30 protein-coding genes are annotated in these 43,809 nt (G+C 30.6%); 7 read left to right on the forward strand and 23 right to left on the reverse strand.

What is annotated here, in order from left to right; all coding sequences use genetic code 11:
• Positions 1–87: 87 nt before the first annotated feature.
• The 4 genes from Q0762_RS13250 to Q0762_RS13265 all read right to left on the reverse strand — a co-directional run bounded on the left by Q0762_RS13250 (position 88) and on the right by Q0762_RS13265 (position 8,394).
• Entirely contained in the window at positions 88–1,065 is a 978-nt protein-coding gene (locus Q0762_RS13250; protein WP_298767489.1) for an HNH endonuclease, read from the reverse strand.
• A 663-nt stretch (positions 1,066–1,728) separates the two neighbouring features.
• Positions 1,729–2,730: a type I glyceraldehyde-3-phosphate dehydrogenase gene (gene gap, locus Q0762_RS13255; protein ID WP_298767491.1), complete on the reverse strand. Its 1,002-nt coding sequence runs from the start codon at positions 2,728–2,730 to the stop codon at positions 1,729–1,731.
• 27 nt (positions 2,731–2,757) lie between these two features.
• Complete coding sequence (pfkA, locus tag Q0762_RS13260) at positions 2,758–3,744, reverse strand: 6-phosphofructokinase (RefSeq protein WP_298767546.1); 987 nt, start codon at positions 3,742–3,744, stop codon at positions 2,758–2,760.
• Positions 3,745–3,960: 216 nt separating this feature from the next.
• Complete coding sequence (locus tag Q0762_RS13265) at positions 3,961–8,394, reverse strand: translocation/assembly module TamB (RefSeq protein ID WP_298767493.1); 4,434 nt, start codon at positions 8,392–8,394, stop codon at positions 3,961–3,963.
• A 169-nt stretch (positions 8,395–8,563) separates the two neighbouring features.
• Between Q0762_RS13265 and tsaD the strand changes: the two genes are divergently transcribed.
• Positions 8,564–9,589, forward strand: a complete 1,026-nt coding sequence (gene tsaD, locus Q0762_RS13270; RefSeq protein WP_298767495.1) for a tRNA (adenosine(37)-N6)-threonylcarbamoyltransferase complex transferase subunit TsaD — start codon at positions 8,564–8,566, stop codon at positions 9,587–9,589.
• A gap of 5 nt (positions 9,590–9,594) precedes the next feature.
• Here the strand turns inward: tsaD and Q0762_RS13275 are convergent, their stop codons facing one another.
• Entirely contained in the window at positions 9,595–10,002 is a 408-nt protein-coding gene (locus tag Q0762_RS13275) for a DUF2721 domain-containing protein (protein WP_298767497.1), read from the reverse strand.
• Positions 10,003–10,062: 60 nt separating this feature from the next.
• Here Q0762_RS13275 and Q0762_RS13280 point away from each other — a divergent pair, with 60 nt between their 5' ends.
• The 4 genes from Q0762_RS13280 (at position 10,063) to Q0762_RS13295 (ending at position 14,236) form a co-directional block, all read left to right on the forward strand.
• A complete protein-coding gene (locus tag Q0762_RS13280) occupies positions 10,063–10,731 on the forward strand; it encodes a M15 family metallopeptidase (protein ID WP_298767499.1) in 669 nt (222 codons plus the stop codon).
• A 115-nt stretch (positions 10,732–10,846) separates the two neighbouring features.
• A complete protein-coding gene (locus Q0762_RS13285; protein WP_298767501.1) occupies positions 10,847–11,479 on the forward strand; it encodes a hypothetical protein in 633 nt (210 codons plus the stop codon).
• A gap of 123 nt (positions 11,480–11,602) precedes the next feature.
• Entirely contained in the window at positions 11,603–12,592 is a 990-nt protein-coding gene (gene pdhA / locus Q0762_RS13290) for a pyruvate dehydrogenase (acetyl-transferring) E1 component subunit alpha (RefSeq protein WP_298767502.1), read from the forward strand.
• Positions 12,593–12,595: 3 nt separating this feature from the next.
• The gene (locus Q0762_RS13295) at positions 12,596–14,236 is read left to right on the forward strand and encodes a pyruvate dehydrogenase complex dihydrolipoamide acetyltransferase (RefSeq protein WP_298767504.1); all 1,641 of its coding nucleotides are present in this window, start codon (positions 12,596–12,598) and stop codon (positions 14,234–14,236) included.
• A gap of 345 nt (positions 14,237–14,581) precedes the next feature.
• Here Q0762_RS13295 and Q0762_RS13300 read toward each other — a convergent pair whose 3' ends face one another.
• From Q0762_RS13300 to gyrA, 4 genes are all read right to left on the reverse strand, one after another.
• Entirely contained in the window at positions 14,582–15,316 is a 735-nt protein-coding gene (locus Q0762_RS13300) for a hypothetical protein (protein WP_298767506.1), read from the reverse strand.
• A gap of 107 nt (positions 15,317–15,423) precedes the next feature.
• Positions 15,424–16,770: a dihydrolipoamide acetyltransferase family protein gene (locus Q0762_RS13305; RefSeq protein WP_298767508.1), complete on the reverse strand. Its 1,347-nt coding sequence runs from the start codon at positions 16,768–16,770 to the stop codon at positions 15,424–15,426.
• 324 nt (positions 16,771–17,094) lie between these two features.
• Positions 17,095–18,345: a tetratricopeptide repeat protein gene (locus tag Q0762_RS13310; protein WP_298767510.1), complete on the reverse strand. Its 1,251-nt coding sequence runs from the start codon at positions 18,343–18,345 to the stop codon at positions 17,095–17,097.
• 16 nt (positions 18,346–18,361) lie between these two features.
• The gene (gene gyrA, locus Q0762_RS13315) at positions 18,362–20,884 is read right to left on the reverse strand and encodes a DNA gyrase subunit A (protein ID WP_298767512.1); all 2,523 of its coding nucleotides are present in this window, start codon (positions 20,882–20,884) and stop codon (positions 18,362–18,364) included.
• 269 nt (positions 20,885–21,153) lie between these two features.
• Between gyrA and Q0762_RS13320 the strand changes: the two genes are divergently transcribed.
• Both Q0762_RS13320 and Q0762_RS13325 read left to right on the forward strand, forming a co-directional pair.
• Positions 21,154–23,706 carry an ATP-dependent Clp protease ATP-binding subunit gene (locus Q0762_RS13320; protein WP_298767513.1) on the forward strand — a complete coding sequence of 851 codons (2,553 nt, stop codon included), beginning with the start codon at positions 21,154–21,156 and terminating at the stop codon, positions 23,704–23,706.
• A 148-nt stretch (positions 23,707–23,854) separates the two neighbouring features.
• On the forward strand, positions 23,855–24,880 hold the full coding sequence (locus Q0762_RS13325; protein ID WP_298767516.1) for a TlpA disulfide reductase family protein: 1,026 nt from the start codon (positions 23,855–23,857) through the stop codon (positions 24,878–24,880).
• 138 nt (positions 24,881–25,018) lie between these two features.
• Here Q0762_RS13325 and Q0762_RS13330 read toward each other — a convergent pair whose 3' ends face one another.
• From Q0762_RS13330 to Q0762_RS13395, 14 genes are all read right to left on the reverse strand, one after another.
• The gene (locus tag Q0762_RS13330) at positions 25,019–25,972 is read right to left on the reverse strand and encodes an acetyl-CoA carboxylase carboxyltransferase subunit alpha (RefSeq protein WP_298767518.1); all 954 of its coding nucleotides are present in this window, start codon (positions 25,970–25,972) and stop codon (positions 25,019–25,021) included.
• 74 nt (positions 25,973–26,046) lie between these two features.
• Positions 26,047–26,961, reverse strand: coding sequence for a DMT family transporter (locus Q0762_RS13335; RefSeq protein WP_298767522.1), 915 nt, complete (start codon positions 26,959–26,961; stop codon positions 26,047–26,049).
• Positions 26,948–28,081, reverse strand: a complete 1,134-nt coding sequence (locus tag Q0762_RS13340) for an LptF/LptG family permease (RefSeq protein WP_298767523.1) — start codon at positions 28,079–28,081, stop codon at positions 26,948–26,950. The genes Q0762_RS13335 and Q0762_RS13340 overlap by 14 nt, the downstream gene beginning before the upstream one ends.
• 66 nt (positions 28,082–28,147) lie before the next feature.
• On the reverse strand, positions 28,148–29,278 hold the full coding sequence (tgt, locus tag Q0762_RS13345) for a tRNA guanosine(34) transglycosylase Tgt (protein WP_298767524.1): 1,131 nt from the start codon (positions 29,276–29,278) through the stop codon (positions 28,148–28,150).
• Positions 29,279–29,484: 206 nt separating this feature from the next.
• Positions 29,485–30,375 (reverse strand): 23S rRNA pseudouridine(2604) synthase RluF, encoded by an 891-nt coding sequence (gene rluF / locus Q0762_RS13350; RefSeq protein WP_298767526.1) that lies wholly within the window; start codon positions 30,373–30,375, stop codon positions 29,485–29,487.
• A gap of 183 nt (positions 30,376–30,558) precedes the next feature.
• On the reverse strand, positions 30,559–32,853 hold the full coding sequence (bglX, locus tag Q0762_RS13355; RefSeq protein WP_298767528.1) for a beta-glucosidase BglX: 2,295 nt from the start codon (positions 32,851–32,853) through the stop codon (positions 30,559–30,561).
• Between the two features lie 186 nt (positions 32,854–33,039).
• Positions 33,040–33,468, reverse strand: a complete 429-nt coding sequence (locus Q0762_RS13360; RefSeq protein ID WP_298767529.1) for a hypothetical protein — start codon at positions 33,466–33,468, stop codon at positions 33,040–33,042.
• Complete coding sequence (locus Q0762_RS13365) at positions 33,452–34,075, reverse strand: hypothetical protein (RefSeq protein WP_298767531.1); 624 nt, start codon at positions 34,073–34,075, stop codon at positions 33,452–33,454. Before Q0762_RS13365 ends, Q0762_RS13360 begins: the two co-directional genes overlap by 17 nt.
• 134 nt (positions 34,076–34,209) lie before the next feature.
• On the reverse strand, positions 34,210–36,855 hold the full coding sequence (locus Q0762_RS13370; RefSeq protein ID WP_298767534.1) for a glycoside hydrolase family 3 protein: 2,646 nt from the start codon (positions 36,853–36,855) through the stop codon (positions 34,210–34,212).
• A 19-nt stretch (positions 36,856–36,874) separates the two neighbouring features.
• Positions 36,875–38,293 carry a D-xylose transporter XylE gene (gene xylE / locus Q0762_RS13375; protein ID WP_298767536.1) on the reverse strand — a complete coding sequence of 473 codons (1,419 nt, stop codon included), beginning with the start codon at positions 38,291–38,293 and terminating at the stop codon, positions 36,875–36,877.
• A 105-nt stretch (positions 38,294–38,398) separates the two neighbouring features.
• The gene (gene xylA / locus Q0762_RS13380) at positions 38,399–39,715 is read right to left on the reverse strand and encodes a xylose isomerase (RefSeq protein ID WP_298767538.1); all 1,317 of its coding nucleotides are present in this window, start codon (positions 39,713–39,715) and stop codon (positions 38,399–38,401) included.
• A 192-nt stretch (positions 39,716–39,907) separates the two neighbouring features.
• On the reverse strand, positions 39,908–41,395 hold the full coding sequence (locus tag Q0762_RS13385) for an FGGY family carbohydrate kinase (protein ID WP_298767540.1): 1,488 nt from the start codon (positions 41,393–41,395) through the stop codon (positions 39,908–39,910).
• Positions 41,395–42,396 (reverse strand): winged helix-turn-helix domain-containing protein, encoded by a 1,002-nt coding sequence (locus Q0762_RS13390; protein WP_298767542.1) that lies wholly within the window; start codon positions 42,394–42,396, stop codon positions 41,395–41,397. The genes Q0762_RS13385 and Q0762_RS13390 overlap by 1 nt, the downstream gene beginning before the upstream one ends.
• A 114-nt stretch (positions 42,397–42,510) precedes the next feature.
• Positions 42,511–43,116: an alpha-ketoglutarate-dependent dioxygenase AlkB gene (locus tag Q0762_RS13395; RefSeq protein ID WP_298767544.1), complete on the reverse strand. Its 606-nt coding sequence runs from the start codon at positions 43,114–43,116 to the stop codon at positions 42,511–42,513.
• Between the last annotated feature and the right edge of the window lie 693 nt (positions 43,117–43,809).

The following is a 43,809-nucleotide window of genomic DNA, read 5'->3' on the forward strand; positions in this document are numbered from 1 at the left end:
TTTCAGTACTTTAATTTACTAAAAATCTATCTTTTTTGCTAATAAAATCTATCTAAATATTAATCGAACTCGGGTTAAAAAAAGAAACTAAATAATAAATATTTCTTTATTATGCCATTGAAGTGATTCCACAGAGGGAAACCAAGAAGTTTTCTCAGGAAGAATTATTCTTTTACCATTAAATTGAGATAAAGAGAATACAGAATTATTTTCATTTACTACTGGAGAAATTCTTACTACATAATCTTTGTTTATAGTAATTAAGCCTCTATCAAATGCTCTATGTAAATTAGGTGATAAAGATATTCCATTTGGTATTGTATCATCATTAGAAATGCTGAAAGGTACTATATGGCAAGCATCAATCATTTGAGCGTTTGTAGAGGATTCTATTTTCATTTGAGAAATACAACAGCTATAATTATAAATTTTAGGAATTGTTTTTTTAAACAAACCACCTCTTATAAAAAGTTCCTCCTCAAATTTATCTTCATCTAAAGTTGCTCTTAATTCATCTAAGCTGTTTTGATACTCTATTTTTTCTTCATTTAAAATTTGATACTCTATTTTTTCTTCTTCAACATTAATATTATTGAAACTAAAATTTGATTTAGTATTTGGAAAATAATTATTTAATAAATTTTCAACAAAAAATAACCTATTAACAGATTCTGATAGAAGTAAAAATAAATCCTTATCTATTTCTGCAAATGCTATAGTTTCTTTTAAGCTTTTGAAACTTTTAATACTTTTGGACTTAGTGATTTTAAGTTTCATTGATGGTTGTGTTACTAAATACCAAAAAGGCTCACTTCTCATATGAAAAAAAGGAAGTGCAAAATTAGTAATGTGTTTACTATCTACTAATAGATTCCAGAAATTGTTAAATGATAATAGTAATTCAGGAGTAATAAAAATTCTATTTGAATTAATATTCCCCTTATCTATTTGCTGAATTATAGCAAGTAATAAAATAGGTTTATGAGGAGCTCTGCCTAAATTTTTATTATATCCTCTGTTTAGAGAATTAAAATTCGTAATAAATTTTGATAAGATTTCTGACATATCGTTTTACTTCTATAGAGAGGCGGAGTAAATTGCTATCAAAAAGAAAAATTCCTTTCAACCCAAATATACAATTAAAATATTGCATTTTTTGATATAGCGTAAGATGATAACATTTTAGAAATATATATTTTCACTTATAACAAACTTCTTACAGAAGGCTCACTTAAACCACACTAATTTTACTGTGGTTTTTTGTTTTTAATAAGTATATTTTTTAGCTTTTTTATTCTTCTTTAAAGTCATTTTAAAAATCACATTAAAAACCTATACATTATATGATACCGCAACTTAGCTGCTGTCTATTCAGTTTTCTTTTATAAAGTTTTGACTTCATCATAAAATAAAACAACTATCTTTTCCAAGTGCCTCCGTATTTATAATTTGCATTGTCTTTTTTTACACTTAATAAACATGTTTTACATACAAATACCCATGTTTTTGGATTTTTATACTGTATTCTATACATGACATCAAAATTGAGCTTACAAATTTCACAATTTTTAATTCTCTTACTCATAAAATAATTCTTTTATTTTTGAATAGATATACAAAGGGAAATACCTCTTCTTTTTATAAAGATTTAAAGATACTTTTCGTTTTAAAAATAAAAAAACCTGATAGTTAACTATCAGGTTTTTTAAAAAATTATTTGAATAAATACTATAACGTATCTGCGTATTCAATTAAATCTACAATTTTTGTAGAATATCCCATTTCATTATCGTACCAAGAAACAACTTTTACAAAGTTATCATTTAATGCGATACCTGCTTTTGCATCAAATATAGAAGTTCTTGTATCTCCAACAAAGTCTTGAGAAACTACTAAATCTTCTGTATATCCTAAAACACCTTTCATTGCATCACTTTCAGATGCAGCTTTCATAGCCGCACAAATATCTTCATAAGAAGCCGCTTTTTCTAACTTTACAGTTAAATCTACCACAGAAACATCCATAGTTGGTATTCTAAACGCCATACCTGTTAATTTACCATCCATTGCAGGTATTACCTTACCTACAGCTTTTGCTGCTCCTGTAGAAGAAGGTATTACGTTACCAATTGCAGATCGTCCACCTCTCCAATCTTTCATAGAAGGACCATCTACTGTTTTTTGCGTTGCTGTTGCTGCGTGCACTGTAGTCATTAAACCTTCTGCAATACCAAAGTTATCATGTAATACTTTAGTTATTGGCGCTAAACAGTTTGTTGTACAAGATGCATTAGAAAAAATCTTTTGATCTGCTTTTAATTCTGTATTATTTACACCCATTACAAACATTGGTGTATGGTCTTTAGATGGTGCAGATAAAACTACTTTTTTAGCACCAGCTTCTAAATGCTTACTTGCTAACTCTTCTGTTAAGAAAAAACCTGTTGATTCAATTACATAATCTGCATCAACCTCATTCCATTTAAGGTCTGCTGGGTTTCTTTCTGCTGTAATTCTAATTTCGTTGCCATTAACAATTAACTTACCATCTTTTACATCTACTGATCCTTCAAATTGTCCGTGAACAGAATCGTATTTTAGCATATAAGCTAAATAATCTACATCCAATAAATCGTTAATTGCTACTACTTGTACATTTGGTCTACTTACTGTAGATCTAAATGCTAATCTACCTATTCTTCCAAATCCGTTAATTCCTACTTTTATCATTTTTTTATCTTTAATTATTTGTAATTCTTATGTAGTCATAATATCAGAAACTCTTAAAAGTTCTTGATTTATAGAATGACCTCCTTTTATAGCTTCTGCTATACTTGTACTTATTACTTCGTTATTTTGTAAACCAACCATTAGGTTTGTTTTACCATCTAATAATAATTCAACAGCTTTTACTCCTAGCCTACTTGCTAAAACTCTATCAAAACAAGATGGTGAACCACCTCTTTGCATATGGCCTAAGACAGATACTCTTACATCATATTCTGGTAAATTTTGTTCTACATATTCTGCCAGTTCATATACGTTTTTACCAGATTTATCTCCTTCTGCAACTACAACAATACTAGAAGATTTACCTGTTCTTCTACTCTTTTTTAGAGATTCTAACATACGATCTAAACCTAAATTTTCTTCTGGTATAAGAATTTCTTCTGCACCTGCACCAACACCTGCATTTAAAGCAATAAAACCTGCATCTCTACCCATTACTTCAACAAAAAATAACCTGTTGTGTGAAGATGCTGTATCTCTAATTTTATCAATTGCTTCTACTGCAGTATTTAAAGCAGTGTCGTACCCTAAAGTGTGTGAAGTTCCAAAAATATCATTATCTATAGTTCCTGGAATACCAATTACAGGAAAATCATATTCTTCATTAAAAATTACGGCTCCTGTAAAAGATCCATCTCCACCAATTACAACCATAGCTTCAATTTCGTTTTCTTTAAGTTGCTCGTAAGCTTTAGCTCTGCCTTCTTCTGTTCTAAATCCTGCAGATCTTGCAGATTTTAAAATGGTACCTCCTTTATTTATGATATTGTTTACGCTTCTTGCCGTTAGCTCAATAAAATCTCCTTCTATTAAACCTTCATAACCTCTATAAATACCAACGCTACTTACTCTATAATAAGCACAAGCTCTAACTACAGAACGTATTGCTGCATTCATTCCCGGGGAATCTCCTCCAGAAGTCATTACTGCTATTTTTTTTATTTTCTTCATAATTATCTTTGGTAAATTTACTGTTTTTTAAAGACTTAAAATAATAAAACTACGAAAACGTTTTAGCCAAATACACTATATTTTAAAAGGCTTTTCTTATAAAAATACTATAAAAACTATAAACCAAAAATCTGTATAAAACGTGCTTAAAAATAGTATAAAAAGTTACTTAAAAAGAGGTGAAAAGTTGTTTTAAGAAAAAAAATAGGTAATGCGTAGTTAGTTTCCTTCAAAATTATCAAAAATCACCTTTTTAGGCTTTAGCGTGTCTTTTTTTATTTGTTTTTTAGATTGTTCAGCTTTCTTTCTTTTCGAACTTATTTTTTGAAGTAAATCGGAAAGTGTGTTAAAATTTACTTGATATGACAAACCAATACCTTGCGTATATCCTTGATCTTCTATGGTATATTGAATTTCATTTTGTCTGTTAAAAATTACACCTCTAAAGTTACCGTCTTTATTTAAAATTACCTCTACTTTAACTTCACCAATAACGCTAGATTGTGTTTGTGTGCCAACGGGTACACCTACTTTACCATTTATTATAACTCTTTCTCCTACTTGCGTGCTTACAGATAAATCTACTTGATTGTCTATATTTAATCGTTCTATATCGTTATCTGTTTGACCTTGTTGGTAATCTACACCCAACTGAAATTTACTGTCTGGACTGTTAAGAAGACTAGAAAAAGCATTGGCAATAGCACTAGAAGCTGTATTTGCTATTTGATTTGATGCATTGAAATTTACTCTATCTGGATTTACAAAATTACCAAATGCTAATAAAGAAATAAACTGAGTTGTTTTTTCGTTTACATTATTATCATTTAAAATAAACTCTAACTCACTAGCAATTGTAGGGTCTACATTGGTTAATAAAATATCTAATTCTTGTTTAGAATTGAACAAACCACCAGAAATTCTTGCTACTAAATCTACCTCTATATTTCTATTAGAATTAAAATTTTCTAATAAAACACCTGGGTTTGCTTTTGCTTTATAAACAGCGGTTACGTCTAAATTCGCATCTGCTGGATCTCCATTCCAAGAAAGTGTACCTCCTTTTTGTATTACAAAAGGTTTGTTTACAAAACCACCATATTTAAAATCGTACACTCCACTATCTACCACATAATCGCCATACATATTAAATTTACCACGTGTATTTATTTCTATTTGTAAATTACCTGCACCTTTACCAGATAATTGACTGCCATAAACCTCATCTATAACCACTTGTGCTACAGCATCTTTAGTTACTTCTAAACCAATATTTAAACTTAAACCTTTTAATGCTTCTAAAGCAACTTCTTGTTGCCTATCTTCTACAACTGTTTCTTCTGTTTTAAAATGAATTAAATTAAAACTATCTACCGTTTCCACATCTTTTAAAGGCAAAACAAAAATAGTTCCAGGCATTGTTTTTGCATTAATATCTATGGTTAATCTATCTGTTAAGCCATAAACATCTGCTTTACCATCTATATAAGCAGCTCCGTAATATAGGGCATCTTCTGTGTTTTTTGTATCTAAAACTAAAAGATTATCACTTTCTATGGTTAAATCTAAATACCATTTTTCAAAATTTAAATGCGATATATTTCCTTTTAAAATACCCGTTGTTTGTTTTTGAGAGTCTTTTAATTTAAAATCTTCAAAAACAAAAGACTGTTCTAGGAGTGTAATTACAGATTCTCCTTCAAAATTATAATCAACATTTAAATAAGGAAATTTTAAACCCGCATTTTTAAGACGCAATTCACCATCCATATCTGGGTTTCTTAAAAAACCTCTTAATGTAAAGTTACCAGATGCTGTGCCTCTTAAAGAAGATAGTACATCTTGCCCTAGAGGACTAAATGCACTTAATTGAAAACCTTGCATAAAAACCTCTAAATCTATAATTGGTCTGGTAGCAGAAAAATCTAAAGAGCCAACTGCACCAATACTTTCTACGTCTTTATTTTCTATTGCTAAATTTACCTTATATTTTTCGTAGGAATTATCTCCTTTAACATCCAATAATAAATCTCCTTGTTTAAAGTTATTAATTTCAAAATCTTTGATAGATAAGGATGCCTCTGGAGCATAATCCCCTTCTTTTTGCACAAAATCTAAATGACCAGAAAGCGCTCCTTTTAATGCTAAACTGTCTATTTCCGGTAAAAAACTTTCTAATTTTACCTTTGTAAAATCTGCTAGTAAAATCTTGTTATTGGTTCCTTTTAAGTTTCCTGTAAATTCTATTTTCTGTTCTCCAGAAACTAGTTTAAACTGACTAAAACTAAATTCATTTGTATTAATATCAAAAGTAACTTTGTCTGTATTTGTTTTATTTGGGTTGATGTTCCAAGTGTTCTCTTTAAAAATAAAAGATGATTTTTCAAAACCAACCACAGACTTTCCTTCTGGATTAAAAGTGTAGAAAAAATCTAGATTAAAATCTTCATTATTCTTTTTACCACCTTTAAACTTAGATTTAAAAAACAAAGTATCATTTCTAGTAAGGTTAATTAAGCTTAACTTGGATACATTATAATAATCTGTATTTACCTCTTTTGCAGACAAAAAAGTATTGTATAAAGGATTTTTATTATCTGTTCTTAAAGAAATATTTTTAATTTCATTGCCGTAAACGGAAACTTTTGGAGAGTTTAAGTTTAATCGAAATAATTTTTTATCAGCATTTATTCTACCTTTAATTTTAGTATTATCATCAATATAAACATCGGCAAAAAAAGTATTAATTACTTTATTATAAATCTCAAAATTAAAGTCTAAAAACTGGTTGGGTTGCACATTATAAGGGTTGTAATTGGTATAAATACTTCCTAATGCATTTTGTGCTACTTTGGGTAAATCTGAAAAAGAAAATTTACCAGAAATTTTACCATTAACAATATCTTTAGAAGCAACTTGTATTGTTTTAATACTATCTTTTATAGAAGAGGTTACTGTAAACTCTTTAAAAGAGTGCTCTTTTTCTGGATTGGTATAAAAAACATTATTAAATTTTGCTTTTCCAAGAATATCATCAAGTGTATTCCCTTCTATATCTATTGCAATTTTTCCTTTTACAATTGCAGTGCTATCTCTTGTAAATAAATTGGTTTCTTTTAAATTTAAATAGGTAATATCTGCACCAAAATCAAATTTTCTGGTTGCTTTAGAAAGATCTGCCAATCCTTTAAAGTTCATTTTAAAATTTGCATCGTCAATTACCAAATCACCATCAAATTTATTGTTTTGATACTGTCCGTTTGCAATAATATTTTGATAGGTATAATTTTTAAAATCTAGTTTAGAAACATTACCTTTAAAAGCTGTATTAATATTGCCTAAAGTAAAACCACTACCGTTTACAAAGCCATTTAAAGAAACTTTACCAAATATTGGGTTGTTAAAAAAAGTCCCCATTTTAAAATTGATAAGCTCTAAATCTCCTATATATGAAGCTTTAGCTATATTATCAATTTTGTCTATTTCTAGGTCAGAAATTATAGTTCCTAGTCGTGAATTCATCTTTACAGACGCTTCTATTTGCGTAGGAGTAACTTTTACACCTCCATTTATTTTAAATTTACCAAATTTCGCAAATTCTGTTGGTAATGTTTTACCCAAAACATTTGGCAAAACGTTTTTTAACTCGTTGTATGTGGCCGATAAATTTTTGAAATCCCCTTCAAAAACAAATCCTCTAGCGGTATTTACTGCATTTACAAAAGACAAATCTCCTATAATTTCAATTCCTTTTTTGGTATTCAGTTTTAGATTCTTTAAATCGAAATTATTTAATTTTCCATTCATATTTCCCGAAAAAGTAATTACATCAGTTCCGTTTAATTCTTTATAGAACTTTTTTAAATCGGTTATTTTAAGTTTACTTTCTTCAAAATTTGCAGTAATATTTACTTTATCCGTAAAACTTGCCAAATCTTCTTTGCTATACGTAAATAAAATATTGGCTTTAAGTTTAGAATTTTTAGTAGCTAACGTGGTTTCATCAAAATTCATTTGTGCTTTTGTAAAAGCATAATTGGTTGTTAAATTAGTAACCTCTAAACCCTGATTGGTTTTAAAATATACACCTCTAGTTTTTGCAGAGATTTTTGCTCCTACAACAGCTAAATCTTGTAAATTACCACCAATATTAGATGCTGAAAACAATAATGGGTTGTCTTTATTTTGATTAATTAGCTTAAAATTTAGATGTTGTACATAAACATTATCGGCCTTTAAAATAAATGGTGGTGCTAAAGAATCTTTAGGTTTATTAGATTTTAAACTATTTATAAAAACACCCATATTATCTATGTTTTCCCCTTTATAGGTTTTCATATAATAATAACCATTTTCTAGAGTAATATCATCTAATAAAACCTTAGTATCTAATATTTTTTTTGCACTTAAAATACTAGTGCTTAGTTTTTTTACATAAATTAAAGTGTCTTTATGATGGTCTTTAATTTCTATATTTTTAAGTTGTACGCTACCTAAAAAAGATAAATTAATTTTACCTACGTTAAGATCAACACCATAATCTTCATTTATTTTTTCTGAAACGTAATTTCCTAATTTGGTTTGAACAAATGACGTAGATAACAACACACTTAACAAAAGTAAAAAGAGTATAAAATACCCTAAAATTTTCACTATTTTTCTACCAAGCGTTTTAATAACTTTATTGTTTAAGTTTATATTTTTTCAAATGAAATCAAAAGTAAGACCAGTATTACAAAGAAAGTGCAAATTTAACAAAGAATTAAATTTCTGTACTTAAAAATAGAAATTCTAATTAAAAATAATTTTACTTTTGCTTTAGATGAAAACTTCCATATATATATTAGGTATAGAATCTTCTTGTGATGATACAAGTGCTTCTATAATTTGTGATGGTAAAGTGCTTAGCAACGTTGTTGCCAACCAAGAAGTACACGCTAAATATGGCGGTGTAGTTCCAGAGTTGGCTTCTAGAGCACATCAACAAAACATTGTACCTGTGGTACAACAAGCGCTTTCTAAAGCAAAAATTACTAAAAAAGATTTATCTGCCATAGCTTTTACCAGAGGTCCTGGTTTAATGGGGTCTCTTTTGGTTGGTACTTCTTTTGCCAAATCTTTGGCATTAGGTTTAGAAATACCATTAATTGCCGTTAACCATATGCAAGGTCATATTCTTGCTCATTTTATTAAAGATGAAGAGGCTAAAAACCCTAGTTTCCCTTTTTTATGTCTTACTATAAGTGGTGGCCATACCCAAATTGTAAAAGTTTCTGATGTGTTTGACATGGAAATTTTAGGCGAAACTATAGATGATGCCGTTGGTGAAGCTTTTGATAAGTCTGCTAAAATTTTAGGTTTACCTTATCCTGGAGGTCCTTTAATAGACAAATATGCGCAATTAGGAAACCCAAAAGCTTACCAATTTACCAAACCAAAAGTAGGCGATTTAGATTTTAGTTTTAGCGGTTTAAAAACAGGAATTTTATATTTTATTCAAAAACAACAGCGCATAAACCCTAGTTTTATTGAAGAAAATTTAAATGATATTTGTGCATCTATTCAATATACAATTGTAGAAATTTTAATTGAAAAATTAAAAAATGCTGTAAAACAAACGGGAATTAAACAAATTGCAATTGCTGGTGGTGTTTCTGCAAATTCTGCCATTAGAAAGCGTTTAGAACTGGCAGCAAAACATTGGGGCTGGTCTACCTACATTCCAAAATTTGAATACACAACAGACAATGCTGCAATGATAGCTATAACTGGTTATTTAAAATACCTTAAAAATGATTTTTCTGAAATTTCTGTAACAGCAAAAGCAAGGTTAAAAGTAACGGAATAAAAACATTACTTTTTCTTTAAATGTTCTTCTATATCTGCAATATGATGTTGTAATGCTTGTGCAGAAATTTGAATTTCTTTTATGAGCAATGCTAAAGAAATAATTAGCAAAATTAGCGCAAAACCAAAAATATATACAGCAATTATTTGTTGATGAATATATATTAAAAACATAGTTAACACACATAAAAGTAAACTAGAAATACCAAAAATTTGCATAAATCTAGTTAGTGTTAATCGTAACTTTAAATTTTTAATTTGCCTTAACAAAGCATCATCTTGTTTTTGTAGATAAATATCATGCAAATTTCTAATAACAGTTGCATACGCCAAAAATCGATTTGTGTATGCCAACATAATTAAAGAAATTGCAGAGAATAATAAGGCTGGTGTTGTTAATGTTAGTTGTTCCATAGAAAAATCAAAATTAATCAATTTAAAAGAACCCTTATAGAATTTTATTACATTTACTACATGAAAAAATGGCTTCTTATTCTTACTATTTTATTTTCAAGCTTTGGTATCTCACAAAATTTACCAAATAATTTTGTGTATTTAAACGATTTTGATGCAAGCATACAAACTGAATTAAGATACTACACAAACCATAATTTTATTGGAAAACCCATAAATGGTTACAACAATAATTGCGTAATAATTTCTAAACCAGCAGCCAAAAAACTACAAATTATTCAGCAAAAATTATTAAAAGACAACTTAAGCTTAAAAATTTTTGATGCTTATAGACCTCAAACTGCCGTAAATCATTTTGTTAAGTGGGCCAAAATATTAAATGATACCGTAATGAAACAGCAATATTACCCTAATGTTGCCAAATCTCAATTATTTAATCTGGGATATATCGCTTCTAAATCTGGCCACTCTAGAGGCAGCACTGTAGATTTAACACTTGTAGATTTACAAACGAATAAAGAGCTTGATATGGGTAGCTCTTATGATTTTTTTGGAGAAGTGTCACATCCTTTTTATAAAAACATCACTTCAGAACAGAAAAAAAACCGCTTTCTATTAAGAAATATCATGATAAATAACGGTTTTATTCCTTATAACAATGAATGGTGGCATTTCACCTTAAAAAACGAACCTTTTCCTAAAACTTATCATAATTTTATGGTTGAATAGCAAATTTTAACAAAATAGAAATGTCAGCCTTTAAAATCGGCATTATATTTGTTAATGTTGATGTAAATGATAGTTCATGGCCAATTTAAATCGTAATCTTTTTATAACTTTTTGTTTGATATCTTCATTTTGTTTTGCACAATTAGACAAAACAAATGGAGGAAATAATACGAAAGGAAAAGTAAAAGCTTTGGTTATTAAAAACAGTAAAGTGTCAGAAAAACCAACCGCCATAGAATTAAATGGCGAAAATGGTTTTAAAAAAGCTTTTGATAAAGAACAAGAAAAATTAAAAAAAGAACAAGACCAAGCAAAACTCTTAAATAAAGGAGTAATCACGCAAAAAAAAATTCAAGAAGCTCGTTTTCTACAAGCTTTTAAAAATATTAACGGTCAATATATATATCCAGTTATAGATCAAGATTTGGGTAGTTTTAGATCTAACGCAAAAAGTGTAAATATTATTTGTAGAGATTTTCAATACCCAGACGGCGATCGTGTAAGTATTGTTGTAAATGGTGTAGTTGTTGTGCATAATATTTTACTAGAACAACGTTACAAAAGCTTTAACATTCCTTTAGAAGTAGGCATAAATAAAATATCATTTGTAGCACTAAACCAAGGAACTTCTGGCCCAAACACAGCTGCTTTTAAAGTATATAATGATGCTGGAATGCTATTATCTTCTAACGAGTGGAATTTGGCTACAGATGCCAAAGCAACCATAGCAATTGCAAAAGACAAATAAATTTCTTTTTTTTTATTAAAATACCCTTCACACGTTTTTTTATTCATTAAAAACAGTTATTTTTGTATTTCGATTATTACAAATTAAAACACAATAATCTAAAACAAACAACAATACAACAGGATGAAAAAAATCACCAAACAAACCTATTTAGATTGGTACAAAGACATGCTTTTTTGGCGTAAGTTCGAAGACAAATTAGCTTCTGTTTACATTCAACAAAAAGTTAGAGGTTTCTTGCATTTATACAACGGTCAAGAAGCAATTTTAGCAGGTGCATTGCATGCAATGGATCTTACCAAAGACAAAATGATTACTGCATACAGAAATCACGTACAACCTATTGGTATGGGAGAAGATCCTAAACGTGTTATGGCAGAATTATTTGGTAAAGTTACAGGTACCTCTAAAGGTATGGGTGGTTCTATGCATATTTTTTCTAAAGAACACCGTTTTTATGGTGGTCATGGTATTGTAGGTGGTCAAATTCCTTTAGGAGCAGGACTTGCTTTTGCTGATAAGTATAAAGGTAGCGACGCAGTTACTTTAACTTGTTTTGGTGATGGTGCTGCAAGACAAGGTTCTTTACACGAAGCGTTTAACATGGCAATGCTATGGAAACTTCCTGTTATTTTTATTGTTGAAAATAATGGTTATGCAATGGGAACTTCTGTAGAAAGAACTGCAAATCATGACGATATTTGGAAACTTGGTTTAGGTTATGAAATGCCATGTGGACCTGTAGATGCAATGAACCCTATTAAAGTGGCAGAAGCTGTAGATGAAGCAATTCAAAGAGCAAGACGTGGTGATGGACCAACTTTCTTAGAAATGAAAACATACAGATATAGAGGACACTCAATGTCTGATGCACAACATTATAGAACAAAAGACGAAGTTGAAGAGTACAAAAAAATAGATCCTATTACGCAAGTAAAGAATATTATTTTAGAAAAAGAGTACGCAACAGAAGAAGAAATTGCTGCAATTGATAAAGATGTGAAAAGCAAGGTTAAGGAATGTGAAAAATTCGCAGAAGAGTCTCCTTTCCCAGAAGTGCAACAATTGTATGACATGGTATATGAACAAGAAGATTATCCTTTTATAAGTTAAAATATGGCTACAGTAGTAAATATGCCGCGTTTAAGTGACACCATGGAAGAAGGTGTTGTGGCAAAATGGTTAAAAAATGTTGGAGATAATATTGAAGAAGGCGATATTTTAGCAGAAATAGAAACAGATAAAGCTACAATGGAGTTTGAATCTTTTCACGAAGGTGTTTTATTACACATTGGCGTGCAAGAAGGTGAAACCTCTCCAGTAGATACTTTATTAGCTATTATTGGTGAAAAAGACGAAGATATTACTGCTCTTTTGAGTGGAGATACAGCCCCAGCAAAAACAGAAGAAAAAGAAGAAAGTAATTCCAATTCTTCTGAAAAAACAGAAACAACCTCAACTTCAGTTACAATACCTGATGGAGTACAAGTAATAACAATGCCTCGTTTAAGTGATACGATGACGGATGGTACAGTTGCTACTTGGCTAAAGAAGAAAGGTGACGCTGTTGAAGAAGGTGATATTTTAGCCGAAATAGAAACGGACAAAGCTACAATGGAGTTTGAGTCTTTTTATGAAGGTACACTTTTGTACATTGGTACACAAGAAGGAGAAACAGCTCCTGTAGATAGCCTATTAGCAATTATTGGTCCTGAAGGAACAGATGTAGAGGCTATTGTTGCCAATGGTGGTGCTACTAGTACTGCTGATGTTAAAGAAGAAAAAACTTCTGAAACTACTTCAACCAAAGAAGAACCAAAAACAGAAGCATCAAATACATCTGCAAATTCTACAAGTACAAATTCAAACGGAGGAAGAATTTTTGCCTCTCCACTTGCAAAGAAAATTGCAGCAGATAAAGGTATTAATCTTGCTGATGTAAATGGTTCTGGTGAAAACGGTAGAATAATTAAAAAAGATGTAGAAAACTACACACCTGCTGCAAAACCTGCAGTAGCTAATAATACTGCTGAAACTAGTGGTGCAACTGCAATGAATTTTGTAGCTGTTGGTGAAGAAAAATCTGAAGAGGTTAAAAACTCTCAAATGCGTAAAGCAATTGCTAAATCTTTAGGAAACTCTAAGTTTTCTGCTCCAGATTTTAGTCTAAATATTGAAGTTGACATGGACAATGCAATGGCTTCAAGAAAAACAATCAATGCAATTCCAGATACTAAAGTATCTTTTAATGATATGGTTGTTAAGGCTTGTGCAATGGCATTACAAAAACACCCTCAAGTAAATACATCTTGGTCAGAAGCAAATACAATTTATCACTCTCACATACATGTTGGTGTTGCTGTTGCTGTTGCAGATGGTTTATTAGTACCTGTTATTAAGCATACAAATCAATTAAGTTTAACTCAAATTGGTGCTGGTGTAAGAGATTTAGCTGGTAAAGCAAGAAACAAGAAAATTGCTCCTGCAGAAATGCAAGGAAGTACATTTACAGTTTCTAACCTAGGTATGTTTGGTATAGAGAATTTTAATTCTATTATCAATCAACCTAACTCTGCAATTTTATCTGTTGGTGCTATTGTTGAAAAACCTGTAGTTAAAAACGGACAAATAGTTGTTGGAAACACAATGAAGTTAACTTTAACTTGCGACCACAGAACAGTAGATGGTGCTGTTGGTGCAGCATTTTTACAAACATTAAAAACATTTATAGAAAATCCGGTTACAATGTTAGCCTAGTTTCTTTAAAAGTAAATATTATAAATCCCAAACACTTAAGTTTGGGATTTTTTATTTTTAAGATATACTTACTTTATATATCATAGTGGTTTATACTTTATTGCACATCATCTAAAAGTACTGGAAACCACTTATATTAGAAATTATTAATTTCTTATTCAAACTCAAATTAATTAGAACAAATAAAATGGTTTAAGATCTCTTAAGGTTAATAAGGGAATATTACCCAATTTGTTTTATAATCTTTGTAAATGAAATACTGCTTAATGAGTTGTATAGAAATAAGTGCATAAAAAATGCTTTAATCTGAGATTAAAGCATTTAGAAATTTACTTTATTAAATGTTTACAATTTAGTTATTGTACTTTTTGTTTTAACCACCATTTTAGAACCTTCTGCACCCATGGTAACTTCAATATCTGCTAAGTTTTGTATACCTGTTGCAATATCTATCTCTAAACTACCTTTTACCACACCCTTTACAGCTCCAGAAACATCTCCTGTTACAGCTACAAACACTTTACCATTTTCTATTTTGGTAACTGTAAAAATCATCTTTGTTACTGCACCTTGCATACTGTTTTCATCTGACCAAGTAGATCCAACAGAAACTTTTTCTTCTGGATATTTTACACTTTGTTTTTGATTCACAAATTGAGCCATCGCAGGTGTAACTGGTTCTACTTTAACATCTATAATTTCACCTTTATGGGTTACCTTAGAAAAAATAGTTGCTTTTAGCATTGGATCCATTTGCTGTTTCATCATTTTACCCATTTGATCTAAATCTTCCTCTTTCATGGTAGAATCAAAACTCATAATTTGACCAGCCTGCAACATATTCATGTTAATCTTTTTAATTTGAGATTCTGTGTTAATAGTATCTCCCAAAATACTGCTCGCTTTCATTTCCATAGACATTTTAATATCTAAACCACCTTGAGCACCCATATCTTGAGAAACATCTTGGGTTACCACAAAAACATCTCCTGGAGAATAATTTAATCTTAATAAAACAGATTTTTGAGCGGCAATATTTAATGTTGATAATACAACAAACAACATTAGGATTTTTTTCATTTTCATAAATTATAATTTAAAGGTTAAGGTTATTACTTACGAAGATACTATTTTCCATAAAAAAACGCCCATAAAAAAGGGCGTTTTATAAATTTAAATACAGACAATTAAAAGTCTTGGTTTACATCCCAAGCTTCTAGTATATCTTTAAAAGTTTTAATAAACATACCGCCTAATGCGCCGTTTACAACACGATGATCATAAGAGTGAGAAACCATCATTTTTTGTCTAATCCCTATAAAATCTCCTTCTGGTGTTTCTATTACAGCTGGCATTTTCCTTATTGCCCCCAAAGCTAAAATAGCCACCTGTGGCTGATTAATTATTGGTGTTCCTGTAATAGAACCAAAACTACCAACGTTAGTAACTGTATAAGTTCCGTCTTGAATTTCATCTGGCTTTAATGCATTGTTTCTAGCTCTTGTTGCCAAATCATTTACTGCTTTGGTAATGCCTACTAAATTTAATTGATCGGCATTTCTAATTACAGGTACAATTAAATTACCATCTGGTAAGGCAGCTGCCATACCTAAATTGATATTTTTCTTTTTAATAATTGTATCGTCTTTAACAGAAATGTTAATTAATGGGTATTTCTTAATTGTTTGAGCAACTGCTTGCATTAATATTGGCGTAAAAGTTAACTTTTCTCCTTCTCTTTTTAAGAAAGCATCCTTTACTTTATTACGCCATTTTACAATATTGGTAACATCTATTTCTATAAAAGATTGCACGTGTGCAGATGTTTGTATAGAGTTTACCATATGTTTAGCCACCAACTTGCCCATTCTAGAAATCTCTATAACCTCGTCTGATCTATTTGCTACAATAGGCGCTACTTTTGCATTGCTTTGTTGGTCATTAATTTGAAACTTATTTTCAACCTGAACTGTAGCTTTATTTTGTACAACTGTCTCCTTTACTTCTTCTTTATTTTGAACATAGTTTAATATGTCTTCTTTAGTTACTCGGCCTTCTTTACCTGAACCAACAATAGAAGCTAACTCGTCTTGGGAAATACCTTCTGTTTGTGCAATATTTCTAACCAAAGGAGAGTAAAACTTACCTGCATCTGAGGTTTTTAAAATTGGTGTTTCTTTAACTTGATTGGCTAACGCTACACTTTCTTCAATTGCCTGTATATTTACATTTGGTACTTCTAAAGTATTACTATTGTCTGATATTGTTACTTTTTCGCTAGAAGTATCATCTCCCTCAATTTCTATAATAGCAAGTGTTTGTCCTACGCTTACCACAGCATCTTTTTCAAAAAGAATTTCAACCAAAACACCTTCCACTTCAGAAGGAACTTCAGAATCTACTTTATCTGTAGCAATTTCTACAACAGCTTCATCTAATTCTATAGTATCTCCTACTTCTTTTAACCAAGAGGTAATTGTTGCTTCTGCAACGCTTTCTCCCATCTTTGGTAGCTTTAATTCGAATCTTGCCATTTCTCTTTTTTTAAACTTTTGCAAAAGTAATCAATTTCACTGATTTTTTAATGAGACAGAACTTAAAAAAAACACAAAAAAAAACCATATTAATTATTATATTTCTATAAAAAAAGTCATTACAAAGAAAATATACCGATTTTCACACCATTTACACGTTTAATTTTATCAAATTCATAATTCAGTTGTAATGTAATTTTTCCTATTTACAATTAATTAATCAATAGTTTTCTAAAATGCTTTTACAGAATTTAGCTAAGTGTATAAAAACAAAAAAACCGAAACTAAAAAGTTTCGGTTTTTTACAAATTTATACAAGTAATATTACATACCTCGCATTTTTTTAAAAACTACTCTTAAAGCGTCTGCTTTGGTGCTCATTTCTAAGGTATCATACATATTTAAAAGCGTTCTAACTGTATCTTCAGATCTTTTTAAGCTATCTGCTTTTTCTAAATAAGGAATTGCTTCTCTATATAATTTTTTTTGCTTTTCCTTTAAAGCATCATACTTTTTAAAGTTAGACAAATTGTTATTCATCTCATCAACAATTGTTTTTTCCTCAGAAAGCATGGCGATTGCTAAATTCATATAAGCATCTCCATAATCTGGCTTTAACTCAATTGCCTTTTTGTAATATTTTTTAGCGTCTTCTGCTTTGCCTTCGTTTGCATTTACAACACCTAAATTAAAAAACAAGGTAGGATTAGTTGGGTCTAGTTTAATTGCTTCTTGCATTAAACCTTCAAACTTATCCATTTTATTTAACTTAATATATAATTGTGCTTCATTTAAAATTAAGTTTACATCTTTTGGGTTTGCTTTTCTTGCTTCTTGCAAAGCGGTAATAGCCTCCTCTGTTTTTCCTTGATTAACATAAATATAACCAATATTTTTAATAATATCTGGCTTTTTAGAAGGTGTAGTTTCATCTATTGGATTCTCATATTGTCCAATTTTAATCATATTAGCTCTATTTGCTTTACTACCAAGATTATCTACTTGTCCAGAAATTTTATTAGTGGCTTTATAAATTGTTCTAATTCCTGTATACCCGATTTCTTTTAATTTTAAAAAATATTTTAAAGAAGTATCGTTATCTTTATTTAAAGAAGCACTAATTGCTGCATTGTACAAAGATGCTGTGTCTTTAGGATTTAACTTATAAGTTAATGCAAAGTTTTTTGTAGCCTTTGGATAATCCTTTTTATCATTAAATTGGGAAACAGCTAAATTAGATACTTTATCTATTAAAGAAGTTAAAATAGGTTTTGCTTCTTTGGTATACTTTTGCTTACCTATTTCTTTTTCATAACTAAAAAGGTTATTAAAAGCTTCTGCAGCAGCTTCATATTTCTTTTTTCCTCCTAAGGCTTGACCTTGTAAAAAGTAATATTTTGCTTTGTATTTAGCATCCATTGTAGGTAACATACCCTCTGTAGATTTTAAAGCAGTTAAAACTTCTGAATATTTTTTAGCCGCTAAAGCTTTCTCTGCCGTCTTTAATTCTTTTTTTTGACCAAAAGTAACTAAAGACGCTAGTGCTAATGAAAGTGTTATAATTTGATTTTTCATTTTATAATTATTTAATTTATTCTTGTTCTTGATTATCATTGGTATTGTTTTCAATTTCCGTGCCATTTTCATTTCCTGATTCAATTTCCTCTTCGGCATCTTCTTCATGAACAACTTTAGCTACTGCAGCAATGCTGTCATCATCTTTAATTTTAATTAAACGCACGCCTTGTGTTGCACGTCCCATTACCCTTAAATCTTCTACAGCCATTCTAATAGTTAATCCAGATTTGTTAATAATCATTAAATCATTAGAATCATCTACATTTTTAATGGCTACTAAATTTCCTGTTTTTTCAGAAATATTTAAAGTTTTAACACCTTTACCACCTCTATTTGTTATTCTATAATCTTCTAAACTAGAACGTTTTCCATATCCTTTTTCTGATACCACTAATATATTACTGTCCATATCATTTACAGCTACCATACCAATTACCTCATCATTCTCATGCTGTAAAGTTATACCTCTAACACCAGATGCAGTTCTACCCATTGGTCTTGTTTTTGCTTCTTCAAAACGTATGGATTTACCAGAGGCTAAAGCTAACATTACTTGGCTATCTCCTGTAGTTAATTTTGCTTCTAAAAGTTCATCACCTTCTTTAATCGTAATGGCATTAATACCATTTGTTCTTGGACGAGAATATTGCTCTAATGAAGTCTTTTTAACTTGACCTTTCTTTGTAGCCATTATAACATAATGACTATTAATGTAGTCTTCGTCTTTTAAATCTTGAGTAACTAAAAATGCTTTTACAGAATCGTCTTGTTCTATATTAATAAGGTTTTGCATTGCTCTACCTTTGGTGTTTTTACCTCCTTCTGGTATTTCGTAAACACGCATCCAAAAAACTTTTCCTTTTTGGGTAAAGAACATCATATATTGGTGGTTTGTACCCACAAACAAATGCTCTAAGAAATCTTCATTTCTAGTAGTTGCACCTTTTTGGCCTCTACCTCCTCTATTTTGTACTTTGTATTCATCTAAATTGGTACGCTTTAAATAACCTGCATTAGATATGGTTACCACTACTTTTGTGTCTGGTATCATATCTTCAATACGCATATCTCCACCAGCATACTCTATAATAGATCTTCTTTCGTCTCCATATTTGTCTTTAATATGAAGTAATTCGTCTTTAATTATTTGGTAACGTCTTGGTTCATTTGCCAAAATATCTTTTAAATCTGCAATAGTAATCATGATTTCATCATACTCTGCACGTAATTTATCTTGTTCTAAACCTGTTAATTGACGCAAACGCATTTCAACAATTGCTTTTGCTTGAATCTCCGTTAATTCAAAACGTTCAATTAAACTGGCTCTTGCTTCATCTGCATTATTAGAACCTCTTATGATTTTAATTACCTCATCTATATTATCTGAAGCTATAATTAATCCTTCTAAAATATGTGCTCTAGCTTCAGCTTTTTTCAATTCATATTCTGTTCTTCGCACAACAACCTCATGCCTGTGTTCAACAAAATAATGAATTAATTGCTTTAAATTTAGCTGCTCTGGCTTCCCATTAACTAAAGCAATATTATTTACACTAAAAGAAGTTTGTAATTGCGTGTATTTGAATAATTTATTTAATACAATATTAGGAATTGCATCACGCTTTAAAATATACACAATACGCATTCCGTTTCTGTCAGACTCATCACGAATGTTTGCAATACCCTCTAATTTCTTTTCATTTACCAAGTCTGCAGTCTTTTTAATCATGTCTGCTTTGTTTACTTGGTAAGGAATTTCTGTTACAATAATGCACTCGCGTCCCTTAACTTCCTCTATATTGGCTTTAGCACGCATTACAATACGTCCACGACCGGTATGAAAAGCATCTCTTACACCATCATAACCATAAATAATTCCTCCTGTTGGAAAATCTGGAGCTGTAATGTGTTGCATTAACTCATCTATTTCAATCTCTCTATTTTCTATGTATGCAACAGTACCATTTATAACTTCTGTTAAGTTGTGAGGCGCCATATTCGTAGCCATACCTACTGCAATACCAGAAGCCCCATTTACCAATAAGTTTGGTATTCTGGTTGGCAAAACAATTGGTTCATGTAAAGTATCATCAAAATTTAAACGATGATCTACAGTTTCTTTTTCAATATCAGCTAACATTTCTTCTGATATTTTTTGCATTCTAACCTCTGTATAACGCATTGCTGCAGGACTATCTCCATCTACAGAACCAAAGTTTCCTTGGCCATCTACCATCATATAACGCACACTCCAATCTTGCGCCATACGCACCATGGAATCGTACACAGAAGTATCTCCATGTGGGTGATACTTACCTAAAACCTCACCTACAATTCTTGCTGATTTTTTATAAGCTCCTGTGGCTTTAATCCCTAGCTCATGCATACCATACAAAACCCTTCTATGTACTGGTTTTAAACCATCTCTTACATCTGGTAATGCTCTAGACACAATTACTGACATTGAATAATCAATGTAAGCAGCTTTCATCTGCTCTTCAATATTAATCGGAATTAACTTTTCTCCGTCTGCCATATATATTTCTTATTAATATTAATCATTTTTTAAAAACAAGGCAAGATACAATTTCTATAAATTTTTACAAAGATTTTAGAGAACTCAAACCAATAGAGTTATCAACATTTTTTGATAATTTTTAACATAAAAATATTTGGCTAGCTTTTAGATGTTTTCTATTTTAGACAAAAGTCAATTTGACAGTTTTTTATACTGGCATCTTTTTTGCAATCTAGCAAAAAGAAAGAATTAGAATACACATCATAGCACTAAAGATAGAACGAAATATGGACGATAATTTTTCACCAAAAGTAAGAGATGTAATAACGTTTAGTAAGGAAGAAGCTTTACGATTAGGGCACGAATTTATTGGAACAGAACATTTAATATTAGGTCTTCTAAGAAAAGGAGAAGGCAAAGCAATGGAAATTTTAACTGCATTTGATGTAGATTTAACACTTTTGCGCAAAAAGCTAGAGCAATTAAACCCTGTAAATCCTGCTTTTGCAGCAACTACAGAGAAAAAAAGCTTGCATTTAACAAGACAAGCAGAAAAAGCACTAAAAACAACATTTTTAGAAGCTAAATTGTATCAAAGTGATGCTATAGATACAGCGCATTTACTTTTATGCATTCTTAGAAATGAAAATGACCCAACTACTAAGCTAATTCAAAAATACCATGTAAATTATGACGAGGCCAAAGCCTTATACAAACAATTGCATGTAGATGACGCTGATTTACCAAATAACCCAATTGCAGAAACACCTTCTGATGATGGTTTTCCTTCTGAAAAACCAAATCCTTTTGAACAACAATCTAAAAGTAAAAATGTAAAAAAATCAAAAACACCAGTTTTAGATAACTTTGGTAGGGATTTAACAGCATTAGCTGAAAACGGTAATCTAGATCCAGTAGTAGGAAGACAGAAAGAAATTGAACGCGTTTCACAAATTTTAAGCCGTAGAAAAAAGAACAATCCTATGTTAATTGGTGAACCTGGTGTTGGTAAATCTGCCATTGCAGAAGGTTTAGCGCTAAGAATTGTTGAGCGTAAAGTCTCAAGAATTTTGTTTGACAAACGTTTGGTTTCTTTAGATTTGGCAAGTCTAGTTGCAGGTACAAAATACCGTGGACAGTTTGAAGAACGTATGAAAGCGTTAATGAATGAACTTGAAAAGAATGATGATATAATTCTTTTTATTGATGAAATTCACACCATTGTTGGTGCTGGTGGTGCAACTGGTTCTTTAGATGCATCTAACATGTTAAAACCTGCCTTGGCAAGAGGAGAAATACAATGTATTGGTGCAACTACCTTAGATGAATACAGAACTAATATAGAAAAAGATGGTGCTTTAGAGCGTCGTTTTCAGAAAGTAATTGTAGACCCAACTTCTGTTGAAGAAACCATACAAATTTTACAAAATATTAAGGGTAAATATGAAGATCATCATAGTGTAAATTATACAGATGAAGCTTTAGAGGCTTGTGTAAAATTAACCAATAGATATATGACAGATAGGTATTTACCAGACAAAGCTATTGATGCTTTAGATGAGGCAGGATCTCGAATTCATATTACCAATATTGTGGTACCACAGCAGGTTTTAGAGCTAGAAACAAAATTAGAAAATATTAGAGAGCAAAAAACAAAGGCTGTAAATGGCCAAAAATATGAAGAAGCTGCTAGGTTACGTGACGATGAAAAAAACATGGAAGCTGCTTTAGATTCTGCTCAAAAACAATGGGAAGATGATTCTAAATTAAATAGAGAAGTAGTAACTGAAGACAATGTTGCAGAAGTAGTATCTATGATGACAGGTATACCTGTAAATAGAGTTGCAGAAGCAGAAACTCATAAATTACATGAATTACCACAATTAATTAAAGGGAAAGTAATTGGACAAGATGTTGCTGTAACTAAAGTTGTAAAAGCAATTCAAAGAAATAGAGTGGGCTTAAAAGATCCTAACAAACCAATTGGTTCTTTTATATTTTTAGGACAAACTGGTGTTGGTAAAACGCAATTGGCTAAAGTTTTAGCTCGTGAATTGTTTGATTCTGATGATTCTCTTATTAGAATTGATATGAGTGAATATATGGAGAAATTTGCCATTTCTAGATTAATTGGTGCACCTCCAGGATACGTTGGTTATGAAGAAGGTGGTCAATTAACAGAAAAGGTTAGAAGAAAGCCGTATTCTGTTATTCTTTTAGACGAAATTGAAAAAGCGCATCCTGATGTATTCAACATGTTATTGCAAATTTTAGATGATGGGCACATTACCGATAGTTTAGGTCGTAAAATAGATTTTAGAAATACAATTATTATAATGACATCTAACATTGGTGCACGTCAATTAAAAGACTTTGGTGGTGGTGTTGGTTTTGGTACTTCATCTAAAAAAGAACAAGAAGATGCTCATGCAAAATCTGTTATAGAAGGAGCTTTAAAGAAATCTTTTGCACCAGAATTTTTAAATAGAATAGACGATGTAATTGTGTTTAATGCGTTGGAAAGAGAAGATATACATGCCATTATAGATATTGAATTAGACAAATTATTACATAGAATTTCTGATTTAGGCTACACTTTAAAATTAAGCGAAAAAGCAAAAGATTACATTGCAGACAAAGGTTTTGATAAAAAATATGGAGCTAGACCTTTAAAAAGAGCAATTCAGAAATATATAGAAGATGCATTAGCCGAAGAAATTGTAAATTCTAAGTTATCTGAAGGAGATACCATTATTATGGACTTAGATAGTAAAACCAACATACTTACAATAAATATAGAGAAAGGTGATACTATTTTAACCTCTGAAACTGAATCTTAAAAATTAAAATCCCAAACGAAATCGTTTGGGATTTTTAAAATACAATAAGTTTTCAAGAAAATTTTATTGGAAAAATTTATAAAACAAAAAACAAAGCTGTAGTAAATATGTTTTAATCTATATCTTTGTAGCGCATAAATATTATAAAATGAAAAAAATAAGTTTTGTATTTGCTGCTTTACTAGCGTTAGCATCATGTACCAATACTCCTAAAGATTATGTTTCTTTGTCAGGAACATTAGCAAATAACACAGATTCTATTCTATCTATTTCTGGACAGCAAGGTGTTATAAAAACCATTACAATAAATGAAGATGGTAGTTTTAAAGATACATTAAAGGTGAAAGAGCCAAACATTTATACATTTGGTACAAGTAGAACCAAAATTGCACCAATTTTTTTAAAAAATGGTTTTGATATAAAGTTAAAAGGAGATGCTAGCAAGTTTATGCAAAGTTTTACTTTCTCAGGAAACGGAGCAGACAACAGTAGTTTTATGTATGCTCAAATTAAAGAAAGCCAAAATTTAGGCAATCCTGCTGCTATTCTAGACTTGGAAGAAAAAGCTTTTTTAGCTAAAATGGAAAATATAAAAAGTACATATGATAGCATTCTAAATTCATATGCTGATCTTGATAGTACTATGATTGCTATTGCGAGTCAACAAACCAACCAAATGATTGGTTACTTTGAACAAAACTTCGCAAAAAATAAAATGTTTGCAAAGGGAAGTCCTTCTCCTAAATTTGAAAATTATGTAAATTTTAAAGGTGGAAAAAAATCTTTAGATTCTTTTAAAGGTAAATATGTTTATATAGATGTTTGGGCTACTTGGTGTGGACCTTGTATACAGCAAATTCCTTATTTAAAGAATTTAGAAGAGGAATACAAAGGCAAAAATATTGAGTTTGTAAGTATTTCTACAGATGAAGCTAGAAGAAGCGGTGGTTCTTGGGAAGCTGCAGAAAAAAAATGGAGAAATTTTGTAAAAGCAAGACAATTGGGTGGCGTTCAATTATGGTCTGGTCAAGATTATTCTTTTCAACAAGCGTATCAAATTACAGGTATACCAAGATTTATTTTAATAGATCCACAAGGTAATATTGTAAATGCTAATGCACCAAGACCTTCAGAACCAAGGTTAAAAGATATGTTTGCCTCTTTAGGTATTTAGTCTTTACCTTTAGTAAAAACTTAAACAAAAAAGCGAAAATCTAAATTTAGATTTTCGCTTTTTTGTTATTGATTGAAATTATATTTTTATTGATCTCTCGTTCTTTAAAATAATCTCATTCTCGCAGTTTCTACAGATCTACTCTTTATAAACACCCATATTTGCATATTTATCCATTCTTTGGGCAACTAAATCTATTTCAGACAAATCTTTTAACTCTTCAAATGCTTTTAAAATTTGAGTTTGAACAGCATCAAAAGCTCCTTGCCTATCAAAATGTGCACCACCAATTGGTTCTTTAATTATTGCATCGATTAATTTTAGCTTTTTCATGTCTTTTCCTGTAAGCTTTAATGCCGCTGCAGCCTGCTCTTTAAACTCCCAACTTCTCCATAAAATTGAAGAACAAGATTCTGGAGAAATCACAGTATACCAAGTATTTTCCATCATGTACACCTTATCTCCTACTCCAATACCTAAGGCACCACCAGAAGCTCCTTCACCAATAACTACAGTAATAATTGGAGTTTTTAAACGTGTCATTTCTAAAATATTTCTTGCAATTGCTTCTCCTTGTCCGCGTTCTTCTGCTTCTAAACCAGGATATGCACCAGGCGTATCTAAAAATGTAACAACAGGAATGCTAAACTTTTCTGCCATTTTCATTAAACGCAACGCTTTTCTATATCCTTCAGGATTTGCCATTCCAAAATTTCTATATTGACGCGTTTTGGTATTGTTTCCTTTTTGCTGACCAATAAACATAAAAGATTGGTCTCCTATTTTACCCAAACCACCAATCATTGCTTTGTCATCTTTTACAGATCTGTCTCCATGTAATTCCATAAAAGTATCTCCACAAAGTGCTTTTATATAATCTAAAGTATAAGGTCTGTTTGGGTGTCTAGACAACTGTACGCGTTGCCAAGGAGTTAAGTTTTTGTATATATCTCTTTTAGCTTCTGCTAGTTTTTTTTCTATTTTTTTGCAAGTTGCAGTAACATCTACATCACTCTCTTCACCAATTATCTGACATTTTTGAAGTTGATCTTGTAAGTCTTTAATTGGTGTTTCAAAATCTAAATATTCCATTTTGTAGTGGTTTTCTTTTAGTTATTTGGAATAACAAACATACTATAAAAATTGCTTTTTAATGTAAATTTGTATTACTTTTTTCTCTTCAACTTTTGCTGAATTTTAGTTTTTAGGGTTGTTCTGTTTTTCAAAGTTCCATTTAACAAAACCACAAACAAAACTATAAATGCACCAAAATAAAAATTAGTACTCATTTGTTCTTTTTCACCAAAAATAAAAAGTGCTAAAATAATAGCATAAACAGGCTCTAGGTTTACTGTAAGCATAACTGTATAAGGAGAAATATACTTCATAATATTCACAGATGCTATAAAAGCATAAGCTGTACAAATACTGCTTAAAATAAATAGATATAACCAATCCATTTTAGAAACTATAAAAAATGATGCATTCAATTGATTACTCCAAAGTAAATAAATACTTATAAAAAGTACACCAAAAAAAAGTTGGTACAAAGATATAGTATCTGCCTTGTGTTTTTTAACAAACAAACCATTTAGCACTGCAAACACGGCGCCTAAAAAAGAAGCAATTAAAGCATACAAAATGCCTAGTTTGTATTCACTTTCAAACTTAAAAATAATATATAAACCTGTTATAACCATTAAGCCCAATAGTAATTCTATAGTTTTTATGCGTCTTTTAAAGAAAAGTGGCTCTATTAAAGCTGTAAAAAAAGCACCTGTGCTCATGGTAACTAAAGCTACAGAAACGTTAGCAACTTTAATTGCTTTAAAAAAAAATATCCAATGCAAAGCAATAATAGTTCCTGTAAAAAAGAACTTTAAAATTGCCTTTTTATCTATACGAAAAGATTTTTTTCTTATTAAAAAATAGATGATAATCATTACAACTGCCAAAGCCATTCTAAACCAAACCAATGGTATTGCATCTATTGTAATTAATGCGCCCAAAATTGCTGTAAAACCCCAAATAAATACAATAAAATGCAGTAACAGGTAATTTTTAAGCTTATTTTCTGGCATTGTAGTAGAGGTAAATTGCTAAAATACCAAACATAATATTAGGTAACCAAACGTAAGCTAAAGAACTTACATTAGGTACAGAACCTAAAACTTCTCCTATTTTCATAAAGAAAATATACAAAAACATAATACCAACGCCCAAAGCTAAATTTACTCCTGTACCTCCTCTACGTTTTCTAAACGCTAATGCCACAGCAATAATGGTAAGTATATAACTAGCAATTGGCAAACTTGTTCTCTTAAACAACTCTACCCAATATGCATTTAAATTTTTTACCCCTCTTTTTTGAGATAATTTTATAAAATCTACCAACTCTCCTGTTGGCATTTCTTGTGCAAAAGAAGATTTGTAAATTAAATCTCTTGGTGTAAAATTAAAAACAGTATCAATTTTTGTTCCTTTAAAAATACTATCTCTATCTTTATAAATAATTCGTTTTCTCCAACGTCCTAACGTAAATATGGAGTCTCTTTTTACATAGGTAGAATCTTCTGGTACAAAGACAGAATCTTTTTGTGTAAATTTAATATTGTCTGCAAAAAGTTTAGATTTTAATTGCAAACCATTATAGGTTTCTGATGTAAAATCGTAACCTGAATTGGTATCTATGTTAAAACTTTTTATATAAATGTAAGTACTGTCTGTTAATTGTAAACTAAAATTAGTAACTAACTTTAGGTCTCTTTTTTGACGACTACTTTTAATGTATTCTTTCTCAAATTTTTTACGAATTTTAGTACTGCTTGGTACCACGTAATGATTCATACCCAAAGAAAGAAGTGTAACTAAGGTAGCACCAATAAAATAAGGAAATAAAAATCTTGTAAAGGAAACTTTTGCATTGGTAATGGCTATAATCTCTGTATTATTAGAAAGTTTAGAAGTAAATAAAATTACAGCAATAAATAATGCCAAAGGCATAAAAGTGTTGGCATAATAAATAATAAAATTAATGTAATAATCATTTACAATTTCCTCTAAACCTAAATTAGGATGTTCTAAAAAATTATCTATTTTTTCTGATACATCAATTGCTATTGCAATAGGTATTAAGATTAATAAGGTAAACAGAAATGTTACCAAATAACGTTTTAATATGTACCAATCTATTATTTTCAATTTTATTTGGTTTTTGGTTTTTGGTTTTTGGCTATCTAGCAATAACTAGCAGCCACCAACTAAAAACTATAATCTATTATCCATTTGTTTTACCATTTTATCTTTCCATTCTCTAAAATCTCCAGCTAAAATATGTTTTCTTGCTTCTCTAGATAACCAAACATAAAAGCCTAAATTATGTATCGATGCAATTTGTTTTCCTAGCATTTCTTTTGCAGCGAATAAATGACGTAAATAGGCTTTTGAATAAATTAAATCTACGGCTGTAATTCCCATTGGGTCTATTGGAGAAAAATCATCTGCCCATTTTTTATTTTTGATATTAATGCTTCCATGTGCAGTAAACAACATACCGTTTCTTGCATTTCTTGTTGGCATAACACAATCAAACATATCTATACCCAATGCAATATTTTCTAAAATATTAATTGGTGTACCTACTCCCATTAAATAACGTGGCTTGTCTTCTGGTAAAACTTCGGTTACCACCTCTGTCATGGCATACATTTCTTCTGCGGGTTCACCTACAGAAAGACCGCCAATTGCATTGGCTTGCTGATTTGAGTTTGCAATATATTCTGCAGATTGTCTTCTTAAATCTTTATAGGTACTTCCTTGCACAATTGGCATAAACGTTTGCTCAAAACCATATTTATATGGTAGTTTTTCTAAATGATTAATACATCTATCTAACCACCTATGCGTCATATGCATAGAACGTTTTGCATAATTATATTCACAAGGGTAAGGTGTACACTCATCAAAAGCCATAATAATATCTGCACCAATTGTTCTTTGCGTTTCCATAACGTTTTCTGGTGTAAAAAAGTGCATAGAACCATCTATATGACTTTTAAATTTTACACCTTCTTCGTTAATTTTTCTACGTCCAGAGAGTGAATATACTTGGTAACCACCAGAATCTGTAAGAATATTTCTATCCCAATTCATAAACTTGTGTAAACCACCTGCTTTTTCTAAAATTTCTAAACCTGGTCTTAAAAACAAATGGTAAGTATTTCCTAGGATAATATCTGGATTTACTTGTTGTTTTAATTCGGTTTGATGTACGCCTTTTACAGTACCAACTGTACCTACAGGCATAAATATTGGCGTTTCTATTGTGCCATGGTCTGTAGTAATAACGCCTGCTCTGGCTTTACTCTTAGAATCTGTTGTTTTTAGGTTGAATTTCATTGTGGGCAAATATACCATTATTGTAAGCAATGAAAAATTAAATAATTTGTAATTTTTTAAGGTGAAACAACTTTTGAATTATTGATTTTGTTGGCAATAATGTGCGTTAAGGATTGAACGGTTTGTTTGAGCTCTTGCGCTTTTTTGCGCAAAGCGAGTAGTGAAAGCCTGACCACGCTTTTTTGCGTGGGAACGCCCAAATAAAACTACCTGCGTTTCTTTTTAGATGAAAAACTAGTATTTTTTCTTTTGTTTTTTGGTGATGATTTTCTAAACGATGCACTTTTTTTATTGAAGGCATTTTTAGTTGGTGCTGGTTTTTTCTTAGAAACTTTTGGCTTGGGTTTTTCTTTTATAACGGAAGCTTCTTGGGTTTTAGAAGAAGTTGCAATCATTTTATTGATTTGTTGCATTTCTTGGTCTGTTAACTCACGCCAATCACCAGTTTGTAGATAACCTAATTCTACATTCATTATTCTGGTTCTTTTTAACTTGGTTACTTCATAGTCTAAATATTCGCACATTCTACGAATTTGTCTGTTTAAACCTTGTGTTAAAATGATTTTAAAAATTTTGTCGCTTACTTTTTCTACCAGACATTTATTGGTTATTGTGCCTAAAATAGGAATTCCACTGCCCATTTTTTCTATAAAATCTGGCGTAATAGATTTATTTACAGAAACAAAATATTCTTTCTCGTGATTGTTACCTGCGCGCAAAATTTTGTTTACAATATCACCATCATTTGTTAAAAAAATTAAGCCTTCAGAAGGCTTGTCTAAACGCCCAATTGGAAATAACCTTTCTGGATGATTGATATGTTTTACAATATTATTAGGTTCTCTGCCGTCTGTTGTAGATACAATACCAATAGGTTTATTTAAGGCTATATAAAGGGTTTTGTTTTGGGGTTTTACCAACCTGCCATCTAACTTTACTACATCTTTTTTACCAACTCTGTTGCCTAATTGTGTGGGTTTTCCATTTATGGTAACTCTTCCTTCGTTAATAAAACGTTCTGCTTCTCTTCTAGAGCAAATTCCAGAAGAACTAATGTATTTATTAAGATTTGTGGTTTGTTGGTTATTGGTGTCCAAAGAAAAAAATTTTGACAAAAATAAACATTAATTGCTGATGTTTTTTTTGAGCGTTCTTTTTTTATTGAAATTTATAAAAAGTCTGCTAAAATAAATTAAGTGAAAAGAAAATTTGTGCTAAATTTTCTATGAGAACTATTTGTATTTTTTATTTTTTCAATTGGTTTTATGGATTTTAAATAGTTAGTCAATCAATTCAAAAGAATCTACCAGACTTGTTTTAGAGCTTCCTCCTACAAATACCTTAAACGCTCCTACCTCTGCTTCCCATTTATTATTTGCAGTATAAAATTCTAAGGTTTTTGAATCTATCGTAAAATTAACTTCTTTAGATTCGCCTGGTTTTAAAGCTATTATTTTAAAACCTTTTAACTCTTTTACTGGTCTTATAATACTTGCATATAAATCTTGTATATACAGTTGCACAACTTCTTTACCTTTATAATTACCTGTATTTTTTAGGGTGAAAGTTACTTTTATATTGCCTTTTTTATCTAAACTTTTGGCGCTTAATTTTAAGTTATTGTATGTAAAAGTGGTATAACTTAAACCATAACCAAATTCATATAATGGTTCATTAGAAATGTCTCCATAATGCGACCAAAACACAGTATTAGCATCGTGATCTGATGTTTTGGGCCTTCCTGTATTTTTGTAATTGTAATAAATTGGCACTTGCCCAACGTGTTTTGGAAAAGTCATTGGTAATTTTCCTGAAGGATTATAATCGCCATATAAAACTTGGGCAATTGCATTACCACTTTGTGTGCCTAATTGCCATGCTTCTACTATTGATGGCAGATTATCATTTGCCCAATTAATGGTTAATGGACGGCCATTCATCATTACCAATACTATATTTTGATTTACCTTATAAACAGCTTCTAACAGCTCTTGTTGAAAACTTGGTAAACCAAGATTTACCCTACTTCTGCCTTCACCAGATTGAAAACCATATTCTCCTAAAACCATAATTACAACATCTTTATTTTTTGCTGCATTTAGGGCTTCATTAAATCCGGTTTTATCTTTGTTATTAATTTTTATTTCTTTTACAAATGTTGGTGTTCCTGTATATAATTTTGGTCCAGAAGCAAACGTTATATTATTGCTAGAATGTGCTTTTAAACCTTCTATTACAGAAATTGCTGTATTATCTTCTGAAGCCAACCTCCAACTGCCTAAAGGACTCGTTTTATCGTCTGCCAAATCTCCAATAACTGCAATGTTTAAACCTTGTTTTTTTAGAGGTAATAAATTGGTGCTGTTTTTTAATAAAACAATAGATTTTTTTGCCATGTTTAATGCTCCTGCATGTAGTTTTTTACTACCTAGTACTTTTTTTTCTCTTTCCTCATTGCAATATTTATAGGGATCATCAAATAAACCCAACTCAAATTTAACTTTTAAAATTCTAGCTGCAGCCTGATTAATTAAAGTTTCTTTTACTTTACCATCTTTTACTAACTTTGCTAAATGATTTACATAGGCATAAGATTCCATATCCATATCTGAGCCTGCTTTAATAGCAATTTCTGCAGCATGTTTGTTATCTTTTGCATAACCATGTGCAATCATTTCTTTAATAGAGCCCCAATCAGAAACCACAAAACCTTTAAAACCCCACTCTTCTTTTAAAATAGTTCTTTGTAAGTGTGCATTACCTGTTGCTGGTTTGCCATCTACATCATTAAAAGCGTTCATAAACGTTTTAACACCAGCATCTTTTGCTGCTTTAAAAGGCGGTAAAATTGTATTTCTTAATGTAGACGGATTTACTTCTGTAGTATTATATTCTTTACCAGCTTCTGCAAAACCATAAGCAGCAAAATGTTTTGCACAAGCTGCAATTGTATTGTGTGCAGATAAATCGTTTCCTTGAAAACCTTCTACTCTTGCTTTTGCTATTAAAGATCCTAAGTAGGTATCTTCTCCTGCGCCTTCCATAACTCGTCCCCATCTTGCATCTCTAGAAATATCTACCATTGGTGCAAAAGTCCAATTAATACCTTCTGCAGATGCTTCTATTGCTGCGTTTCTTGCAGATGCTTTTATAGCTTCTAAATCCCAACTTGCTGCTTCTGCAAGTGGAATTGGAGCAAGTGTTTTATGTCCGTGAATTACATCAAAACCAATTATTAAAGGAATACCTAATCTTGTTTCTTCTACTGCTATTTTTTGAACTGCTTTTACGTTTTTTACACCACGTACATTTAACATAGAACCCACCAAACCGTTTTTTAAGTCTTGGTACTTTTTGGCTGCATTTCCATTTTTTGGCGTTGGCCCAGTAACATCCCAAAAACCATTGTATTGGTTCATTTGACCAATCTTTTCTTCTAAAGTCATTAAATTTAAAAGAGCATCTACTTTTTGGTCTACTTTAGACTTTATGGCTTGATTTTTAGGTGAATTGCAGCTAACAAAACCTAATATGGTAAATGCCAAAATGTGTATAAATTTAACACTTTTATTCATTTTTTATATTTTAATACTAAGTTATGAAAACAATACTAATTTGCTACCTGAAATAAATACCTTCATTTGTATAAAAAACCACCAATGTAAATTACGAGAGATAAATGTTTCATTTTACTAAATGATAGTTGGTAAAATGAAAAACAGTAATAAGTGCTAGTTTTTACACTACTTAATTTATTGCAATTAATTATTTATAGTTACTATTTTAGAAATTACAGTTTCATCTTTTAAATTTATAGGTTGTTTGCCACCAACACTTACAATAATTTTACCTGTATTAAACACAGCATTAATTTCTAAATGGTAAACTTTATTTTTAAACTTTCCTTCAGATAAAATTTTATAAATCATTTTGTATGAAACTGCATAGTCATTATTTAAACTAGTAATTTTAAATGATTCCCATTGAATTTCTGTTCTAGTTTTAGGATATTTTTTCAAATATTCAGTTGTTTGGGATTTAATCTCAGATAGCGTTAAGTTTGTTTTATTATACCATTTATCTACAATTGGATTTATATAATTATCTAAATCGTTAATGTTTCCATTATCAATGGTCTTATAGTATTCTGATACTTTTTGTTTTATGTCTTTTTCAATGTTGTTGCTCAAAATAATAAAAACTGAAAAATGCAATTATTAATACAAAAAGAAATGCAACACTAAATTTGACGTTCTTTCTTTTATTAATTATTGGCTTAATTTTTTCTTCTTTATTTACCCTTTTTTCATTGAGAGAAGCTTCCTTAATTGAATGACTACTTTTTAGGTTTAGCTCGTTAATATCAATTGTTCTTTTATTGACTTTAAATTTTCGAAGAAATGATGGATAAAGTTCAAGATAAATAAGCTCAGATAAAGGAATTAAGCTTATGTTATTTGGTTCTGAAGGTTTTCCTATGTAACCAATCACAATAAAAATTGGAATTTGCTCGGTTTGTTGGATTTTCTTAAACCTCTCTAATTGATTGACACTCATAATTTCAATCTTATCATTCAAATTGAAGTTTGAACGGTATTTTGCCTCAATATAAAATTCTTGTTGAGTGTTTTTACATCTAAACTTAAAATCAGGTTTTAAAGTATCTTCTGAGTATCTTGATTTATTTTGTTCAAAATTATTAGTTCTATGAACTAATTTGTATTCTTTTTCATTAAATAATTCATTTTCAACGAAATTTTCAAATTCTTCTCCTTTTTCAAATGATGTATAGTTCACTTTTTTTAATTATTGTTAATAGTTCTTTTTTAATAACACAAAACAGTTAAAATGATTTCATTTTACGAAATGATAGTTGGTAAAATGAAAAACAGTAATAAGTGCTAGTTTTTACACTACTTAATTTATTGCAATTAATTATTTATAGTTACTACTTTAGAAATTACAGTTTCATCTTTTAAATTTATAGGTTGTTTGCCACCAACACTTACAATAATTTTACCTGTATTAAACACAGCATTTCCACTGCTATTTAATTGTGCATATTGTTTTGGTGAAATTGTAAAAGCAATTGTTTTTGTTTCTCCTACCTTTAAGTGTATTCTTTTAAAACCTACTAAAGATCTTATTGGAGCATCATTTTTACTATCTATATGACTAATATACAATTGTACAACTTCATCACCGGCCATTTTACCAGAATTGGTAACATTTACACTTAAGGCAATTGGTGTTTCTTTAGCAATGTTATCTTCTAGAACCAAGTTGCTATATTTAAAAGTTGTGTAACTTAATCCATGACCAAATTGAAACAAAGGATCACCTTTAAAATACTTATATGTTCTATTTTGCATTGTGTAAGACTGAAAATCTGGCAAGTCTTTTAGAGATTTATAAAAAGTTATGGGTAATCTACCAGCAGGATTGTAATCACCAAATAAAACATCTGCAATAGCTTTACCACCAAACTCTCCTGGATACCAAGCTTCTAAAATTCCTGATACATTTTTATTTGCCCAGTTAACTGCCAATGCACTACCATTCATTAAAACCAAAACTGTTGGCTTGCCTAAAGCCACCACTTTTTGCATTAATTCTAATTGTGTTTTTGGTAAAACAATATCAGATCGATCTCCTTTATCAAAACCTTCTAACAAAACAGGCATTTCTTCTCCTTCAATATCTGGAGATAAGCCTAAACACAGCACAACTACCTCAGACTTTTTAGCTACTTCTAACGCAGGTGTTATTAAATCTTTATCCATTTTAGCCCACACCAAATGTGCTTGTGGATCTGAATGAAAATTAAAATATTCAATCTTAATTGTATTTGGTTTTCCCTTTTTTAAATCGATATCAAAATAATTGGTTCTTACTTGATGTTTTGCCGTAAACTGAAACTTTAATTTACCATTAAGATAGAATTTAACCCCATTGCTGGCTTGAAAACCTATTCTATATTTACCACTTTCTTTTGGAGTTATTTGCCCTGTCCATCTTACAGAAAAATTATCTTTCTGTAAATTTTCTACAGGTTTTTTTGGCATCCAGATAAAATTGATATCTGCGTCATTTCTAATAAATACAGGTTTTCCTTCCCAATTTTTGTTATCAAAATATTCTCCTTTTAAACCTACTTTACCATTGTTTTGTAAAAATGAAGGTGCAACTGGTTTTAGCATTGGCCAACCTTCTGCAACATGACTACCCAAAGCATAATTTACTTTAGCATTTGGTAATTTAGCTTGAATGGCTTTTAAAGGTGTAAAAAAATGATGTGGTGTGCCATGATAATTTCCTAAAAGTGCTTGTTTAGAATCTGCATTAGGTCCTATTACTGCAATAGTGTTTATTTTTTTACTTAAAGGTAATATGTTATTATCATTTTTAAGCAAAACCATAGACTCTTTGGCTACTTTTTCTGATAATGTATAATGCGCTTTACTTGCTACAACATTATAAGGTATTTTTGCCCAAGGTATATTGGCATCATCTTCAAACATACCTAATTTATACCTTGCTGTAAATAATCTAATTAAAGCCTTATCTAACTGAGCTTCATCTAACATTTCTTTTAAAACAGCTTCTTGTAAATGAGGATCATATACATTACCACAATTTAAATCTGTACCAGAGTTTACTGCCAAAGCACCTGCTTCTGCTGGCGTTTTTGTTAAACCATGTTTGTTTGGTTCCCAAAAATCATTAATTGCCCAACAGTCTGAGACTACATAACCCTGAAAATTCCAATCTTCTCTTAATATTTTTTGAAGTAATAAATTACTACCACAACATGCCTGATCTCTAAATCTATTATAAGCGCACATAACAGAATGTACTTTTGCCTCTATAATTGCAGCTTCAAAAGCAGGTAAATAGGTTTCGTATAAATCTCTATCTGATACTTTATAATTGTCTGAGTGTCTTGTTTTTTCTGGTCCACTATGCACTGCATAATGTTTTGCAGTGGCAACCACCTTTAAATATTTTGGATCATTGCCTTGTAAACCTTTAATATAGTTAACGCCAATTCTACTGGTTAAATAAGGGTCTTCTCCATAAGTTTCTTGTCCACGACCCCATCTTGGATCTCTAAAAATATTAATGTTTGGTGTCCAAAACGTTAAACCTTGATAAATACCTCTTTTTCCTTCGCTTTTAAATTTATGATGTTTTGCTCTAGCTTCATCTGAAACTGCAATACCCATTTTATGTATTAAAGACGGATTCCAAGTTGCTCCCATACCAATTCCTTGAGGAAAAACAGTTGCTTCTCCTGCTCTTGCTACACCATGCAAACACTCATTCCACCAATTGTATTCTGGTATATTTAGGCGTGTAATTTCTGGAGAATCATAACGCATTTGCGATATTTTCTCTTTCAAGGTCATTTTTGCTACTAATTCTGTAGCACTTTTTTTAAACTGAATGTCATAGTTTATTGTAATTTCTTTTTTAGTTTCTCCACAAGAAACTACCATAAAAGCAAGTACTATTAAAACTAATATTTTCTTATAAAAATTAACCAAAACATCCTTACTCTTATATTTTACATTCATAAATTTAAATAAAATTGGTTTATTTCCATAATTTTTCCATTTCTTCTAAGGTTTTTCCTTTTGTTTCTGGAATAAACTTAACAACAAATAAGGCTGCCAAAATACTCATAATACCATATACCCAATATGCAAAACCATGGTTAAATTGCGCTGTTAAGTAAGAATTATCATTCATCATAGGGAAGGTTAAAGAAACTAAATAATTAGAAATCCATTGCGCTGCAACGGCAATTGCCAATGCTTTACCTCTAATTTTATTTGGAAATATTTCTGACAATAATACCCAAGTTACAGGACCCCAACTCATGGCAAAACTAGCCACATAAAGCATCATACAAAATAAAGCTAAATAACCTGTTGCTTCTGCATAAAACACAAAACCAAGTGACAACATAGCAACTGCCATACCTAAAGCACCAATTACCATTAATGGTTTTCTACCGTATTTATCTACAGTTTTTATAGCAATAATGGTGAATAAGAAATTAACAACACCTACAATAATTGTCATTAATAAAGCGGTATCTGTGCCAGAAGAAATGGTTTTAAATATTTCTGGCGCATAATATAAAACCACATTAATACCAACAAATTGCTGAAAAACAGATAATAAAACTCCAATTATAATGACTAACCAACCAAAAGACAATAAGTTTCCTGAAATTTTTTCATTCATAGAACCTTTAATTTCTTCTAAGATTTTAACGCCTTCTTCTTCTCCGTTTACTTTTGTTAAAACAGCTAATGCTTCTTTTGGTTTATTGCGCAATACTAAAGAACGTGGTGTATCTGGCACAAGAAATAAAAAGGCTAAAAACAAACCTGCAGGTATTATTTCTGAAGCAAACATCCAACGCCAACCAATTTCATTTAACCAAGCATCTGAACCACCAGTTTTAGAAATAAAATAGTTTACAAAATAAACTACCATAAAACCACCAACAATAGCTAGTTGATTAAAAGATACCAATTTACCTCTATTTTTTGCTGGAGCTATTTCTGCAATATATAATGGAGATAGCATAGAAGCTAAGCCCACACCTATACCTCCAATAATTCTGTATCCTATAAAAATAGTAGAAAATGTATGGTCTAATTCACCTATTGGAGCCAAAAACATTTCTGGCATTGCAGAACCTAATGCAGATATTAAGAATAAAATTGCTGCTAAAATTAAGCCGTTTTTTCTACCAAGTTTTTTACTAACTAAACCACCAAATACACCACCAATAACACAACCTATTAACGCACTAGATACTAAAAAACCTTTAAATGCGCTTGCCGCGGTTTCTGATAACCCTTTGGGAATTACAAAAAAACTATCTAAGGAACCTACGGTTCCAGAAATTACACCTGTATCATAGCCAAAAAGTAAACCTCCTAATGTTGCTACTAAAGTTAATTTTAACAGGTATCCTGAATCTGCTGCTTTTTTCATTCTGTTGTATTTAATTAATTGTTATTTTTAATTGATGTTTTATTACATAGCTAGTAAATGTAAAAAGACCAATTAGATTATATTATCTAATTGGTCTTTTTTTTCTTAAATATATTGATTGATAATATTCTCAAACAATTCTTGCTTACCACTTTGTAACGTTAATTCTCCGTTTTCTTGAGCAATTTTATACAAATCTGCTAATTCTAATTTACCTGCTTCAAAATCTTTTCCTTTACCAGCATCAAAAGAGCTGTATCTTTTTTCTCTTAACGCATTGTAAGAAGAAGATGTTATAATTTTATCTGCAGTAATTAATGCTCTTGCAAACGTATCTGCCCCACCAATATGTGCAAGAAAAACATCTTCCATATCTGTTGAGTTTCTTCTAATTTTTGCATCAAAATTAACACCACCACCTTGTAAACCACCTGCTTCTAAGAAAACTAACATTGCTTCTGTAGTTTCTTGAATATTGTTTGGAAATTGATCTGTATCCCAACCATTTTGGTAATCTCCTCTGTTGGCATCTATACTACCTAACATGCCTGCTTTGGCAGCTACTGCCAACTCGTGTTGCATGGTATGTTGTGCTAAAGTTGCGTGGTTTACCTCTATATTCATTTTAAAATCTTTATCTAAACCGTATTCTTTTAAGAAACCGATTGCAGTTGCCGAATCAAAATCATATTGGTGCTTCATTGGCTCCATTGGTTTTGGCTCTATAAAGAAAGTTCCTTTAAAACCTTGTGCTCTTGCATAATCTCTTGCCATTGTTAAGAATTGTGCCATGTGATCTAATTCACGACCCATATCTGTATTTAATAAAGACATATAACCTTCTCTACCGCCCCAAAATACGTAATTTTCTCCACCTAATTTAATGGTTGCATCTAACGCCAATTTTACTTGACCTCCTGCTCTGGCAACTACATTAAAATCTGGATTTGTAGAAGCGCCATTCATGTAACGTGGGTTTGAAAAGCAATTTGCAGTTCCCCATAATAATTTTACACCACTTTCTGCTTGTTTTCCTTTAATGTAATCTGTAATAGTATTTAATCTTGCTTCTGATTCTGCAAAAGTTGCGCCTTCTTGAATTAAATCATAATCGTGAAAACAAAAATAATCAAAGCCCATTTTGTTGATAAACTCAAAAGCGGCATCTGCTTTGTCTTTTGCTGCTTGTATTGGGTCTGCTGCTTGGTCCCAAGCAAAGTTTTGTGTTCCTGGGCCAAAAGGATCTCCTCCTTGACCACAGAATGTGTGCCAATAGGCTATTGCAAATTTAAAATGCTCTCGCATTGTTTTTCCTGCTACTACTTGGTCTGGGTTGTAGTATTTAAAAGCCATTGGATTGTCTGACTCTTTTCCTTCGAATTGAATCTTATTGATTCCTTTAAAATATTCTTTATTTGCCATTGTTTAATTGTTTAATTGTTTATTGGTTTTATTGTGTATTTGTTGTTTACTGTAACTTTTATTTGAGTTGTCTCTATTTGCGTTAGGGATTGAACGGTTTGTTTGAGCTCTTTTTTCTTTTTCGGAAAAAAAGCGAGTAGTGAAAGCCCGACTTTATGCTGAATGCCTTCAGCATAAAGTAACGCCCACATCTTATTTATTTAAAATTAATTCTAATTCTTTTTTCCAGTTTTTATAGGCTTCTAAGTATGGTTTTTTGTCTTTAAACGGCATAAATGTCATTACATGGTCATTGTCCATAATTGTTTTGCTAAAAGATTCAAAATCTCCTTTATACAAGTTTGCTGCTCTTGCTGCACCAATGGCGCCTGTTGTGTTGTAAATTTCTATTTCTTGTTCTATTAAGGTTGCTACTGTGTTTGCAAAAATTTCTGAACGAAATAGATTGTCGTTTCCTGCTCTTATTACGCTTGGTGTAATTCCGTCTGTTTTCATAATTTCCATGCCGTAAACAAAAGAAAAGGCAATGCCTTCTAATGCAGCTCTGCACATGTGTCCTTTATGATGATTGTTTAGATTCATGTTTACAATACGTGTGCCTATTTCTTTGTTGTTTAACATGCGTTCTGCACCATTACCAAAAGGAATTAGGCAAACGCCATCTGCACCTATTGCAATTTCTGATGCTAAGGTATTCATTTCTTCATAAGAGGAAACTGCGAGGTTATTTAGGAGCCATCTGTACTGAATTCCTGCGCCATTGATACATAATAATTTTCCTATTTTTGGGGCTGCTCCTTTTGTGTAATTTACGTGCGCAAAGTTATTTACTCTAGCACTTTCTTTGGCTGATAAACTTTCTGTGACTGCATAAACAACGCCAGAGGTACCACCTGTTGCTGCAACTTCTCCTGGATTAAATACGTTTAATGATAAAGCGTTATTGGGTTGATCTCCTGCTCTGTAAAAGATTGGTGTCCCCACTGCTAAACCACTTTCTTCTGCTCCTTTTTTATCTACTTGAGCTTGGTTGCTAAAAGTGTCTACAATATCTGGCACTAAAGAAGGTTCTATACCATAGTATTCTAGTAAAAAATCTGCAACTGAGTCGTTTTTAAAATCCCAAAAAATTCCTTCGGACAAACCAGAAATGGTTGTGTTTATGGTGTTTGAAAATTTATAAGAAATAAAATCTCCAGGTAACATAAATTTGTATATCTGTTTGTAAACTTCGGGTTCATTTTCTTTTACCCATTTTAATTTTGATGCTGTAAAATTTGCTGGTGAGTTTAGCAATTGTGTAGCACATTTTTGTTCTCCGATTTCTGCAAAAGCTTTGTTTCCTGTTGCCACTGCTCTAGAATCGCACCAAATAATGCTTCTTCTTAATGGATTGCCTTGTTTATCTACCAAAACCAAACCGTGCATTTGGTAAGAAATACCAATACCTTTTATTTGAGCTTTGTCTACATTATATTGTTTTTGTAAACTTTTTATTGCGTTGCAAATGTGCAACCACCAATCTAAAGGTGCTTGTTCTGCCCAACCATTTTTTTGTGCAAACATGCCCATTTCTTCTTTGGGTTCTTGTACAACGCCAATACTTTTGCCAGAATCTACTTCTACCAAAGCGGCTTTTATAGATGAACTTCCTATGTCTAATCCTAAATAATAATTCATTATAACGATTCTCTTAATGTTAATTTTGTTGGAATATAGCAGCGTAAATTAGTATTTTTTGTAACAAATTCTGCTGCTTTTGTACCTAGTTCTTTAAAATCTGTAGATACTACAGATATACCTTTGTAAATAAATTTTTTCATTGGTGTTTCATTATATGATAGAAAACCAATGTCTTTACCAGGTTCTAAATTATTGCTTTTGCATTGCTCTAAAAATTTACCTAACATTCTATCGCTTACACTTACATAAGCTATATTTTTTTCGATTTTAAAGTTTTTATAATCAGTACAAATTTTACTTTTAAAATTATAATCTTCGCAAAATTTATTAAAAAAATGTATGGTTTCTTTTGGGTGATATGTAAAATCTGGAAACAACAAATCTATACGTTTATATTTGCGAAATTGTGTTTTAGCTTCTAATATGGCATTGTAAAATGATTGCCCGAAATCTTGAAAAACAAAATTACTATCTTCTTTGGCATAAATATTCCAATCGATTAATAAAACGTTTTCTGTATTAAACTTAGCTAATGTGTGTTTTACATCTACATGATTAAAATTCATGATAACATACTTGTAGTATTTGCCAATACTTGTATTTACAATGGTTTTAAAATTATTTATATTGTAATGATGAAATTGTACATCTGTTATTACATTATCTGGTAAATTATTGATAAAAGCATCATACAAGACTTCTTTATATGCTTTAAATGTATCTAAAATTAAGAGTACCTTTTTAGTTTCATTAGCTACATAATACCCTTTGTTTGGCACTGCAACTACTCTATTGCTATCTTTAAGAATGGCATATGCTTTAAAAACAGTATCTCTAGAAAGGCTAAATTCTTTACAAATTTTATTTACAGATGGTAAAAGGTCTCCTTTTTGCAATATGTCTTTACCAATAGCATTGTTAATAGCATTAACTATTTGCTGATACTTTGGTGTAACACTATCGTGTTTTATTTGGATAAGTGATTTGGTTGCTACCATACTGTTCTGCTCTGGTAGGTAAAAGTATAAAAAAAAATATAATATTAAAATTTATACTACAATTTTTATCAAAAAAACACTTTTTATGTATTAAAACATTAATCTTACTAAAATTTACTTTAGATCTATAGTTCTAAAAGTAAGATTAATTCTGGGCGTGAATACTTTTTTTGTAGGTGGTAACCTGTGCAACCAATTTTGTTGTGTAAGGCCTTTCATTACCAATAAACTTCCTCTTTCTAAAACAATATCTATGCGTTGTTTGGTTTCTTTATGTTTAAACGAAAATTTACGTTCTGCTCCCAAAGATAAAGAGGCTATTGCTCCATTTTTTTTCAGCATTTTTTCGCCATCTGAATGATATGCCATACCTTCTTCACCAGAGTTATATAGGTTTAATAAGCAAGAATTATAGGTTTCTCCGCTCTCTTTTTCTACTAAATTTTTTAATGCAGTAAGTTCTTTTGTAAATAATAAAGCTGTTTTTGTTATACCAGAATAGGTGTAAGAAAATTCTGAACTACCATACCACGCTACTTTTCTTTTGGTTATTATTTTTTTACCAAAAATTATAGCTTCATCATTTTTCCAGGCAATTGTTTCTAGTAATTTTTGATAATAAAAATCGCATTTTTTATTATTTAAAACAATACCATGGTAGTTTGAAATTCCATCAAAAGGTAAAATGTTATTTATTTTTTCTGAAGAAAACAAATTCATAGTATAAAAGTACAAATTATAGCCACTAAACAGTGCATATTTAACTTAAAAAAGGATTAAGCAACTAATTGCCTAACCTTATTTTATTTATTTTCTTTTGTTATTTGCTTTTACCTAATTTTGTCTGGGTTTAAGATGATAAACTCTGTTCTTCTATTTAATTGGTGCTCTGCTTTAGAACATTTTACATCATTAGCGCATTTATTTACTAATTTTGTTTCGCTATAACCTGAATCAATACTAAAAGTTGTGGATTAAATAAAAAAGGTTGAACTTTGATATTAAAATATTTATGTCTTCCGCTCCTTTATTATCGATAGCCAATTTATTACTTCCCGAAGTTCTTGTTACTTATTTTGAACTCATCAAACACAAAGTTAAATCAGAAGAAATTCATTTTTATTTTACAAAGTTAAACAGTATTCTAGAAGAATTTAGAGGTGTAAGAAATATAGAGTTCTTCCTGTTTAGATTAACAAATATTTTTGCCTAATTGTAAAATTCCACAACTTTATGCTTGATCTCATATTTACCACTTCTTAAAATTTATATTACTACAAAAACTAAAACCAGATTACATTAAAAAAACAACAACCCTAAAAATTATGTAATATGCTGGCAAACACGGCTAGGTACTATCTTTAATTCCTAATTTTATTGTCTTAATTTTTATTATTTTTGATTTAACAGAGA

The organism is uncultured Polaribacter sp. (assembly GCF_947495205.1).
Classification (GTDB): domain Bacteria; phylum Bacteroidota; class Bacteroidia; order Flavobacteriales; family Flavobacteriaceae; genus Polaribacter.

Coding starts and splice junctions, on each gene's coding strand:
- Q0762_RS13250 (WP_298767489.1), bottom strand. CDS start 1,065: ATGTCAGAAATCTTATCAAAATTTATTACGAATTTTAATTCTCTAAAC.
- gap (WP_298767491.1), bottom strand. CDS start 2,730: ATGATAAAAGTAGGAATTAACGGATTTGGAAGAATAGGTAGATTAGCA.
- tsaD (WP_298767495.1), top strand. CDS start 8,564: ATGAAAACTTCCATATATATATTAGGTATAGAATCTTCTTGTGATGAT.
- Q0762_RS13275 (WP_298767497.1), bottom strand. CDS start 10,002: ATGGAACAACTAACATTAACAACACCAGCCTTATTATTCTCTGCAATT.
- Q0762_RS13280 (WP_298767499.1), top strand. CDS start 10,063: ATGAAAAAATGGCTTCTTATTCTTACTATTTTATTTTCAAGCTTTGGT.
- pdhA (WP_298767502.1), top strand. CDS start 11,603: ATGAAAAAAATCACCAAACAAACCTATTTAGATTGGTACAAAGACATG.
- Q0762_RS13295 (WP_298767504.1), top strand. CDS start 12,596: ATGGCTACAGTAGTAAATATGCCGCGTTTAAGTGACACCATGGAAGAA.
- Q0762_RS13300 (WP_298767506.1), bottom strand. CDS start 15,316: ATGAAAAAAATCCTAATGTTGTTTGTTGTATTATCAACATTAAATATT.
- Q0762_RS13305 (WP_298767508.1), bottom strand. CDS start 16,770: ATGGCAAGATTCGAATTAAAGCTACCAAAGATGGGAGAAAGCGTTGCA.
- Q0762_RS13310 (WP_298767510.1), bottom strand. CDS start 18,345: ATGAAAAATCAAATTATAACACTTTCATTAGCACTAGCGTCTTTAGTT.
- gyrA (WP_298767512.1), bottom strand. CDS start 20,884: ATGGCAGACGGAGAAAAGTTAATTCCGATTAATATTGAAGAGCAGATG.
- Q0762_RS13320 (WP_298767513.1), top strand. CDS start 21,154: ATGGACGATAATTTTTCACCAAAAGTAAGAGATGTAATAACGTTTAGT.
- Q0762_RS13325 (WP_298767516.1), top strand. CDS start 23,855: ATGAAAAAAATAAGTTTTGTATTTGCTGCTTTACTAGCGTTAGCATCA.
- Q0762_RS13330 (WP_298767518.1), bottom strand. CDS start 25,972: ATGGAATATTTAGATTTTGAAACACCAATTAAAGACTTACAAGATCAA.
- Q0762_RS13335 (WP_298767522.1), bottom strand. CDS start 26,961: ATGCCAGAAAATAAGCTTAAAAATTACCTGTTACTGCATTTTATTGTA.
- tgt (WP_298767524.1), bottom strand. CDS start 29,278: ATGAAATTCAACCTAAAAACAACAGATTCTAAGAGTAAAGCCAGAGCA.
- bglX (WP_298767528.1), bottom strand. CDS start 32,853: ATGAATAAAAGTGTTAAATTTATACACATTTTGGCATTTACCATATTA.
- Q0762_RS13370 (WP_298767534.1), bottom strand. CDS start 36,855: ATGAATGTAAAATATAAGAGTAAGGATGTTTTGGTTAATTTTTATAAG.
- xylE (WP_298767536.1), bottom strand. CDS start 38,293: ATGAAAAAAGCAGCAGATTCAGGATACCTGTTAAAATTAACTTTAGTA.
- xylA (WP_298767538.1), bottom strand. CDS start 39,715: ATGGCAAATAAAGAATATTTTAAAGGAATCAATAAGATTCAATTCGAA.
- Q0762_RS13385 (WP_298767540.1), bottom strand. CDS start 41,395: ATGAATTATTATTTAGGATTAGACATAGGAAGTTCATCTATAAAAGCC.
- Q0762_RS13390 (WP_298767542.1), bottom strand. CDS start 42,396: ATGGTAGCAACCAAATCACTTATCCAAATAAAACACGATAGTGTTACA.
- Q0762_RS13395 (WP_298767544.1), bottom strand. CDS start 43,116: ATGAATTTGTTTTCTTCAGAAAAAATAAATAACATTTTACCTTTTGAT.